General features: G+C 61.1%; 42 protein-coding genes and 1 pseudogene. 15 read left to right on the forward strand and 28 right to left on the reverse strand.

Annotated elements, in window-relative coordinates; all coding sequences use genetic code 11:
• Positions 1 to 193: 193 nt before the first annotated feature.
• The 20 genes and pseudogenes from MU846_RS13355 to gyrA form a co-directional block, all read right to left on the reverse strand.
• The gene (locus MU846_RS13355) at positions 194 to 544 is read right to left on the reverse strand and encodes an endonuclease domain-containing protein (RefSeq protein WP_246953563.1); all 351 of its coding nucleotides are present in this window, start codon (positions 542 to 544) and stop codon (positions 194 to 196) included.
• 407 nt (positions 545 to 951) lie between these two features.
• Positions 952 to 1,311 carry a MarR family EPS-associated transcriptional regulator gene (locus MU846_RS13360; protein ID WP_246953565.1) on the reverse strand — a complete coding sequence of 120 codons (360 nt, stop codon included), beginning with the start codon at positions 1,309 to 1,311 and terminating at the stop codon, positions 952 to 954.
• 76 nt (positions 1,312 to 1,387) lie between these two features.
• Positions 1,388 to 1,957, reverse strand: a complete 570-nt coding sequence (rfaH, locus tag MU846_RS13365) for a transcription/translation regulatory transformer protein RfaH (protein ID WP_246953567.1) — start codon at positions 1,955 to 1,957, stop codon at positions 1,388 to 1,390.
• A gap of 98 nt (positions 1,958 to 2,055) precedes the next feature.
• On the reverse strand, positions 2,056 to 4,263 hold the full coding sequence (locus MU846_RS13370) for a polysaccharide biosynthesis tyrosine autokinase (RefSeq protein ID WP_246953569.1): 2,208 nt from the start codon (positions 4,261 to 4,263) through the stop codon (positions 2,056 to 2,058).
• Between the two features lie 12 nt (positions 4,264 to 4,275).
• Positions 4,276 to 4,704: a low molecular weight protein-tyrosine-phosphatase gene (locus MU846_RS13375; protein ID WP_246953570.1), complete on the reverse strand. Its 429-nt coding sequence runs from the start codon at positions 4,702 to 4,704 to the stop codon at positions 4,276 to 4,278.
• Positions 4,704 to 5,831 (reverse strand): polysaccharide export protein, encoded by a 1,128-nt coding sequence (locus tag MU846_RS13380; protein ID WP_503467112.1) that lies wholly within the window; start codon positions 5,829 to 5,831, stop codon positions 4,704 to 4,706. The genes MU846_RS13375 and MU846_RS13380 overlap by 1 nt, the downstream gene beginning before the upstream one ends.
• 79 nt (positions 5,832 to 5,910) lie before the next feature.
• The gene (locus tag MU846_RS13385; protein WP_246953574.1) at positions 5,911 to 7,425 is read right to left on the reverse strand and encodes a capsule assembly Wzi family protein; all 1,515 of its coding nucleotides are present in this window, start codon (positions 7,423 to 7,425) and stop codon (positions 5,911 to 5,913) included.
• Positions 7,426 to 7,891: 466 nt separating this feature from the next.
• Positions 7,892 to 8,182 carry a ComEA family DNA-binding protein gene (locus MU846_RS13390; protein ID WP_246953575.1) on the reverse strand — a complete coding sequence of 97 codons (291 nt, stop codon included), beginning with the start codon at positions 8,180 to 8,182 and terminating at the stop codon, positions 7,892 to 7,894.
• 91 nt (positions 8,183 to 8,273) lie between these two features.
• A complete protein-coding gene (pyrF, locus tag MU846_RS13395; protein ID WP_246953577.1) occupies positions 8,274 to 8,978 on the reverse strand; it encodes an orotidine-5'-phosphate decarboxylase in 705 nt (234 codons plus the stop codon).
• A 518-nt stretch (positions 8,979 to 9,496) separates the two neighbouring features.
• Positions 9,497 to 9,649 (reverse strand): annotated as a pseudogene (locus MU846_RS13400) (transposase); the annotation flags it as partial.
• A gap of 399 nt (positions 9,650 to 10,048) precedes the next feature.
• Positions 10,049 to 11,200 carry a lipopolysaccharide assembly protein LapB gene (lapB, locus tag MU846_RS13405; protein ID WP_246953578.1) on the reverse strand — a complete coding sequence of 384 codons (1,152 nt, stop codon included), beginning with the start codon at positions 11,198 to 11,200 and terminating at the stop codon, positions 10,049 to 10,051.
• 3 nt (positions 11,201 to 11,203) lie between these two features.
• Positions 11,204 to 11,449 carry a hypothetical protein gene (locus tag MU846_RS13410; protein ID WP_246953580.1) on the reverse strand — a complete coding sequence of 82 codons (246 nt, stop codon included), beginning with the start codon at positions 11,447 to 11,449 and terminating at the stop codon, positions 11,204 to 11,206.
• An 8-nt stretch (positions 11,450 to 11,457) separates the two neighbouring features.
• Complete coding sequence (gene ihfB, locus MU846_RS13415; RefSeq protein ID WP_503467111.1) at positions 11,458 to 11,832, reverse strand: integration host factor subunit beta; 375 nt, start codon at positions 11,830 to 11,832, stop codon at positions 11,458 to 11,460.
• Between the two features lie 64 nt (positions 11,833 to 11,896).
• Positions 11,897 to 13,603: a 30S ribosomal protein S1 gene (gene rpsA / locus MU846_RS13420; protein WP_306799419.1), complete on the reverse strand. Its 1,707-nt coding sequence runs from the start codon at positions 13,601 to 13,603 to the stop codon at positions 11,897 to 11,899.
• Positions 13,604 to 13,707: 104 nt separating this feature from the next.
• Positions 13,708 to 14,409, reverse strand: a complete 702-nt coding sequence (gene cmk, locus MU846_RS13425) for a (d)CMP kinase (protein ID WP_246953585.1) — start codon at positions 14,407 to 14,409, stop codon at positions 13,708 to 13,710.
• Positions 14,409 to 16,685, reverse strand: coding sequence for a bifunctional prephenate dehydrogenase/3-phosphoshikimate 1-carboxyvinyltransferase (locus tag MU846_RS13430; RefSeq protein ID WP_246953587.1), 2,277 nt, complete (start codon positions 16,683 to 16,685; stop codon positions 14,409 to 14,411). The genes cmk and MU846_RS13430 overlap by 1 nt, the downstream gene beginning before the upstream one ends.
• A 3-nt stretch (positions 16,686 to 16,688) precedes the next feature.
• Complete coding sequence (hisC, locus tag MU846_RS13435) at positions 16,689 to 17,789, reverse strand: histidinol-phosphate transaminase (RefSeq protein WP_246953589.1); 1,101 nt, start codon at positions 17,787 to 17,789, stop codon at positions 16,689 to 16,691.
• Between the two features lie 306 nt (positions 17,790 to 18,095).
• Positions 18,096 to 19,181 (reverse strand): prephenate dehydratase, encoded by a 1,086-nt coding sequence (gene pheA, locus MU846_RS13440; protein ID WP_246953591.1) that lies wholly within the window; start codon positions 19,179 to 19,181, stop codon positions 18,096 to 18,098.
• Entirely contained in the window at positions 19,174 to 20,253 is a 1,080-nt protein-coding gene (serC, locus tag MU846_RS13445; RefSeq protein WP_246953642.1) for a 3-phosphoserine/phosphohydroxythreonine transaminase, read from the reverse strand. Before serC ends, pheA begins: the two co-directional genes overlap by 8 nt.
• Positions 20,254 to 20,323: 70 nt before the next feature.
• The gene (gyrA, locus tag MU846_RS13450; protein WP_246953592.1) at positions 20,324 to 23,170 is read right to left on the reverse strand and encodes a DNA gyrase subunit A; all 2,847 of its coding nucleotides are present in this window, start codon (positions 23,168 to 23,170) and stop codon (positions 20,324 to 20,326) included.
• A gap of 318 nt (positions 23,171 to 23,488) precedes the next feature.
• On the opposite strand from gyrA, the gene MU846_RS13455 reads away from it, so the two are divergent.
• From MU846_RS13455 to MU846_RS13475, 5 genes are all read left to right on the forward strand, one after another.
• Positions 23,489 to 24,814 (forward strand): TRZ/ATZ family hydrolase, encoded by a 1,326-nt coding sequence (locus tag MU846_RS13455; protein WP_246953594.1) that lies wholly within the window; start codon positions 23,489 to 23,491, stop codon positions 24,812 to 24,814.
• Entirely contained in the window at positions 24,807 to 25,541 is a 735-nt protein-coding gene (ubiG, locus tag MU846_RS13460) for a bifunctional 2-polyprenyl-6-hydroxyphenol methylase/3-demethylubiquinol 3-O-methyltransferase UbiG (protein WP_246953596.1), read from the forward strand. Before MU846_RS13455 ends, ubiG begins: the two co-directional genes overlap by 8 nt.
• Complete coding sequence (locus MU846_RS13465) at positions 25,541 to 26,215, forward strand: HAD-IA family hydrolase (RefSeq protein ID WP_246953598.1); 675 nt, start codon at positions 25,541 to 25,543, stop codon at positions 26,213 to 26,215. The genes ubiG and MU846_RS13465 overlap by 1 nt, the downstream gene beginning before the upstream one ends.
• Positions 26,212 to 27,003 (forward strand): YciK family oxidoreductase, encoded by a 792-nt coding sequence (locus MU846_RS13470; RefSeq protein WP_246953600.1) that lies wholly within the window; start codon positions 26,212 to 26,214, stop codon positions 27,001 to 27,003. The genes MU846_RS13465 and MU846_RS13470 overlap by 4 nt, the downstream gene beginning before the upstream one ends.
• Before the next feature lie 208 nt (positions 27,004 to 27,211).
• Positions 27,212 to 28,399, forward strand: a complete 1,188-nt coding sequence (locus MU846_RS13475; RefSeq protein WP_246953602.1) for a putative solute-binding protein — start codon at positions 27,212 to 27,214, stop codon at positions 28,397 to 28,399.
• A 734-nt stretch (positions 28,400 to 29,133) separates the two neighbouring features.
• Here the strand turns inward: MU846_RS13475 and MU846_RS13480 are convergent.
• Positions 29,134 to 30,480 carry an ABC1 kinase family protein gene (locus tag MU846_RS13480; protein WP_246953604.1) on the reverse strand — a complete coding sequence of 449 codons (1,347 nt, stop codon included), beginning with the start codon at positions 30,478 to 30,480 and terminating at the stop codon, positions 29,134 to 29,136.
• Between the two features lie 220 nt (positions 30,481 to 30,700).
• Here MU846_RS13480 and MU846_RS13485 point away from each other — a divergent pair, with 220 nt between their 5' ends.
• From MU846_RS13485 to MU846_RS13505, 5 genes are all read left to right on the forward strand, one after another.
• A complete protein-coding gene (locus MU846_RS13485; protein WP_246953607.1) occupies positions 30,701 to 31,723 on the forward strand; it encodes a hypothetical protein in 1,023 nt (340 codons plus the stop codon).
• A gap of 55 nt (positions 31,724 to 31,778) precedes the next feature.
• A complete protein-coding gene (locus MU846_RS13490) occupies positions 31,779 to 32,795 on the forward strand; it encodes a putative solute-binding protein (protein ID WP_246953609.1) in 1,017 nt (338 codons plus the stop codon).
• Positions 32,796 to 32,991: 196 nt separating this feature from the next.
• Positions 32,992 to 35,148: a TRAP transporter large permease subunit gene (locus MU846_RS13495; RefSeq protein WP_246953611.1), complete on the forward strand. Its 2,157-nt coding sequence runs from the start codon at positions 32,992 to 32,994 to the stop codon at positions 35,146 to 35,148.
• Between the two features lie 144 nt (positions 35,149 to 35,292).
• Positions 35,293 to 35,457 (forward strand): hypothetical protein, encoded by a 165-nt coding sequence (locus MU846_RS13500; RefSeq protein ID WP_246953613.1) that lies wholly within the window; start codon positions 35,293 to 35,295, stop codon positions 35,455 to 35,457.
• A 308-nt stretch (positions 35,458 to 35,765) separates the two neighbouring features.
• The gene (locus MU846_RS13505) at positions 35,766 to 37,922 is read left to right on the forward strand and encodes a TRAP transporter large permease subunit (protein WP_246953615.1); all 2,157 of its coding nucleotides are present in this window, start codon (positions 35,766 to 35,768) and stop codon (positions 37,920 to 37,922) included.
• Positions 37,923 to 39,088: 1,166 nt separating this feature from the next.
• Here MU846_RS13505 and MU846_RS13510 read toward each other — a convergent pair.
• The 5 genes from MU846_RS13510 to rnd all read right to left on the reverse strand — a co-directional run bounded on the left by MU846_RS13510 (position 39,089) and on the right by rnd (position 41,802).
• The gene (locus MU846_RS13510; RefSeq protein ID WP_246953617.1) at positions 39,089 to 39,553 is read right to left on the reverse strand and encodes an HIT family protein; all 465 of its coding nucleotides are present in this window, start codon (positions 39,551 to 39,553) and stop codon (positions 39,089 to 39,091) included.
• Positions 39,550 to 39,873 (reverse strand): hypothetical protein, encoded by a 324-nt coding sequence (locus tag MU846_RS13515; protein ID WP_246953619.1) that lies wholly within the window; start codon positions 39,871 to 39,873, stop codon positions 39,550 to 39,552. Before MU846_RS13515 ends, MU846_RS13510 begins: the two co-directional genes overlap by 4 nt.
• Positions 39,874 to 39,985: 112 nt before the next feature.
• Entirely contained in the window at positions 39,986 to 40,423 is a 438-nt protein-coding gene (locus MU846_RS13520; protein ID WP_246953621.1) for a YcgN family cysteine cluster protein, read from the reverse strand.
• Positions 40,416 to 40,724, reverse strand: coding sequence for a YcgL domain-containing protein (locus tag MU846_RS13525; RefSeq protein ID WP_246953623.1), 309 nt, complete (start codon positions 40,722 to 40,724; stop codon positions 40,416 to 40,418). The genes MU846_RS13520 and MU846_RS13525 overlap by 8 nt, the downstream gene beginning before the upstream one ends.
• Positions 40,717 to 41,802, reverse strand: a complete 1,086-nt coding sequence (gene rnd, locus MU846_RS13530; RefSeq protein ID WP_246953625.1) for a ribonuclease D — start codon at positions 41,800 to 41,802, stop codon at positions 40,717 to 40,719. The genes MU846_RS13525 and rnd overlap by 8 nt, the downstream gene beginning before the upstream one ends.
• Positions 41,803 to 41,936: 134 nt before the next feature.
• Between rnd and MU846_RS13535 the strand changes: the two genes are divergently transcribed.
• Both MU846_RS13535 and gpmA read left to right on the forward strand, forming a co-directional pair.
• Positions 41,937 to 43,016: an SMP-30/gluconolactonase/LRE family protein gene (locus MU846_RS13535; RefSeq protein ID WP_246953627.1), complete on the forward strand. Its 1,080-nt coding sequence runs from the start codon at positions 41,937 to 41,939 to the stop codon at positions 43,014 to 43,016.
• Between the two features lie 73 nt (positions 43,017 to 43,089).
• Entirely contained in the window at positions 43,090 to 43,836 is a 747-nt protein-coding gene (gene gpmA, locus MU846_RS13540; RefSeq protein ID WP_246953629.1) for a 2,3-diphosphoglycerate-dependent phosphoglycerate mutase, read from the forward strand.
• A gap of 191 nt (positions 43,837 to 44,027) precedes the next feature.
• On the opposite strand, the gene MU846_RS13545 is transcribed toward gpmA, so the two are convergent.
• The gene (locus tag MU846_RS13545; protein ID WP_246953630.1) at positions 44,028 to 45,059 is read right to left on the reverse strand and encodes a lipase secretion chaperone; all 1,032 of its coding nucleotides are present in this window, start codon (positions 45,057 to 45,059) and stop codon (positions 44,028 to 44,030) included.
• Between the two features lie 452 nt (positions 45,060 to 45,511).
• Here MU846_RS13545 and MU846_RS13550 point away from each other — a divergent pair, with 452 nt between their 5' ends.
• From MU846_RS13550 to MU846_RS13560, 3 genes are all read left to right on the forward strand, one after another.
• Positions 45,512 to 46,459: a lipase family alpha/beta hydrolase gene (locus MU846_RS13550; protein ID WP_246953632.1), complete on the forward strand. Its 948-nt coding sequence runs from the start codon at positions 45,512 to 45,514 to the stop codon at positions 46,457 to 46,459.
• 131 nt (positions 46,460 to 46,590) lie between these two features.
• A complete protein-coding gene (locus tag MU846_RS13555; protein WP_246953634.1) occupies positions 46,591 to 47,616 on the forward strand; it encodes a putative solute-binding protein in 1,026 nt (341 codons plus the stop codon).
• Between the two features lie 586 nt (positions 47,617 to 48,202).
• Entirely contained in the window at positions 48,203 to 49,210 is a 1,008-nt protein-coding gene (locus tag MU846_RS13560; RefSeq protein WP_246953636.1) for a putative solute-binding protein, read from the forward strand.
• Positions 49,211 to 49,240: 30 nt separating this feature from the next.
• On the opposite strand, the gene MU846_RS13565 is transcribed toward MU846_RS13560, so the two are convergent.
• A partial coding sequence (locus tag MU846_RS13565) for a hypothetical protein (RefSeq protein ID WP_246953638.1) occupies positions 49,241 to 49,425 on the reverse strand: 185 nt, incomplete at its 5' end.

Here is a 49,425-nt window from a genome sequence, read left to right on the forward strand (position 1 = left end):
CCCACAGCCAAAGAATCCCGGGCGTTAGTCAGTTTCGTTCCAGATCAAGTGCCGAGTGTATATTTCCCGCCATAATCCCCCCCTCTCCCCAACCCCTTATTCGCTTCGCTCACCCTTCGGGCCAGCCTGCGGCTGTTCTGCGCTTCGCTGGTCCCACAAGGGGAGAGGGGCTAAAGCTTGATGTTATGTTTGTTCAGGGTTCGTTTTTTTGGATAGTTTCCAGGGTGTTCCAGATAGTTTGCAGTACTGCTTCGGTGTTTTGCAGGATGTCGTTGTTCCAGAAGCGGAGTATTTGGAAGCCTTGGCTTTGTAGCCAGCTGTCTCGCTTTTGGTCTGTTGCACTTTCATTGTGTTGGCCGCCGTCGGCTTCGATGATGAGCCGGGCTTTGAAGTTGACGAAATCGACGATGTAACGCCCTATTGGCTGCTGGCGTCTGAATTTTTGCTGGTTGAGGCGGCAGGCTCTCAAGTGACGCCAAAGCAAATGTTCGGCGTCTGTCATATTGGTGCGCAATTCCTTTGCGTAGTCGGCGCGATAATCCATTATCGGGTTCCTCTGTGGGCGATTGCACGGAGCTGAGCAGGGCAACACTCCAGCGCTGAAGTTTTCCCTTGGAAAGCTGTGACGGGCTGCTTCGATTGTGCCGTGCTGAAGCACACCAGTATTCAACATTTTTCCCCTGTAGGGGATGTGGCGCGCGACGTAAGGCTGGGCGCACTACCGGCCCAGAACTGAACGTTATTCTCTGGGAATATTGCGACGGTTACTTTGATTATGCCGTGCTAAAACCCACCGGTGCTGAATATTTTTTCCTATCCGTGATGTGGCTCGCTACATGAGCCCTGGCACGCTACCGCCCCGGGATTGAACGTTATTCCCCGAGAGCGTGGCAGTGCTGCCTTGTGTGGCTTTTGAGGGCTCGGCCGGCCGGTGCTCAAGCCCGGCGGCGCTCAGGATTCCGTAGAACCTTTGATCTCTGCCCGCAAGCGGGCGATTTCGCGCACCAGGGCGTCGTGTTCGGCTTCCTTACGGCGCAGGAAACGCACGGCCATCGCGGTTTTTTCGCGCAGGCCACGAGGGGTCAGCTGATAGATATAGGCGCGCTTGTTATTACTGCGGCGAAAGTTGCCGGCCTTCAGCCAGCCTTTCTCCACCAGTGCGCGCACGCAGTAGTTCACCTTGCCGAGACTTACGCCCAGACGCTCTGCCAGCTCACGCTGGGAGAGCTGCGGCTCTTTCTCAAGCAGGGCCAGCAGGCGGTAGTGAGCTTCGTCGGCGACTCGCTGATTCGGGTCTGTATGTTCAGTCATTGAACAGCAGTATCTCCGATCGATGCGGGGGGCGCCAAGTGCTGACGTTTCAGCTTTGGCGTTGTTGTTTCAGGGGTCACACTCGCCGGGCAACGCTGCGCAGGGGAAAACTCATCCGCTGGGCTGACTGGAGCATTTTCAGCAGGACGAACACACGTTTTTCGCCGTTGAAGCAATCAAAGATGGCTTCGATATTGGCAAACGGGCCTTCAGTGATAAATACCCGGTCGCCGGGGCTGAAGATGGCGCTGGGTGCGGCCGACGGCCGTGCTACGCGATGCTGAATGGCTTCCACAAGTGCGTTACTCACTGGCGGTGGCGTTTCTGTATCGGAGAAGCTGACGATACGCTGCACGCCCCGTGTGGAACGGATCGGTGCCCAGTTGTCGGCAAGATAGGTGAGCTGGATGAACAAATAACCGGGGAACAGGGCTTCGCGCCGTGTGATCAGGCGGCCGCTGTGGCGGGCCTGAATGTCGATCTCCGGCAGGAAGCAGTGAAAGCCCTGATTTTTCAGATGATCCCGTGCCCGCTGTTCTTGCCGTGCCCGTGTTTGCAACAGATACCAGCGCGGTGCTCCCTGCTCTGCTTTGGCGGCGCCTGGTACAACTTCCCGAACTCGCTCGCTGGTTGTTGCGCTTCCCATAATGCCACTCCTTCGCTCTTTCGCATCCCGGCTGATCCCCCAGCCGGCCATCTTTGATGCTCATAGTGCGCCGGGCGCGCCAGCCGCGCCGGCATCTGTTATTTGTACTCGTAAGCGTAATAACTGTATGCGTTACTGGCCTTGCGCTCCACTGCGTTCAGGATACAGCCTTTTATTTGCACGCCGTTGCGCTCGAAGCGATCCAGGGTCTGCTCCACTTCGCGCACAGAGTTGCGGCCGTAACGGGTTACCACCAGGCTGGTGCCGGCGCTGCGGCCGATAATGGCAGCGTCGGTGACGGCCAGGATCGGCGGTGTGTCGATCAGCACCAGATCGTACGCGGCGCTCAGTTGCTCCATCAATTGGCCGAAGCGCGGGTGCATGAGCAGCTCGGCAGGGTTGGGCGGTATCTCGCCACGGCTGATGAAATCGAGCCCTGGCACATCGGTGCGCACGGTGATCTCGTCGATGCTGTGGCGCCCGGCAAGATAGGTAGAAAGCCCTACCGATGGATTTTCGGTGAAATAGCGGTGCAGGTGCCCTTTGCGCATATCGCCGTCGAGCAGCAGCACGCGTTGGCCCACTTGCGCCAGCACCATGGCGAAGTTTGCCGAGACGAAAGATTTGCCTACATCGGGGCTGGGGCCGGAGAACATCAGCACGTTATTGGTGGATTCCAGCATGGCAAAATGCAGGCTGGTGCGCAGGCTGCGCAGGGCCTCGACGGTCAAGTCGCCCGGGTTGGTCTGTGCCAGCAGCTGGTGGATTTTTGGTGCAGTGCCTCGGCGCCGGCTGATGCGGGCCAGCAGGCGTTCGTTCTTTACCTGATCTTCGGAAAGTGGCAGCGTGGCGTAGACGGGGATGCCGTCTTGCTCAAGCTGATCGGGGCTTTCGATGCCACGGTTGAAGGCGGCACGCACGAATACCATGCCGATGGCGGCCATCAGGCCAAGCAATGTCGCCAGCGCGACGATCAGGGGCTTTTTCGGTTTGATCGGCTCGGGCAGTACCTGCGCGTTGTCAATAATCCGTACGTTGCCGACGGTGCCGGCTTTCATGATGCGCAGCTCCTGCACGCGGTTGAGCAGTTGCACGTAGATTTGCTGGTTGAGCTCCACATCGCGCATCAGGCGTAGTATCTGCTGCTGTGTTTCCGGCAGGTTCTTGACCTGCTGATTGAGGCGATCGCGCTCTTGCTCGAAGCTCCTACGTTGCTCCAGCAGGGTGCGATAGGCCGGGTGCTCGCGGGTGTACAGGCGGTTGACTTCGCTCTCGTGAAATTTCAGCTCGTTGAGTTTGGCCTCCAGCTGCACCAGTTGATCGAGCACGGATTTGGTTTCCAGCGAGAGATCCACGGATTCGCTTTCAAGCCGGTAGGCATTGAGCTTTTCCTCGGCATCATTCAGTTCATCGCGAATCTGCGGCACTTGCTCATCGAGAAATTCCAGGCTTTTCTCGGCTTCCGCTGAACGGCGCTGCACATTTTGCATCAGGTAATTGCGAGCTACGGCATCCAGTGTCTGTTGCACACGGGCGGGGTTGATGCCGGTCATGCTCAGGTTGAGGATGCCGGTGTTGCGGCCGCGCTCACCCACACTGAGGCTACTCTGCAATTGCTGCATCACCGCCAGCCGGGACAGCTTGCGCACATCGAAGCGGGTGCCAGGCTCGGCATTCAGCTCAAGCACTTTCAGGCTGATACGGCCGTCGCTGCTATTGAGCAGCTGCCCCTGCTGCCCGGCGAGTACTTCGACATCTTCCAGCAGCAGCCGGAATGCACCTGGCTCATCACCCGTTTCCAACACAAAGGTTTCGCCCAGCAGCCAGTCCGGTACGGTGAACTGCTCTATCCACAGCTGCCGTTCGCTATCGCCCCAACCGGAAAACAGGATCTGGTTATCGCGATCGGACGGGCCGAAAAAGCGGCCAATGATGGGTGCACGCGAAGGCGCTACGCGAATATCGGCGCGCAGCTCGTCGGCCGCGTTGCCGAGCACCATGCGCGAGCGCACGATTTCGATTTCTGTTTGCGCGGAGCTTTCGCCGCCCAGCATTTCGCTAAGGTCGCCAAGCACTGGCAGCCCGGATTGCCGCGCTTCGATCTGTAGCAGCGCGTCGGCGCGGTACACCGGCGTGGCGATGAAGGTGTAGAGCACACCGATGATAAATGCCAGTACGGTGGCGCCGATAATTTGCCCACGATGATCGACCAGCAGCGCCCACAGTCGGGTCAGGTCGATTTCATCCATGCTCTCTTTCATCATTCCAGACCGGCCCCCGGTATTGCGTGTGTTATCTTGTGTCATCCGGCACTCCGGTCAAGCAAGTCGTTTGGCCCAGGCATCTACCGCCTGGGTAATCAGTTTGTACGCGTGATCGTAAACTTCACGATGGCGTTTGTATGGATCAGGCACTTCCTTTTCCCCCAGCCATTTGCCCAACAGCAGCGTTTTGCCACTTGCCTCGGGCGCCAGCGCTGCAACGCGATCCCGCTGCCGGGTTTCCATTACCAGAATCAGATCAGCGGCGCGGCACATTTCTCTGGTCAGCTTGCGTGCCACGTGCGGCGGGCACTCCAGACCATTTTCAAGCGCCACTTCACGCGCCAGCGCATCCATATCGTGATCCACCAGCGCCACCAGCCCCGCCGAAGTAACCTGCTTGCCGGTGGCATTGGCAAGCAGCACTGCTGCGGTGGGGCTGCGGCAGATATTGCCGTCACATACGACCAGAATAGAATCAAACATCAGCGATCAAGCTCACGCTCTGTGCGGGCTCCCATATACAGACCCTGCACGGTGGGCAGCAGCTGGGAAATGAGCCTGTTCCAGCGTGCAACCGGCGCTGCCGTGACATAGACGATATCGCGAGGCGAGAGCACAAATTCATCGGCCAGCACCAATGCAGCTGCGTTCTTCATGTTGAGCTGGTAGAGATCAATGTAGCGCTCGCCGCTCGGCTCTATATCTTCGGCGCGGCGCATCACGAAAACTCCCGAGGCATTGGCTTGCAGTTCGTTGATGCCGCCGCTTTCGGCCAGCGCTTCGGCCAGTGTCAGGCCGTTGCGCCCCATGACCAGGGCATTGGGACGCTCGACCTCGCCCAGCACGAAGACTTTGTTGTCATCGCCACGGCCCACGTGCACAACGTCACCGCTGCGCAGCAGCACGTTGTAGCGGGCATCGCCGCGCTCGTAGATGGCGCGCAACGACAGGATGTAATCCTGGCCGTCACGTGTAAGGATCACCTGCCGCCAGTCGGCATATTCATCCAGCCCGCCTGCGGCGTTGACCGCATCCAGCAGCCGCATGGGGACGTTGGTGACGGGATAGGCACCCGGCTCGCGCACGCTGCCGGAGACATACACCCGCTGGGAGCGAAACGCGGCCACGGACACATCCACCTGCGGGTTCTCGATATAGCGGGAGATGCGTTCGGTGATGAGATCGCGGATCTCGGTCACGCGCAGGCCGGCGACGCTGATGGAACCTACATACGGGTAGAAAATGGTGCCGTCGTTGTGCACCCAGTTACCGGCTTCGGACGGGCTGCGCATGGAGCCGGCAGGAATGGTCAGCTCGGGGTGGTCCCAGACGGTGATATTGAGCACATCACCGGGGCCGACGACGTAGTCATAATGCGTCAGCTCACGCTCCAGCTCCGGTGGCAATTGGGGTTGCGGCGCTTGCTGGGCGGCCACGGGCAGCCCCGGTGTGATCTCGCGCACGCGCACGATATCCGGCAGGCGCTCGCTGTCGCTGCGCTGTTCGCCATTGAACCAGGGGCTGGAAGATGGCTGCGAAATATGCGAGCCCGGCACCAGAGTGCAGCCTGCCAGCCAGCCCAGTGCGCTGACACCGAGCAACAAACGCAGCGCCTGGCGGGGCAAACGGCGCGTGTGTATCGAGGCGGCCGGGCCAGCCGCGCTACGGCGACGCCCGGCGATCAGAGAATCAGTCAAAGCGATACTCCCAGGAAGCCATCAGGGTGCCACGCGACCAGCTGCGCAACACGGTGTCGATTTCCTTATCGGTGTAATAACCCGCAAGCGTAATGCGCCCGCCGAGCAATGGCCGACGATACGATGCGGCATAAATCATGACCTTTTGCGCGTCCGGCAGTTCCAGCACCGGCACTGAGCCGCCGGCTGCCCGGCCACGCATGGTGCCATCGCGATTCAGATGGGCCTGGCTGATGGTCAGGCCCAGATCGCTGCCGTTGCGGAAAAAGTGCATCGCCCCCAAGGTGGTGACCAGGGAATCCCCCTCCCAGGTCGAGGCGATATTACGTCCATTGAAGCGGTAACCTGTCTGATACGTTGAGTGCTCATACGCTACATTCGGGCGGCGCTCGGACCAGCTGCCAGCGGTGGTGTCGGCGTACTCCAGGTATACGCGCTGCTCACCACCCCACCACCGTGTGGCCAGATCGACACCGCTCATAGTCATGAACTTCGAAGGCATGCTCCCCGCTTCGTCTTCGCCAGTCGCTTGAACATAGAGCCCAATAGCCGCGCTGCCCAAGGGGAAACCTAACCTGATGTCTCCACCTCCGAGCTGGTTTCCTGGACCTTCGCCCTGTTCCGCAGTCAGATTATCCTTGCCGCGAATTGAGTCCCAGAGCGACGACCAACTCTGTGGCCGCCCTTCCCCGCCCCACTGCGCGGTACGGCTCAGGCCGATCTCCAGATGCCGCCAGGGGCGAAAGGTGGCGCGGGCGCCGAGCAGGTAGGGGTTGGGCACCACCCGTTCTCCTTCCATGCGGCCGGCAAAGGCGATGATATTCCAGGGGCCGAGCCAGCTCGCCGGGCGCCAGCCGGATGGGCGGGCGCTCTTGCGGTTGATCCAGACGCCAGGCACGGGCCTGGCATTGGTGGACATGACGGTGCTGCTGTGCCAGCCCGGGCCCCACCAACGGTCGATAGCGCCGGCGCCGAGCACCCAGTTGCCGAGGGTGCCGGCCAGGTATGAGCCATCGTAGCGGGCGCGATCACCATCCCGTGGGTCATGGGAATAGCTCCCGGCCAGGCCCACTGCCAGGCCGCCGCCGACCCATTCCAGCCGGGCGGCAATTTCACCTTCTTCGCGCGGGCCACCGGCAAAATCCCGAAACAGCGGCTCGCGGCTGGCGGCGCCGGCGGTCAGGCTCGCTTGCAGGCGCTCCGAGGCATGAAAATCACGTTCAAAACGCAGGTAACGCCAGGCCAGGCTATCGCGGCAGAACGCGGCGGCATCGGGGTTATCCAGCGCGGGGCTGATATCGGCCCACATGACGGGCCAGGTGCTCAGGGGAATATTCAGGCAGCCCTGATCCACCAGCCATTGCAAGCTGTGGCGGGCGCGCATGTCGCCGGGCTCGATCCAGGGGCGTGCGTGAACCAGGCCGGAGGAAGCGAGCAGACCGAGGGCTGCGGCTAGCGCAAGGCTTTTCGAGCGGCGCCGTGGCGCGCTGACTCGACGCGCGTGCAAAGCGGCACCCTCTTCTCCCAAACGGGGGAGCAATTGGAGAAAGCGCGTCAACATCCCTGACAAGTGGCTCCCTGTAGTATGAGAGGGCGCGCAGAGGGTGCCCGATGAGCGGCACCGGGTCAATAGTGCTATCACTTCCTTTACGATTCCCTTGCTCTCGTTTGCGGCGAAAAGCACACAAAGCGCCACTGATCGATACATTAATCAGCACGCTAATCAGCACACCGATCAGCACAATAGCCGCGTTACTTGTCCACTAAATGACAGCCTCGCCCACGGCAGCGGGCCGCTGCGGCCCTCACTATACCGTCTGTGAAGGGTATGCGAATGTGTGACAAAGCACTTTTTGGGAAATCGGATTTGGGTAATACGCATTTTTTGATGCAGGCACAAGGCGAAGGCCAGCGCAGATGTCGGGCAAACGGCCCGGCTGATGCGCCGGGCCGGCTTCGAGCAAGATCAGGGGCTATTCGGTGCGGATGCGGGCGCGATTGCGCTCGATGGTGTTCGCGCCGATGCCACGCACTCTGGCAAGCTCATCGGCGGATTGGTAAGCGCCGTTTTGTTCGCGGTCGGCGACGATCGCCTGGGCGCGCGCCAGCCCGATGCCGGTGAGCGCCTCGGCCAGTTCTTCGGCGCCAGCCTGATTGATATTGACGATGGGGATGGCGTCGATGGCCGGTTCGGCCAGCGCCGGGGTACTCGCCAGACCCAGTGCCAGCAGGCAGGCCCATAACATACCTTTTAAGCTCATCATGATTCACACTCCGTTGTGAAAGTTGCTAACAGGAGTGCTTACCTTAACGGCTGCCGCTGCCGGAGCTTGTCAGCCAATGCCGACAAAACCCTTAAGCGTTTGCTGTCAGGCTTTGTATGATATCGGCTACTGCTGCTGTAGGATTTTTCGCCTGGGTAATTGGCCGGCCGATTACCATGTAATCCACACCCAGTGCTTGGGCTTCGGGGGGCGTGACGATGCGTGTCTGATCGCCGGCATCCGCGCCGGCGGGCCGGATACCCGGCGTGACCAGACAAAACGAGGCGCCGCAGGCCTCGCGCAGCATCCGGGCTTCCTGTGCGGAGCAGACCACACCATCAATACCGCTGCGCTGAGCCAGTTGCGCCAGCCGCAGCACCTGCTCTTGCGGGGTGGCGGTGATGCCGATATCGGCCAGATCGTCCTGCCCCATGCTGGTGAGCACGGTGACGGCGGTGAGCAGAGGCCGGTGTGAGACGCCGGCAAGCGCTTCGGCCGAGGCTTCCAGCATGCGGCGGCCGCCGCTGGCGTGCACATTCACCATCCACACGCCCAGCGCTGCTGCGCTGCGCAGGGCGCCGGCGACGGTGTTGGGAATATCGTGGAATTTCAGGTCCAGAAATACTTCAAAGCCCAGCTTCTGCAATGCCTCGACCACCGCCGGGCCGCTGCGGGTGAACAGCTCCTTGCCTACTTTCACGCGCACCTGGGCGGGATCAAGCTGCTGCGCCATGGCCTGGGCGGCGGCGGCTTCGGGGTAATCCAGGGCGACGATGATCGGGGATGAAGCGGGCATTGAAGTGTTCCTTTTGCGGTCGTGAAGGTTGGCCGAGATGAGCGAGGTGGCTTTTTTTGGTTCATCGTCGATTTCCGTGGAGGCATTTCCGATATCCGTGAAAGCACCAATGGATTGTCCAAAATACCGAGCTTTTTTCGCCCCTCTCCCTTGGTGGGACAAGCGAAGCGCAGAACAGCCACAGGCTGGCCCGAGGGGGCGCGAAGCGCTCTTGCTCCCCTCGCCCCTTGTGGGAGAGGGGTTGGGGGAGAGGGGGCGACGAACTTTCAGCTGTCACGACACCCGTTACATGTTGCACTACTTTCACTTCTCTTCAGTAGAAATTTCTATAAAAATTCCACAGTCAAAAAATCCCGAGCGCTAGCCAGTTTCGTTCTCGCTCAAGTGCCGAGTATATATTACCTGCCATAATCTCCCCCTCTCCCCAACCCCTTATTCGCTTCGCTCACCCTTCGGGCCAGCCTGTGGCTGTTCTGCGCTTCGCTTGTCCCACCAGGGGAGAGGGGCTTAAAAAAGGTTCATCGTTGAATACCGGGGAAGGCGGCACGGATTTTGAGGAAGAAATACTCCTGATCCCGGTAGCCGTAGGCCCTGCGCTTGATCACCTCGATGGTGTTATTGATGCTCTCGACGATGCTGGTGTTTAACGGAGGTCGGCAACCCGATGCCGGCCCAGCCGCCCAGCGTCTCTATCGCCTTCCTGTCCAGTATGGCTCGCTCCAAAACCCATAAAATCTGGGCTTAAGAGTACGAGTCCATCGATAAAGGCTCCACGGAAATCGACGATGAACCTTTTTTGCTGCGCCACTGCGGTGCTTTTTAGCTGCTTAGCTGCTTAGCTGCTTAGCTGCTCGATGCGACGCTTTCCAATTGCGCCGCTGCGGGCGCCTTCCCGTTGCACCCCTGCGGCGCTTTCCGTCCTTTCGGGCGCTTTCTCAAATTGCACCATTGCGGGCGCCCTCCAATTGCGCCCTTGCGGGCGCTTCCGAGCTGCGTCGCTGCCGCGCCTCAACGCGCCCGTTCGGTGCGCTCGGCGCTGGCGGGCGCGGGCGCGGGCGCGGCCGGGTGCATTAGACCACTGTGCTCGGGGCGGGGGCAATGGTCGCCCAGTGCTTGCAGCCGGGGCATTGCCAATGCAGCGCCTGGGCACTGAATCCACATTGACTGCATTGAAAGGCGGTGCGCCGGGCGAGCAGCTGTCGGGTGAGTTGGTGGAGCGTATCCAGATGCTCGCGGGTGCTGCCTTCGGCCTGCCCCAGATTCATTTCGACAATTTCGTGCAGCCCTTGCAGGGATGGCACCTGTTTCATGTACTGCGCCAGAAACAGCGTGGCTTCCTGGGCGCCGGCGCGCTGGCGCAGCACCTGGGCAAGTTTCACCACCAACAGGCTGGAGGGTGCGGTAAGGCAGGCCTCCAGCAGGAAAGAGAGCATGTCGTCTTCGCGCCCCAGCGCCTGATAGCACCGCTCCAGGTCGTCTAGCGCCTGATCCAGAAAAGCCGGGTTCTGCCGGCGGATGCGGCGCAGGGCACGCAGTGCGTTTTCCCATTGCCCGGTACGGATTTCAAGCTGCCCTTGCAGCAGGCTGGCACGCACGCACTGGCCATCCAGCGCCAGAGCGCGGCGCAGCAGGCGGCGCGCCGCTTTCGGCTCGTGTTCCAGCAGACGTTCCGCCAGTTCGCAGCAATATTGCGCCAGCACCGGTGCGATATCGCCCTGCCGTCGCAGCAACCGCTCGCCCATGGCGAGGGCGCTGTGCCAATCGCGCTCCTGCTCGAAAATCGACATCAGGTGCCGCATGGCCGCTGGTGCGTGGCGCCCGCCCCGGTCCACGGTCTGTTGCAACACTTGCTCGGCGCGATCCAGCAGGCCGGCGGCGAGAAAATCAAGGGCCAGCTCCAGTTCCACATCTTCGCGCACGCTCTCGGGCAGGTGCTTGTTATCGAGCATGCGCTGGTGAATCAAGGTAGCGCGATCCAGTTCACCGCGTTTGCGATACAGGCGACCCAGGGCCAAGGGGGTATCGATTTCTTCGGGGCTGCAATCAAGGTTGTCGAGCATGGTGCGCAGCGCTTGATCGGCGGGCTCGCCCAGCCGCATTGGCAGGTGCGAGGGCCGTAACCGGCGCCGGCGCGGGAGGCGGAGCCGATCCAGGCGCCCCAGCAGGAAACCGCTGGCCACCGCCAGAAACAGCAGCGCCAGCAACCACAGGGAGGCCGGCATGACTTAGCCTCCTGGCGGGCGGTGGCGCTTGCGCAGGCTGGCGCCGGCGAGCAGCCCTGCTGCCAGGCCGAGCACGAGCCCGCCGAGCAGGAACAACAGCAGCCACTGGCCCAGAGGCGCACGGGGTTGCCAGGCGGTGACCAGCAGCTCAAGGCTCACCGGTTCGGGGTTACCCAGCAGAAATAACAGACCGGCGAAGCACAGCAGCCCGGCCAGCAGTATCAGAAGGAAGTTGGCCAGCCAGCGCACGGTGGCGCTCAGCGGCCGGCCGCTGAGGCGGCGCGGGTAATGGGTTCGATATCGGCGAGATCGCCCTCACCTGCTGCCTGGCCAGGATTGTCGAGCATGGCCTTGTTGACGCGCTCGCGCAGCTCCTTGCCGGGCTTGAAGTGGGGAACGTACTTGCCTTGCAGTTCGACCGAGGCACCGGTCTTGGGGTTGCGGCCGATACGCGGCGCGCGAAAATGCAGGGAAAAACTGCCAAAACCACGGATTTCGATACGGCCACCGTTGGCCAGGGTGTCCGCCATTTCTTCTATCAGGCCCTTTACCGCCAGCTCCACATCCTTGGGTGAAAGCTGTTTCTGACGGGCGGCAATGCGCTCGATAAGCTCTGACTTGGTCAACGCCATAACATTAGATCCCCTGGGCATCCTGCCCTCGGGCCGCACTGGGTGCGGCCCGGGGAGGAAGCTATTACTGGTCGCTACCTTCCATCTGCGCCTTGATCAGGTCACCGATGGTCTTCGGCGAGGACTCCTGGCGGCTGCTCAGGTCGTCCAGCGCTTCACGCTCATCGGCCATGTCCTTGGCACGGATGGACAGGCTGATGGCGCGGTTCTTGCGATCAACAGCGATGATCTTCGCTTCAACAGTATCGCCCGGCTTGAACACCTGGCTGGCGTCTTCAACACGATCACGGCTGATCTCGTTGGCTTTCAGCGTGCCTTCCACGTTTTCGGCCAGCTCGACCGTCACCACTTTCGCCTCTGCGGCGGTCACGGTGCCCTTGACGATGCTGTTCTTCTCGTTAGCAGCAACATACTGAGCAAACGGATCGTCTGTCAACTGCTTGATTCCAAGGGAAATTCTTTCACGCTCTGCATCCACGGAGAGAATCACGGTATCCAGCTCGTCACCTTTGGAGAATTTGCGCACGGCTTCTTCGCCGGCTTCTTCCCAGGAGATGTCGGACAGGTGAACCAGGCCATCGATGCCGCCTTCCAGACCAATGAAGATACCGAAATCGGTGATCGACTTGATCTTGCCGGAGATGCGGTCGCCCTTGTTGTAGTTGGTTTCAAACGCTTGCCACGGGTTGGCCAGGCACTGTTTGATACCCAGGGAGATACGACGGCGCTCCTGGTCGATATCCAGGATCATCACTTCCACTTCGTCGCCGATGGAGACAACCTTGGACGGATGAATGTTCTTGTTGGTCCAGTCCATTTCGGAGACGTGAACCAGGCCTTCCACACCCTCTTCGATTTCGGCAAAGCAGCCGTAATCGGTCAGGTTGGTGACCTTCGCCTTCACGCGAGTACCTTCCGGGTACTTGCCGACGATATCGTGCCATGGATCTTCGCCCAGCTGCTTGAGGCCCAGCGATACGCGCATTTTCTCGCGGTCGAACTTCAGCACCTTGACGTCGATTTCCTGGCCGACTTCAACGATTTCGCTCGGATGCTTGATGCGCTTCCAGGCCATGTCGGTGATGTGCAACAGGCCGTCGATACCGCCCAGATCAACGAACGCACCGTAATCGGTGAGGTTCTTGACGATACCTTTGACTTCCATGCCTTCTTGCAGGGATTCCAGCAGCTGCTCGCGCTCTGCGCTGTGCTCGGCTTCCATCACCGCACGGCGGGAAACGACCACGTTGTTGCGCTTGGGATCCAGCTTGATGACCTTGAAATCCAGATCCTTGCCTTCCAGGTGCGCTACATCACGGACCGGGCGGATATCCACCAGTGAACCGGGCAGGAACGCACGGATCAGGCCGATATCGACGGTAAAACCACCCTTGACCTTGCCGCTGATCTGGCCTTTGATGACCTCGTCCTTTTCGAATGCCGCTTCCAGATCTGTCCAGATTTCTGCACGCTTGGCTTTTTCGCGGGACAAACGAGTGAAGCCCATGCCGTCGTCGATGGCATCAACAGCCACTTCGACTTCGTCACCTTCGGCGATTTCAAGCTCGCCGGCTTCATTCAGGAATTCTTCGCGCGGGATGATACCTTCGGATTTGAGGCCCGCGTTGACGGTTACCCAGTCGCTGTCGATGGCGACTACGGTGCCGCGGATGATGGAGCCACGTGCAACGTCGAGATCCTGCAGGCTGGCTTCAAAAAGTTCGGCAAAACTTTCGGTCATGTGATTACCTGTGTAAGAGTTTTTGGCCATACCAACCAGCAGGCATGGGCAGCTTCTGTCTGATTGAGCGGAGACCTGACTGGTTTACGTTTGCGGCCTCCGACCAATCACCGCAGTGCTGGAAAAACCAGCACTCACGCCCGCGCAACAAGGCTCTGCTGGCGGGCTTCTTCAAGGATCCGGTTGACCACTTCGTCAACACTCATCTGGGTGCTGTCGATGACGATGGCGTCTTCTGCCGGGCGCAAAGGCGCGACGGAGCGCTGCATGTCCCGGTCGTCCCGGGCGCGGATATCCTCGATGAGGGCCGGGAGGTTAGCACTGAATCCCTTGTCCTTCAACTGCTTATAACGCCTGCGTGCGCGCTCTTCCGGGCTGGCGGTGAGGAATATCTTGAGCGGTGCCTGGCGAAACACCACGGTGCCCATATCGCGGCCGTCGGCGACCAGCCCCGGCGCCGTGGCAAAGGCGTGCTGGCGCGCCAGAAGCGCCTCACGAACGCCTTGTAAAACCGCCACTTGCGAGGCCAGCTCACCGACTTTCTCGTCACGAGCGAGACGGCTGACATCTTCGCCTTCCAACAGTGCGCAGCCTTCACCGTCACGGTCGCAGAATTCCACCGGCAGGCCACGGGCCAGCTCGGCCAGCGCCGGTTCGTCATCCAGCGGCACACCGCGCCGCTGGGCGTGCAGCCCCAGCAGGCGATACAGCAGCCCGGAATCCAGCAAATGCCATCCCAGCCGCTGGGCCACCAATCGCGCCACAGTGCCTTTGCCGGAGGACACCGGGCCGTCGATGGTCAGCACCGGCACGGCAGCCGTGTTCGACGCCGGCATCAGCCGCTCACCGTGAGGCCCAGCCCTGCCCCGGCCGCCAGCTCGGCAAAACCGGGGAAGGAGGTGGCCACGTTGGCGCAGTTGTGAATGGTGATCGGCCCGCTGGCACGCAGCGCGGCGATGGCAAAGCTCATGGCAATGCGGTGATCGTCGTGGCTTTCGATCTCGCCCTGAGTGAACGCCGCGCCTTCGGCGATGCCGCGAATGCGGATGCCATCGGGGTAGGTTTCCACTTCTGCGCCCAAGGTAACAAGGCCATCGGCCATGGCCTGGATGCGGTCGGATTCTTTTACGCGCAACTCTTCAGCGCCGTGCAGGATGGTTTCGCCTTCGGCACAAGCAGCGGCAATGAAGATCGCCGGGAATTCGTCGATGGCCAGCGGCACCAGCTCTTGCGGGATGGTGATGCCCTTGAGGGGAGCGCTGCGCACGCGCAGATCGGCCACGGGCTCGCCGCCGCTGTCACGCTCGTTTTCCAGCTGAATATCGGCGCCCATCAGGCGCAGGATATCAATGATGCCGGTGCGGGTGGGGTTGATGCCCACGTGCGGCAGTAGCAGCTCGGAGCCGGGCGCGATGCTGGCGCCGACGAGGAAGAATGCCGCCGAGGAGATATCCGCCGGCACTTCCAGATTGCAGGCAGTAAGGCCGCCACCGCCGGTGATGGTGACCGTGGCACCATCGCGCTGCACGTCATAACCAAAGCCGGCCAGCATGCGCTCGGTGTGATCGCGGGTGGGGGCCGGCTCGGTGACGCTGGTGCGGCCGTGGGCGTAGAGCCCGGCCAGCAACAATGCCGATTTCACCTGGGCAGATGCCACCGGCATGGTGAAATGAATGCCCTCCAATGGTCGGCCGCCACGAATGGACACCGGCGGTGTGCCGTCGCCGGTGGTGCCGATGGCGGCGCCCATTTGGCGCAGCGGCTGCGCCACGCGCTCCATCGGGCGGCTGGTGAGGGACGCATCGCCGGTCAGCTCTGAGGCAAAGCTCTGCCCGGCCAGCAGGCCCATCAGCAACCGCATGGAGGTGCCGGAGTTGCCCATATACAGGGTGCGCGATGGCGCCTTCAGGCCGTGCAGGCCGACGCCGTGCACGCGCACACGCCCGGCGTGCGGGCCTTCGATGACGACACCCATGTCCCGGAACGCTTCCAGTGTGGCCAGTGCATCTTCGCCTTCGAGAAAGCCCTCGATTTCCGTCACGCCCTCGGCCAGCGCGCCGAGCATGATCGAGCGGTGAGAAATGGATTTATCGCCCGCGACGCGGATCTGGCCATTGAGGCGGCCGCCTGGGGTGAGATGGAATACCGGGTTGCGGGCCTGCCCCGCCTGATTGTCAGCCTTCATGAGTTGCTCGTCTGTTGCGCCCTGCGCATGGGTATAGGAAGTCCGGGCGTTCATGGCCAGGAAGCGTGCGCGTGCGGTGTTGGCGCGCGTCATGGTTCCCAGCAGCGCTTCGCTGTCGCCATTTGCCACGGCGGCGCGAAAGCGCGCCAGCCCGGCCGCGAATTCGTCGGCGGCGGCCAGCACCGCGTCCCGGTTCTCGATAAAGATATCGTGCCACATCACCGGATCACTGGAGGCGATGCGGGTGAAATCCCGGAAACCACCGGCCGCGTAGCGGAAAATATCGGTGGAATCGCCCTGGCGGGACAGGGTATCCACCAGCGCGAATGCCAGCAAGTGAGGCAAATGGCTGGTTTCTGCCAGCACCCTGTCGTGCTCGGCCGGGCGCATGTCGAGCACCTCGGCGCCAACGGCCGTCCAGAGCTGCCGCACTTTTGCGGTGGCTGCGGGGTCGGTGGCCTCGGTGGGCGTGAGAATGATGCGATGGCGCTGGTACAGCGCGGCATCGGCGGCCTCTACGCCGCTGCGCTCCTTGCCGGCAATCGGGTGGCCGGGCACGAAGCGGGCGTAATGCACGCCCAGATGCTGGCGGGCGGCCTCGATCACCGGGCCCTTGACGCTGCCGCCATCAGTGATGATGGTGTGGCGGCCCAGCGCGGGCGCGATGGCAGCAAAGGTGTCGGCCATGGCTGACACCGGCACGGCGACAAACACCAGGTCGGCGCCGCGCACGGCCTCGGCCAGATCCTGATAAGCCGCATCGACCAGCCCCATTGCCAGGCCACGCTCCAACGTGCGCGCCGAGCGTGAGCCGGCCACCAGCCGGCCCGCCAGGCCGCCATTACGCAGCGCGGCCGCCAGTGAGCCGCCGATCAGGCCCAGCCCGATGACAGTCACCTGGCCAAACAGGGGCGCGGACTGTGCCATGGTTCAGCCCAGCACCTGTGCCAGGGCTTCCAGGAAGCGCTCGTTCTCTTCCGGCAGGCCGATGGACACCCTCAGGTGATTGGGCATGCCGTAGCCGCCGATCGGCCGCACGATTACGCCTTCGCGCAGCAGCGCTTCATATACCGGCATGGATTCTCGCCCGCAATCAAAGGCAATGAAGTTGCCCACGGAGGGGATGTAATCCAGTTGCAGCTGCTCAAGGCCCTCGGCGACCTGTGCCAGCCCGGTGGCGTTGAGGTCACGGGCATATTCCAGATAGTCGTGGTCATCCAGTGCGGCTTCGGCCGCCACCAACGCCAGGCTGTTGCAATTGAATGGTTGACGCACACGGTTCAGCACTTCGGCAATATCGAGACTGGAGATGGCATAACCGACGCGCAAGCCGGAGAGCCCGTACATTTTCGAGAAGGTGCGCGTGACGATCAGGTTCGGATGCGCCGTCAGGCGGCTGATGCCATCCGGGTAGGCACTCTCTTCCACATACTCGAAATAGGCTTCATCGAGCACCACCAGTACCTGCTTGGGCACGCGCGCCAGAAAGTGATCCAGATCAGCGGCGCTGATCCAGGTGCCGGTCGGGTTGTTGGGGTTGGCGATGAAAACGATGCGAGTGCGCTCGGTGATCGCTTCGGCCATGGCGGGCAGATCGTGGCCGTAATCCCGCGCCGGCACGGCCACCGGCCGCGCCGAACAGGCCAGCGTTACCAACGGATAAACAGCGAAGGCATGCTCGCTGAAAACCACTTCGTCATCCGGCCGCAGCCAGGCGCGAGCGACCAGTTCGAGCAGATCGTTGGAACCGTTGCCGAGGCTGATTTGCGAGGCGCGCACGCCCAGGCGCTCGCCCAGTGCTGCTTTCAGGCGATAACCGGAGCCATCCGGGTAGCGGTGAAGATTCTCCAGCTGGCCGCGAATGGCGGCCAGCGCTCGCGGGCTGGGGCCAAGCGGGCTTTCGTTGCTGGCCAGCTTGACGATATCGGTAATCCCCAGCTCGCGCTCCAGCTCTTCAATCGGTTTGCCGGGCTGATAGGGTTGCAGTTTTTGAACACCAGTATTGGCCAGAGCAATAAAATCGACAGGCATTGCAGTGTGCTCCAGGGGCAGCCGGCGGCTGCGCTTCATCAGTGCTCGCGCCTCGCGGCGCCTTCGGGTGCAAGCGAGGCAACCCTGCCCTCACCCGGCCATGTATAACTATTTTTTGCGGGATATTACCCCGCCGTTTTATCGAAGGCGATGCCTTGCTGTACCCGCCCGCACTCCACCCGCCCTGCCGTGGCCGGGCTGGCACTTTTCAGCGTTGCCTTCAAACGTGGTCTTTGCAGGCGAATGCGGGCGAATCGTCAGCTGCATGGTGCTGTCAACTGCGCGGTGCTGGCAGCTCCGCGATGCTCAAAGCACCGCACGCGGATAGGAGCCCAGCAAGCGAACATCAAGCGCCTCACGCTCCAGTGCGGCCAGCACAGCCTGTACATTTTCGTCATCCCGGTGGCCTTCGAAATCGATGAAGAATACGTAACTCCAGTTGCCACTGCGGGACGGCCGGGATTCGACACGGGTGAGATCCACGCCTGCATCCTTGAAGGGTTTGAGGACATGATAAAGCGCTCCTGGGCGGTTTTTCATGCGCACCAGCAAGCTGGATTTATCTTCCCCGGAGGGAGGCACTTCCTCGTGCCCGATGATGATGAAGCGGGTGGTGTTATCCGGCGTATCCTCGATGTTGCGATGCAGAATCTTCAGATCGTACAGGTCGGCAGCGATATCGCCAGCAATGGCGGCAGCATTCCATTCGTCTTTCAGGCGGCGAGCCGCCTGTGCGTTGGAGCTGACGGCAATGCGCTCTACTCGCGGCATATTGGTATCCAGCCACTTGCGGCACTGGGCCAGCGTCTGCTGGTGAGAGTAGATGCGTGTGATCTTGTCCAGCTGGGTGTGCTCGCTGAGCATCAGGTGATGATGGATGCGCAGATCCACCTCGCCGCAGATTTTCAGCGGTGATTCCATGAAACTGTCGAGGGTGTGATTGATCACGCCTTCGGTGGAATTTTCCACCGGCACCACACCGTAGTGCGCCGCCCCCGAGGCAACCTCGCGAAACACATCATCAATGGCCGCCAGCGAGATGGTTTCAACGGCGTGGCCAAAATGTTTCAGCGCAGCCTGCTGGGTAAAGGTGCCTTCGGGGCCGAGAAACGCCACCTTGAGCCGCTGCTCCAATGCCAGGCAGGCAGACATGATCTCGCGAAACAGCCGCGCAATGGTTTCGGCATCCAGCGGGCCGGTGTTGCGCGCCTTGACCTGCCGCAACACCTGCGCCTCGCGCTCGGGGCGATAAAATACAGCATCGCCATCGGTGGCAATCTTGACATCGGCCACTTTCTGGGCCAGTTCTGCGCGCTTGTTGAGCAACCCTTGGAGCTGCTCATCCAGGCCATCGATCTGTTCGCGTAGTTGTTCCAGGGTCGGTTCAGCCATGACGTTGGGCAAAATCCTTCATGAATGCGATAAGGGCGTCGACTGCTGCTTCCGGCACGGCGTTGTAGATGCTGGCACGCATGCCGCCTACCGAGCGGTGGCCTTTGAGATTGAGCAGCCCGGCAGCATCGGCCTCGGCAAGGAAGCGCTTGTCGAGGCTATCATCTGCCAGCACGAACGGCACGTTCATCCAGCTGCGGCTGATCGGCTCTACCGGGTTGCTGTAAAAGCCGCTGCCATCAATGTAGCCGTAGAGCTTTTCTGCTTTGCGACGGTTGGTCTGCTCCATCGCCACCAGCCCGCCCTGGGCCTTGAGCCACTTGAATACCAGGCCAGCCAGATACCAGGAATAGGTCGGCGGCGTGTTGTACATGGAATCGTTTTCCGCATGGGTGCGGTAATCGAGCATGGTCGGCACACCGGGGCCAGCGCGGCCGAGCAGATCGCGGCGCACGATCACCACGCAGATACCGGCCGGGCCGATATTCTTCTGGGCGCCGGCATAGATCAGGCCGAAGCGGGATACATCCAGCGGCCGGGAAAGGATGCTGGACGAAAAGTCCGCCACCAGCGGCGCACGAGTTTCGGGAATAAAGGAATACTCCACACCGCCGATGGTTTCGTTGGGGGTGTAATGCACGTAGGCGGCGTTGTCACTGAGTTGCCAGCTTGCCTGCGGCGGCACGGTGGTAAAGCGGGTGTCTTCGCTGCTGGCCACCACGTTGACGTCGCCAAAGCGGCGCGCTTCCTTGATCGCTTTTGCCGACCACTGCCCGGTGTTGATGTAATCGGCCACGCCCTGGTTACCCATCAGGTTCATGGGCACCATGGCAAACTGCTGACTGGCACCGCCTTGCAGGAACAGCACGGCGTAATCGTCACCGATACCCAACAGATCGCGCAGATCCTGCTCGGCAGTTTCGGCAATGGCAACGTAATCACTGGAGCGATGGCTCATTTCCATCACTGACAGGCCACGGCCCTGATAATCCAGCATTTCGGCAGCGGCTTGTGCGAGCACTTCTTCCGGCAAGGCGGCCGGGCCGGCACAAAAATTGAAAGCGCGACTCATGGTGTCCTCAGCGGCGGTGCCGCAGCGTGGGTTGGCTTGCCCACCGGCGTTGTGCCGGTGGGCGGTCAGATTACTCTTGTTCTTCGTCAGACGGGCCAGCCTGGCCAGTTTCGCCAGCGGCTTCGTTGCCAGCGCTTTCCATACCGCTATCGCGCTCTGCATTACCAGCCTGCTCGGCACTGTTGTCGATTGCCTCAGTGCCCTCGCCATCTGCTCCGTCGAGCAATTCGTCTTCGTCGTCGTCACCTTCCAGCTCGGGAATGCGCTCCACGCCCACCAGACGCTCGCTTTCGCCGAGGCGAATCAGCATCACCCCCTGAGTGTTGCGACCAAGCTGGCTCACCTCATCCACGCGCGTGCGCACCAGCGTGCCCTGATTGGAAATCAGCATCAGGTCTTCGCCACCGAACACCTGGGTGGCGCCCACCAGCGCGCCGTTGCGCTCGTTCACCACCATGCCGATCACGCCCTGGGTATTACGGCCCTTGGTGGGGAATTCCTCGACGAGGGTGCGCTTGCCAAAGCCGTTTTCCGAGGCGGTCAGCAGCTGGCCGCCTTCCTGGGGCACGATCAACGCAATCATGCTTTCGCCTTCGGCGATTCTCATGCCGCGCACACCGCGAGCGGTACGGCCCATGACACGCACGGTATCCTGGCGGAACCGCGCCACTTTGCCGTCGCTCGCGACCAGCATGATGTCTTCGTCGCCCTGGGTCACGGAAACGTTCACCAGGCTCTGGCCTTCTTGCAGACGTACGGCGATCAGGCCGTTGCTGCGCGGGCGAGCAAACTTGGACAGCTTGGTGCGCTTGACCACGCCAGCCGAGGTGGCCATGAAGATGTAAGGGCCCTGAGCGCCGCCCTCCACCTCGGTATTATCTTGCCCCTCGGCGGTATCGCCTGCCTCAAGCTCTTCAACGCCATCGACGGTGTCCAGCTCGTCATCCGTCTCGTTGTCGTCTTCCGCTTCGGCGGCGCGCTGGCGCACGAATTCCGCATCCAGGCGCAGGATGGCGGTAATGCGTTCGTCCGATTGCAGCGCCGGAATCAGGTTGATAATCGGCCGCCCGCGCGAGCCCCGACCACCCTGTGGGAGCTCGAACACACGCAACCAATACACCTTGCCGATGTTGGTAAAGCACAGCAGCGTATCGTGGGTGCCGGCCACCAGCAGGTGCTCGACGTAATCTTCATCTTTCACTGCCGTGGCAGCCTTGCCGCGCCCGCCGCGCCGCTGGGCACGGTAAGTGTCAATCGGCTGCACCTTGGCATAACCGCCGTGAGAAAGTGTTACGACGACAGTTTCTTCCGCGATCAGGTCTTCCATGGAGAAATCGCTGCGCGAGGTCTGGATTTCGGTGCGGCGCGCATCGCCGTATTCCTCGCGGATTGCTACCAGCTCTTCACGGATCACTTCCAGCAGGCGCTCGGGATCAGCCAGGATGCGACCCAGCTCGATGATGCGATCCAGCAGCTCCTGATAATCGACGACGAGCTTTTCCTGCTCCATGCCGGTGAGCTTTTGCAGGCGCAAATCCAGAATCGCCTGGGCCTGCTCAGGGGACAGCCAGTACTGACCATCCTGCATGCCGTACTGATCTTCGAGCCCGTCCGGACGGCACGCATCGGCGCCACCAGCGCGCTCCAGCATGTTGACTACTTCGCCGGGCGCCCAGCCGCGGGCGATCAGCGCTTCGCGCGCCTCCGCCGCCGATGGCGACTGCTTGATCAGCTCGATGACGGGATCGATATTGGCCAGCGCCACCGCCAGCCCTTCCAGCACATGGCCTTTTTCGCGGGCCTTGCGCAGCTCGTAGACGGTACGGCGGGTCACCACTTCACGGCGGTGGCGGATAAACGCCTCAAGCATTTCCTTGAGGTTGAGCAGCCGGGGCTGGCCGTCCATCAGCGCCACCATGTTGATGCCGAACACGGTTTCCAGCTGGGTTTGTGCGTACAGATTGTTCAGCAGCACGTCGGCGTTCTCGCCACGACGCAGCTCGATCACCACGCGCATGCCGTCCTTGTCGGATTCGTCACGCAGCTCGGTGATGCCTTCGATTTTCTTTTCCTTGACCAGCTCGGCGATCTTCTCGATCAACCGCGCCTTGTTCACCTGATACGGCAGCTCGGTGATGATGATCGCCTGCTTGCCGCTTTTGTCCATCTCTTCGATATCGGCCTTGGCACGCACATAGATGCGGCCACGGCCGGTACGGTACGCCTGCACGATGCCGGCGCGGCCGTTGATGATGCCTGCGGTGGGGAAATCCGGGCCCTGGATATACTCCATCAGATCGTCGATGGTCAGCGTTTCATCGTTGATCAACGCCAGGCAGCCGTCGATGACCTCCACCATATTATGCGGCGGGATGTTGGTGGCCATGCCCACGGCGATGCCCGACGACCCGTTGATCAGCAGGTTCGGTACGCGGGTGGGCAGCACTTCCGGGATTTTTTCGGTGCCGTCGTAGTTGTCGACGTAATCCACCGTCTCTTTATCCAGATCAGCCAGCAGATCGTGGGAGATCTTGGTCATCCGCACTTCGGTATACCGCATGGCGGCCGCCGAATCGCCATCCACGGAACCGAAGTTCCCCTGGCCATCGACCAGCAGATAGCGCAGCGAAAACGGCTGCGCCATCCGGACAATGGTATCGTACACGGCGGAATCACCGTGCGGGTGATATTTACCGATGACGTCACCGACCACACGGGCGGATTTCTTGTAGGGTTTGTTCCAGTCGTTGTTCAGCTCGTGCATGGCGAACAGGACACGCCGGTGCACCGGCTTGAGCCCGTCACGCACGTCAGGCAAGGCCCGGCCAACGATGACGCTCATCGCGTAGTCAAGATAGGACTGCTTGAGTTCGTCCTCGATATTGACCTGCGTTACTTCTCTGGCGAGATCCGTCATGGGGTTCCTTTCTCTACAAGGCATGGCCGGTGGGCGCACACTGAAACCGTGCCGGCCGGCCGCCGATTAAGCTCTCCAGGGCGCCTTGGCCGCCGCAACGGGCAAGCGGGCATCAAGGCGTACCCCACCATGGGGCGAGGGCTGAAAGCCGGCTATAATAGCACACGGCGCTTCGCGCCAGCCACGACCTTGAAACGATCCGCCGGCAGCGGCCCCGCCCCGGCCACTGGTTGCTGCCGGTAGCGTTGCGGGCACACCCGGCAAGCGTTCCAGTGTATTATCGCGCCTGTCCTTGATTCCGTCTGTGCAGGAGAACCCATGCCCCACGCCCCGGCTCACGCCGACCTGATCATCCAGGCCAGCTGGATCGCGCCGGTTGAAGGCCCGGCCCGCCTGCTCGCCGATCACGCCATTGTTGTCAGCGGCGGCCGCATCGCCGACATCCTGCCCGCCGCCGACGCCGAGCGGCGCTGGCGCGCCACGGACACCGTGCGCCTCGATGGCCAGTTGCTGATGCCGGGGCTGGTCAATATTCATACGCACGCGGCGATGAACCTGTTTCGTGGCCTGGCGGATGATCTGCCACTGATGACCTGGCTGGAAGAACATATCTGGCCCGCCGAAGGCCGCTGGGTAAATGAGCAGTTTGTGGCCGACGGCACCCGCCTGGCCGCGGCGGAAATGATTCGCGGCGGCACCACCTGCTTTGCCGACATGTATTTTTTTCCTGATGCCATCGCCCGCGCCGCCCGCGAGGCCGGCTTGCGCGCCACGGTGTTCTGCCCGGTGATGGACGTGCCCACGGCCATGGGCCAGGGGCCGGACGACTATCTGCGCGTGGCCACGCAGGCGGCCGACGACTGGCGCCATGATCCTCTGATCAGCATCGGCTTCGGCCCTCATGCGCCGTATACCGTCTCCGATGGCCCGTTGCAGCGGGTTGTCACGCTGGCGGAAGAGCTTGATGCGCAGATCATGATGCATGTGCACGAAACCGCAGCCGAGGTGCTGATGGCGAAGGATGCCACCGGCGAGCGGCCGCTGGCCCGGCTGGCACGGCTGGGGCTGCTGTCGCCCCGGCTGATCGCCGTGCACATGACCCAGCTTGAAGATGACGAAATCGAGCTGGTGAAAACCACCGGCACGCATATTGCCCACTGCCCGGAATCCAACCTGAAGCTGGCCAGCGGCTTTTGCCCGGTGGAGCGGCTGCGCCTGGCCGGCATCAATATCGGCCTGGGCACCGACAGCGCCGCCAGCAACAATGACCTGGACATGATCGGCGAGCTGCGCACGGCGGCGCTACTGGCCAAGGGCGTGGCCGGCGCCGCTGATGCGCTGCCGGCAGACGCGGCCCTGGCGATGGCCACGCTCAACGGCGCCCGTGCGCTGGGCCTGGATCAGCAAACCGGCTCGCTGGTGCCCGGCAAGCAGGCGGATATCATTGCCATTGACCTCAACCGCCTGGAGACCCGGCCGGTCTTCGATCCGATTGCGCAGGTGGTGTATGCGGCCACACGCGATCAGGTAACTCATAGCTGGGTCGCCGGGCGCTGCCTGATGGCGGATCGCACACTGCAAACCCTCAACGCCGAGCGCATACTGCGTGACACACAGACCTGGCAGGAGATGCTCAATGGCTGATCCCCATACCGACACCCGGCAAGCCCCGCAACGCAACGTCGATCTGCACGAGATCGCCAAATTCGAACAGCTGGCCGACCGCTGGTGGGACCCGTCCTCGGAATTTCGCCCACTGCACGACATCAACCCCCTGCGGCTGAACTATATTGACGAACGCGCCGGCCTGCCCGGCAAGCGCGTGATCGATATCGGCTGCGGCGGCGGCCTGCTGTCGGAAGGTATGGCACGCCGCAGCGCCAACGTGACCGGCATTGATCTGGGCGAGGCGCCATTGGCGGTGGCCCGCCTGCACGCAGCGAAAGACAACATCGAAGTGGAATATCTCAATATCGCCGCCGAAGAAATCGCCGCCGAGCGTGCCGGGCAATATGACGTGGTGACCTGCCTGGAAATGCTGGAACACGTGCCCGACCCGGCGGCAGTAGTGCGCGCCTGTGCCGAGCTGGCCCGCCCCGGCGGCCAGTTGTTTTTTTCCACCATCAATCGCAACCCGAAGGCATTTCTGTTTGCCATTGTCGGCGCGGAATATGTGCTGCGGCTGTTACCTCGCGGCACGCATGAATACGCCAAGCTGATCCGCCCGTCGGAGCTGGCGCAGTGGTGCCGGGACGCCGGGCTTGAGGTGCGCGACACCTGCGGGCTGACCTACAACCCGCTGACCCAGGTTTATCGCCTGAACCGGGATGTGTCGGTGAACTACATGATGCACGCGGTGAAGGTGAGCTGATGCGCCCCGCTGCTGTTTTCTTCGATCTGGACGGCACACTGGTGGACACCGCACCGGATTTCGTGGTGGTGCTCAACCAGCTGTTGCAGGAGGCGGGCCGCCCTGCCCTGAGCGATGCGGCGATCCGCAGCCAGGTCTCCAACGGCGCCCGCGCCCTGGTGACACTGGGCTTTGGCCTGACACCTGAAGATGCGGATTTCGGCACGCATCTCGACCGCCTGCTGGCGTGCTACGAAGCCCGTCTGGCAGTAGACAGTGCACTGTTCCCCGGCATGGACAAGGTGCTGGCCGCTCTGGAGGCCGAGCAGATTCCCTGGGGCATCGTCACCAACAAACCGGAGCGTTTTACCACGCCACTATTGAGCGGGCTGGGCCTGGCCGAACGCTGCGGCCCGGTGATCTGCCCGGATCATGTGCGGCTGCGCAAGCCCGACCCGGAAGGGCTGCTGATCGCCGCACAGCAAGCCGGTGTGGCGCCAGAACAGTGCCTCTATGTGGGCGATCACCTGCGCGATATCGAAGCCGGCCGTGCCGCCGGAATGCGCACCGTGGCCGCTCTGTTCGGCTACCTGGACCCGAATGAAGACCCGCGTGCCTGGCACGCCGACGTTTATATCGAGACCGCGGCGCAATTGCTGCCGCTGATCGCTGCCAACAAGGATTCCCCCGCATGACTGCCATTCATCCCGAGCTGCCGCGCCTGCAAGAGCAGGCGCTTGCCTACAACTGCCCTGCGGGCACCTTTGCGGAGCGCGTGGTGCTCGTGACCGGTGCCGGTGACGGTATCGGCCGGGCGGTCGCGCTGGCGCTGGCGGACGCCGGCGCTACCGTAGTACTGCTGGGCCGTACCCAGAACAAGCTTGAAGAAGTGTATGACGAGATCTTGAAACGCGGCGGCGCCAAGCCGGCCATGGTACCGGTGAATCTTGAGGTGGCCACCCCGGCGCACTTCGAGGAGCTGGCCGGCATGTTCGATAAAGAATTCGGCCGCCTCGATGGCCTGCTGCATAACGCCTCGGTGCTCGGCGACATTACACCACTGGACAATTACGGCTACAGCACCTGGGATAGCGTGATGCAGGTGAACGTGAACGCAGCTTTTTATCTGACGCGGGCCATGCTGCCGCTGCTGCGCAGCGCCAGTGCCGCCTCGGTGCTGTTTACCTCCTCCAGCGTCGGCCGGGTGGGTCGTGCGTTCTGGGGCGCCTATGCGGTCAGCAAGTTTGCCACCGAAGGGCTGATGCAGGTGATGGCCGACGAGCTGGAAAACACCAGCAAGATTCGCGTCAACACCATCAATCCCGGTGGCACACGCACCCGCATGCGCGCCCAGGCTTATCCGGGCGAAGACGCCAATACACTACGCACACCGGAAGATATCGTACCGGCCTATCTCTATCTGCTCGGCCCCGCCAGCGATGGCGTTACCGGGCAAGCCTTCAATGCACAACCGCCGCGCTGACGCCTGAACCGTCGCGCTGGCTCGCGTTACAAAGTGCTGCAAAATGGCACATCCGGTAACAGCACCCCGCAGCCCGGCAGCGCCGCACCACTGCGGCGCCGCACGCCGTCGTGTTGGCTCTCCAGCACCTTTTGCGTGCCATAAAGTCATAGCCCTGCTGCGCGAGGCAGAGTGAACATGAATCGCAATCATGGACGGGATGTGAATCATGAAAAAAACAATATTTGCTGTCTCGATTTTTCTGCTCGGTACGCTTACCGGCCTCACGGCGCTGGCTGAATCAGTCAATATTTCCGAGGAACAGCGGGCGGTGCTGCAACGGCTGGCGCCGGGCGTTGAAATTACGCCGGAGCTGATGGAGCTGATGCGCGAGATCACCCTGAACTCGAACATGACCGTGGATCAGCGCCTGCAGGCTATCGGCCGGCTGTCCGGCATGACCGATTTGCCGGTGGATCAGCGCATGGCGTTCAAGATCTGCATCTGGGATATCGCCGGCCGCGCCGGCCCGGTGTTCGCCATTGCAGAGCAGGAACGCATCCGCATGATGCAATATGGCGTGAATGTGGAAATGATCCCCTTCACCAATGAAGGCGTGATGGCCGATGAGCTCAAGGCGGGCCGCTGCGATGCGGCGCTGATGAGCGGTATGCGGGCGCGGTTGTTCAATACCTTTTCCGGCACTATTGATGCCGTTGGTGCCCTGCCCACTGCGCAGCACATGAAAACGCTGTTGCAGGTGGTGGCCCACCCCAGCAATGCCGGACGGATGGTGCAAGGCGAATACGTGGTGCTAGGTGTATTCCCGGCGGGCGCAGCCTACATCTTTGTAAATGATCGGGAGATCAACACTCTCGGCAAGGCGGCAGGCAAAAAAGTGGCCGTACTGGATTTCGATCCGATGCAGGCCCGCATGATATCTGGTATCGGCGCTACCCCTGTGTCCACCGATATCACCCGTGCGCCCGGTATGTTCAATAACGGTGTGGTGGATGTGCTGGCAGCACCGCTGCTCGCCTATGAGGTGCTGGAGCTTTACAAGGGCCTGGAGCCGAACGGCGGCATTATTGATTACCCGCTGGCGCAGATCAGCATGCAATTGATCGGCCATCGCTCGAAGTTCCCCAACGAAATTGCACAACTGGTGCGTGAAGCGGCGTTCGAGCGCTACGACGACATCATGGAGTTCATCAATAACGAAGAGAGCCGCATCCCCGAAAAATGGATGGTATCTATCCCTGAGGAAGACAAGCAGGAGTACGAAACCATGATGCAAGATGCGCGGATCGAGTTGCGCGAGCTGGGCTATTACCACCCGGAAATGCTGCACCTGCAACTGCGCATTCGTTGCCGCATCGAGCCGGACCGCTCCGAGTGCACCAACCCGCGTGAATAAATCACGCCTCTGATTCAAGTGACAGTAATGCAACATGCAGCCGGCATCGTGCCAGCTGTATATCCGCAGCCCCCTCTCCCCCACCCCCTCTCCCCCACCCCCTCTCCCACGAGGGGAGAGGGGGGCAAAAAGCCGATTCGCTCACCCTCCGGGCCAGCCTGCAGCTGTTCTACGCTTCGCTTTCCCCGCAAGGGAGAAGGTAGCAAAAAGATCGGCTTTTTGGACAACCTATTGATACTTTCCCGGATATCGAAAATCGCTCCACGAAAATCGACGATAAACTTTCTTTAGCCCCTCTCCCCTCGTGGGAGAGGGGTTGGGGAGAGGGGGAGATTATGGCAAGAAAATATATACTCGGCACTTGATCTAGAACGAAGCTGGCTGGATCACGGGATTTTTTTGGCTTTGAAATTTCATGGAAACTTCTACTGAAAGTAAGTGAAAGTAGTGCAACATGTAGCTGGTATCGTGGCAGCAGCACGTCCGCAGCCCCCTCTCCCCAACCCCTTATTCGCTTCGCTCACCCTTCGGGCCAGCCTACGGCTGTTAAGCGCTTCGCTCCCCCACAAGAGAGAAGGTAGCAAAAAGATCGGCTTTTTGGACAACCTATTGATACTTTCTCAGATATCGGAATTAGCTACACGGAAATCGAAGATGAATTTTTTTAATCACCCACTGCTTGCTGCTTATTGCGTTTCTGACGGGCGCCTGTGCGCCCGCTACTTGTCGCCCACTCAGTGCAGCTGATCTATCGGCGCAAACAGATCCACTCTGGTATCGGCAAACATATCCAGCTCCGGCGCCAGTGCCTGTACATAGCGATCAAAATAAAGAAACTGCTTCAGCAGCAGCGCAAACTCCCGTGGAAAGCGGATGCCATGCTGCTCGCCGATACGGATGATATCCAGTAACAGGCGATTGACCTCTCTGTCCTGCCGGCCACCCTGCAACAGCCGGCCGGGATCAAGATTGGCCAGCTTGTCCTGGAAGCGCTCGATATCCCGTGCCAACGCATCGACATCCACCGCCTCGCGGGTCATGCCGACAATCGCCATGGCTTCGGCCACAGCGCGATGGTCGCCACGGCCGATGCCATCCAGAAACTGCGACATGCCTTCCCAGGTTTCCTTGCGCATCCGGCCGACAATGCCGAAATCGATGAAGCCGATGCGGCCATCGGTGAGCAGCATCAGGTTGCCGGCGTGTACATCGGCATGGAAGAAATCGCACAGCATCAAGCTGGAAAACCAGGTATTGAGTGCTGCGATCAGGGTATCGGTGGGGTCGGCCACATGGCGGCGCAGCACATCCAGATCAGTCAGCGGCACACCGTGAAAGCGCTCCATGGTGAGCACGCGGCCGGTGCTCAATTCATGGTAGGGGCGCGGCGCCACGGCGCGGGTATTGTTGGTGGCCTGCAGGAACTCGTTGAACTGATCCAGGTTGCGCGCTTCCTGCCGAAAATCACACTCTTCCAGCATCGAGTATTGCAGCTCCTCGATGACGCCGGAGACGGCCGACCGCGACAGCCCCGGCGTGAGCATTTCCACTACTCGTGCAGCAAAATAAAGGAAGTTGAAATCGGTGAGTAGCACATTGCGCACACCGGGCTTTTGCACCTTGATGACCACTTCTTCACCGGTATGCAGTCGAGCGGCGTGCACCTGGGCGATGGACGCCGACGCCAGCGGCCTGGTATCAACCCAGGCGTAGGCTTTCTCCAGTGGCTGCTCAAGCTCGCTCTCGATCGTCTCGCGAATAAAACGAAACGGCAGTGCCGGTGTGCGATCCAGGCACTGCTGGAACTCTTCTACATAGGCATCGGGGAACAGTGAAGGCGAGCTGGCGATGAACTGCCCCAGCTTTATATAGGTGGTGCCCAGGGATTCGAAAGTCTCGCGCAGCATGACGGGCAGCGGCGGGCGGCGACCGAACAGCCAACCGGCTCCGGTGCGAGTCAGAACGGCAGCTGTTTGCAAGACCCGCAAGCCACCGCGCAGCGTATCTTCGGCCAACCCGCTACCGGCCCGACGACCGGTCGGTCGCTGTGGCTGCGTTTCAAACTCAGTGTTTTTTCTCATTCCCTGCACCATCCTGCGTAAGACCCGCGTATGAAGAGGACAATATCCCCTGCTGTGACCAATGTTATTGCATATTGCCATGTGGCGGCCATGATAGCGCAACATACTCTTTTGTAATGTCGTCCCTGATTTTTGTAATCGGCGCTTGTGCCAATTTTTTCGCTTGGGTAGTGTTGGCTTGCCATCATAATCGGAACAAGAATAATCAGGAGATTACAGTATGAAGTTCCGTTCAAAGGCACGTGGTGCACTCCGCGTTGCCGCTCTGGGCGCCGCCTTGGCCGCCCTTCCGGGATGCGGGATGGTCTACAAGACCACCGGCGATGTACTGATCAGCTACGGTCGGGCAGAAATGGTGCCCTATCTGATGACCTACCAGGACGTCGGTATGGCCTGCGCCACCGGCGAAGCGCTCACTCCCCTGCTACTTTCTTTTGAAGCTGTCGGCTCACACCCCGACAAGCTCGCCACGCTGGTTTATACGGTAGCTGCCACCTGTACCGAGGCGCTGGCGCTCGAAGAAGAGCTGCGCTACATGCGCGCCATCAAGGAAGGCCGTGTCACCGAAGCGCAGGATGCCCGCTCGCGACAAAAAGAGCTGGCTGAAATTTCGGCGCGCCGCCAGTACGAGGCCTACAGCCGCACCGTCGGCGAATTCGGTGAGGCAGACAATGGCAAGTGCCCGCGCCTGCGCAACGATTTCGACGAGATGGTGTGGATGATCGGCCAGGTCAGCGGTGTACAGTCGCTGCTCAATGATGCCACCGCCGATACCACCGTGGGCGTGCCGCGTGATGTGGCAGCCAAGGTCGAGCGTGGCCTGGCATGCCTGGATAACGAAAAATGGTGGGGCGTGCCCCGTGGCGGCCGCGCTGCCCTGTGGAATATCCTGCCGATGCTGAAGCCGGACAATGCCGATGCCTGGGCGGAGCTGGAGCGCGCCACGCGCATCGGCTTCGAGCAAGGCGTGCGGCTGCCCAGCGCGCTGTACGCGATTTCGGCCTATAGCGTGGGCGACGATGACCGGGTGCGCCGTGCAATTCGCGAGTTCGCCAACAATGACACCCATCTGGACCCGAACTACGCCATGATCGATGCCATTGCTCACTCGCTGATCAAAGGCATTTCCGACCGCATGTGGACGGAAGCCACTGGCAAGCGCACGCCGTATGGCGGGCTCGGCACCTTCTGGGACGACACGCGCAGCAGCGGGCCTGCTATCAATATCGACGATCTTCTCTGATGGCCGGCCGGCCCCGCGCCGGCCTTTGTATAAGTAGTACAACGGAGACAAACCCATGCTTTACGGCAAACTCATCGCCGCGGCCGCGACATCGCTGCTGCTCGGCCTGTCCGCCCCTGCCCTGGCGGCAGAAAAACGCACCCTGTGCGTGTTCGACATTATCGGCACCTCGGGTGACATGTATAACATCATGCGCGACTATCGTACCGCCGCCATCGATCACGGTTATGACCTGACCCTGCGCGTCTATACCGATGAAAACATCGCCGCAGAAGATCTCAAGGCGGGCCAGTGCGACGCCGCAGCCATCACCGGGCTGCGTGGCCGCCAGTTCAACAACTACACCGGCAGCCTGGATTCCATCGGTGCGGTGCCCAGCTACGAGGCATTGCGCACTGTGGTGCAAGTGCTGGCCAGCGAAAACCCGCGCATCACGCCCAACCTGCGCAGCGGCCCCTACGAAGTGATGGGTATTGCGCCCATGGGCGCGGCTTATCTGTTCGTGAAGGATCAAGGCATCAACAACGTCAATGCGCTGGCGGGCAAATCCATCGCCGTGATGGAATATGACGTGGCACAGGGGCGGATGGCGGCGAGCGTAGGCATGTCGCCAGTAATGTCGGACATAACCAATTTCGCCGGCCGCTTCAATAACCATAGCGTCGACATCTGCTTCGCTCCGGTCATGGCTTATAGTGCACTGGAGCTTTATAAAGGGATGGAACCCAACGGTGGCATCATTGATTATGTACTCGGCCAGCTGACGTTGCAGGTGATCGCCCGTCACGACAGTTTTGACAGTGATTTTGCCGCCTGGTCGCGGAGCTACTTCTTCGAGACGGTGTTTGATCGTGCCATGCGCGTGATCCAGAGCGCCAATAACGAGATCGACAAGAAGTGGTGGATCGAAATCAGTGATGAAGACACCGAGCGCTACGACGAAATGATGCGAGATGCTCGCATCGACCTGACCAATCAGGGTGTTTACAACAAGGACATGATGTCGCTGCTGCGTAACATTCGTTGCCGTATGGACGCCTCGCGCGCCGAATGCAGCGATCAGCGCGAGTAACAATACCAGGCAATACGCGGGGCCATTTTAACGATGGCCCCGTCTTTGTTATGTCGGCGCCGTTGACGGCGCCTTATTCGTTACTGCCGGCCAGCCAGAAGCGCTTATGGCGCCCTGAAAGCTGCAAAGCGGGACTTGTCAGTGGACGGAGCGGCCTGCACCACGGGTGCATCGCATAATAACAACCGGGTGACACATGGAACTATCATCGCGTTTACGCATCGCAAATCGCACAGTCGGCGAGTGGGTTTCCACCTTGCCGACCGTGCTGATTCTGCTGATCACGATTTTTCTCGCCTCCGGCGAAATCATTCACTCACAACTACTCAAGTTCGGTGAGCGGAACTGGGAAGAATACTTCCTGCTGCGCGCCACCCAGAACGCACCAACCTGTGAACGTGAGCGTGACATTGAGGAGGAAGTGGCCCGTACCATCGCCGAACGCGAGGCCAGCGCCGCTGATGACCCGCTCGCGGCATTGCTGGGCAACGATATTGACGAAGATGCCATTCGCCGTTCGCTGGAGCGCTCGCAGCAAGTGTGCGAGGGCCGCTGGGAACGCTATGAGCGCGTGGAATCACGCCTCACCCCCGGCGTCATCGCTTACCGCGCAGTGGAAACCAGTGTTGCCATGGCAGTCACCGAACTCGGTGGCTACAAGCGCTTGCTACTGTGCCTGCTGCTGCTGATCTGTGCCGCTACGGCGACCGTGACACGCCATCACATCGGCCTGCGCCCGATCCGCACACGCCGGGATCACTACGTTTCGACCTCAGCGCAACTGGTAGCAAACCTGATGCTGATGGTGTCTGCCATCATTTATCGCGGACGAGAGCTGGACAGCATCGCCGATGGCATTCAAGTCAACCACTTTTATCTGCACGCGTTCTGGATCGCCGGCTTCGGACTGCTGGCACTGATCAATATCTGGCAACTGGCACGGCCGCCGCAAGATCGCACGGAGCCGGGCGGCTCGTGGCCCAAGGCAGTGCTGACGATCCCGCTGTATACCTTCATGTGCCTCTCGGCCGGCACGCAGTTCATGCTCGATGGCTACTACCATGGCATGAGCGTGTACCTGGGCATGATGATGGAGCTTTCCACGCTGTTCCTGAACCTCGCGCTGTATATCTGGATCGGGATGATGCTGCGACAGACCCGTATGGCGCAGCTGGTCTTCAACGTGTTCCGCCCCTGGCAAATGTCACCGGAGCTGCTGTGCTTCGTGGTGCTGCTGGTCACCGCGCTGCCCACGGCCTACACCGGCGCTTCAGGCATCTTTGTGATCGCCGCCGGGGCCGTTATCTACAGCGAGCTCATGCGCGCAGGCGCCCGTCCCCAGATGGCATTGGCCACTACCGCGATGTCCGGCTCCATGGGGGTATTGCTGCGCCCATGCCTGTTGGTGGTCATCATTGCCGCCCTGAATAATGCTGTAACCACTGCGGAGTTGTTTTCCTCGGGCCTGAAAGTATTTTTCCTGACACTGCTGCTCTTCTTTATCTTTTCGCAGTTTGCTCGCAAGGAGCCGGCCCGTATTGCACCATTCCGTGAAGCTCTGCCAAAGAGCCTCGTGTTACTGCGGCCGCTGATCCCGTATGTCCTGATTATCGCGGCGGTCGTCTTGTTCTTCCGGTGGGGCCTGGATCGCCGCCTTGACGAGTTCTCTGCGCCGATCATTCTGCCGGTGGTGCTGCTGGCCGTCCTGTTCTACGAGTATGTCCTGCTCGGCAAGGACAAACGTGCGGAGTTTGTAAGGCAGACAGAGGCTGAAGGCCGCATTCGGCCGAAGGGCTTTGAGCATGCTTTGCGTACTGCGACCAGCGAGACCACCGTACACATCGGCGCCTTGTTGATGTTGATGGCACTGTCCGTCAGTGTTGGCGGTATTGTGGAGCGCGCTGGCCTGATGGAGGCCGTACCGTCTGAATTCAGTTCTATGTGGATCGCCATGGGGATCATCGCTTTGACGCTGGTGCTCACTGGCATGTTTATGGATCCCTACGGTGCGGTAATTCTCGTCAACGCGACTATCGCGCCAATCGCTATCTCGGCAGGCATCGACCCATTGCACTTCTGGCTCGTGGCGCTGGTGTCGTTCGAGCTGGGATATGTGACCCCTCCAGTGGCACTGAACCATTTGTTGACACGCCAGGTTGTAGGGGAGGAGGAGGTCGAACGAGCCAAACTTTCGACCGGGAGCTTCTGGACCCGTCATGAGAAGTTCCTGCTGCCGATCGCAGTGCTGTTCACTGCCCTGCTGATGGTATCGTTCCTGCCGCTGGCGTTCGACGGGCTGCATGAGTGGCTGTTCCAGAGGCTGGATGTACGTCAGGTGATTCCGCTTGACTGACAAACCGGCCGTTGAACTGACATAATGCACCACTCCGAGCGGGCCATAACGGCCCGTTCCTTTATCCGGCGTACGGGCTTCGTGCAGGCGCCCTCCCGCCGGATGCCCTGCCATTGCCTGCGCACCAGCCAGACAGCGAGCACCATGACAGACAGATCCGAAAAACCGGTCGAACGCCCACACATCGGGCCCCGTGAACCACTGCCGCGCAGCTTCAAACCGCTGTGGTATCTGATGCTGGCGCTGGCTCTGCTGGTCGCCTTTGTGGCTGGCGCCTCTTATCTGGTCGACATGATGGTTTATCGCTGACAGCGCGCCCCGAACGGGGCGCCGCTGCCGGGTCATCAACTGACTCGGCATTGGCCCAACCTGACCGGCCATCTGGCTGGCCGCCTGAATGGCTTGTACACCGCAGCCGCTGGCCGGGCACCTCTACATGGCACCAGAACCGGACTGGCAACTTTGTGAAAAGCTGCTTTTCCACCCTCTCTTCAATAGGCACTCTGCCCTTTCTCGCATAAACTCGTCCCCTTATGAAAGAGGCGACGGCAGATCGCCATCCCAGCGCGCGCCCCTTTTCCCGGACGCGTTTTCGCATAACAACAACCGGGTGACCCATGGAAGCTTCATCGCGTTTACGTATTGCCAATCGCTCGATTGGGGAATGGATATCTACTCTACCAACCGTGGTGATCCTGCTGATCACCATCTTTCTGGCCTCCGGCGAGATCATTCATTCGCAGCTGCTGAAATTCGGCGAGAGCAACTGGGATGAATATTTCCTGCTGCGCGCCACCCAGAATGCGCCAACCTGTGAGCGTGAGCGAGACCTCGAAGCCGAGCTGGCCCGCACTATTGCAGAGCGGGAAGCCAGCGCCTCGGACGATCCGCTTGCGGCACTACTGGGCTCGGAGATCGACGAAGATGCGATTCGCCGCTCGCTGGAACGCTCGCAGCAGGTGTGCCTTGATCGCTGGGAGCGTTACGAGCGTGTCGAATCACGCATCACGCCAGGCGTGGTAGCCTATCGTACCGTGGAAACCAGCGTGGCCATGGCGGTCACCGAACTCGGTGGCTATAAACGCCTGCTGCTGTGCCTGCTGCTGCTGATCTGTGCCGCCACGGCCACCATGACGCGCCATCACATCGGCCTGCGCCCCATTCGCACACGCCGCGACCACTATGTGTCGGTATCGGTCCAGCTGATCGCCAACCTGATGCTGATGTCCTCCGCAATTGTTTACCGTCAGCGCGAGCTGGCCGCGATTGCCGACGGCATCCAGGTCAACCACTTCTATTTGCATATTTTCTGGATCGTGGGCTTTGCCCTGCTGGCGCTGATCAACGTGTCGCAACTGCTGCGGCCACCCGCTGATCGCATGGACCCCGGCGGCTCCTGGGGCAAGGCGGTTCTGACTATTCCGCTATACAGCTTCATGTGCTTGTCAGCGGGTACGCAATTCATGTTCAGCGGTTACTACCACGGCATGAGCGTGTATCTGGGCATGATGATGGAGCTTTCCACGCTGTTCCTGAATCTGGGCCTTTATATCTGGATCGGGATGATGCTGAAACAGACGCGCATGGCGCAGCTGGTGTTCAACGTGTTCCGACCCTGGCACATGTCTCCGGAGCTGTTGTGCTTCGTGGTGCTGCTGGTGACTGCTCTGCCGACCGCCTACACCGGCGCCTCCGGTATTTTCGTGATTGCGGCTGGTGCAGTGATCTACAGCGAACTGATGCGCGCTGGCGCACGCCCGCAAATGGCACTGGCCACCACCGCGATGTCCGGCTCCATGGGTGTGCTGCTGCGGCCCTGCCTGCTGGTGGTGATCATCGCTGCGCTGAACAACGCCGTGACTACGGCCGAGCTGTTCTCCTCCGGCCTGAAGGTATTCTTCCTGACGCTGACGCTGTTCTTCCTGTTCTCGCAGTTTGCCCGCCAGGAGCCGGCACGTGTTGCCCCGTTCCGCGAAGCGCTGCCCAAGAGTATTCGCCTGCTTGTCCCGTTGATCCCGTATGTGATCATTCTCATGCTGGTGGTACTGTTCTTCCGTTACGCCCTTGATCGTGGTCTGGATGAATTCTCCGCACCGATCATCCTCCCGGTGGTGATGCTGGCCATCCTGTTCTATGAGTATGTGCTGCTCGGCAAGGACAAGCGCGCCGCCAACGCCCGGGAAGTTGAAGCCGAGGGACACGTCCGGCCTAAGGGCTTCGAGCACGCCCTGCGTACTGCCACCAGTGACACCACGGTGCATATCGGTGCCCTTCTGATGCTGATGGCGCTGTCGGTGAGTGTCGGCGGCATCGTCGAGCGCGGCGGCCTGATGGAAGCTATCCCCACAGACTTCAGCAGTATCTGGTTTGCGATGGCGATGATCACCGCCGTCCTGGTGCTCACCGGTATGTTCATGGATCCGATGGGCGCGGTGCTGCTGGTGAACGCCATCATTGCCCCGATTGCGGTCTCGGCAGGCATTGATCCACTGCACTTCTGGATCGTGGCGCTGGTCTCGTTCGAGCTGGGTTACGTCACGCCACCGGTGGCGCTGAACCATCTGCTCACACGGCAGGTGGTGGGTGACGATGAGGTTGAGCGAGCCAAGCTCTCCACCGGCAGTTTCTGGAGCCGCTACGAGAAGTTCCTGCTGCCCATTTCAGTACTGTTCACAGCACTGCTGATCATTTCGTTCCTGCCGCTGGCGTTCGACGGGATGCACGACTGGCTGTTCCAGAAGCTGGATGTGCGACAAGTTATCCCGCTTGATTGATTCTTGACTGGTTCACTTCAGGGCGGCGGCCTCGCCGCCCTGAAGCGCACCAACAAACGCATCGTCTTCCTGCTCCCTGCTTCCTGCTTCCTGCGTCCTGTTTCCTGGCTACTGCTTTCTGTCTCTTCGCTCCACCCCTTTTAACGCTCTTCACATCAGTCTTTTGAGCACATAGCTTCTACAGAGAGAAAAGGAACAACAAACCAGCATCACGCCTACAGAAATATCCTCTACTTCCTCTACTTGTGAGGCGATCGAAAGGGATACAGCCGAAATATTTTTTGCCCCTCTTCCCTTGAGAGGCAAGCGAAGCGCAGAACAGCCGCAGCATTCTCTAGCCCCACTCCCCAGACGGACAACCGAAGCGCAGAACAATATTTAGCCCCTCTCCCCTTGTGGGACAAGCGAAGCGCAGAAGAGTATTTAGCCCCTCTCCCCTTGTGGGAGAGGGGTTGGGGAGAGGGGGCGATGATGGCAGAGAAGGGCCGCGCTAATGCCCGAGGCGAAACAAAACTGGCATCAGGTGATTTGCTCTGATTGTGAAGTCTCCAACAGGATATTGTGTGAAAAACAAATAAGGAATGTACCTATAGCGATCATCGTGCCGGCTGGAAAATCGCAGCCCCCTCTCCCCCAACCCCTCTCCCGCAAGGGGAGAGGGGAGCAAAAAACGGCTTGATAGTTACCGAAATATCACCGCCCGCCCCAATATCGGAAAAACGAAGCACTACACAACCACAGCAGTATCTAGCCCCACTCCCCAGACGGACAACCGAAGCGCAGAACAACATTTAACCCCACTCCCCCTGTCGGACAACCGAAGCGCAGAACAATATTTAACCCCACTCCCCCTGTCGGACAACCGAAGCGCAGAACAATATTTAGCCCCTCTCCCCTTGTGGGACAAGCGAAGCGCAGAACAGCCGCAGGCTGGCCCGGAGGGTGAGCGTAAGCGAATAAGGGGTTGGGGAGAGGGGGCGATGACGGCAACAAAGGCTCCCTCTGTTGCCCAGCCCAGAACAAAACTGGCGAGTCGGATTAGGGCAGTGGGCGCTCTTCGTTTGGCCAGTTGGTTTTTCCGGGCCGTAGAGCAGCCACAACAGCCGCTTTCTACGGCACCTATACCGGACGTATGCAGCGCAAGAAAAAAGCTGGAGAGGGGCCAATCAGGCGGGCGGAAAGTGTTCGTGCAGCAGGCCGGCGAGGCGATCCAGGCGCTCACGACGAGCTGCCACACCGAAGTAATTCATCATGCGCGTTGCCCAGGTGAACGCCAGCGCGACGCTATCGCCGCCCTGGCGGGGAATAACGTGCAAATGCAAATGGGGGACGTGCTGGTTGGCGGCCTTGCCATCGTTGATGATCAGATTGTGGCCGCGAATGACGAGATTGCCGGTTTTTTCCGCGACGGCTTTTTGCGCCACGATGGTGCGCCGTGCCAGGCTCATCATATGGCCGAGCAAGTCGTCATCGAAATCACCGACGAACTGGCCATGCTTGCGCGGGATGATAAGCACGTGGCCCTCCCGCACCGGAAACAGATCCAGCAACACCATGGCGCGTTCATCTTCGTAGATGACGCTGGCCGGCGATTGCCGGGCGGCTATCGCGCAAAAGATACACTCACTCATCGTGTCCGCCGCCATGCATACAGGCCCGCGCCGATCAGCAGCGCGAGCACTATGGTGGTGAGCAAGGGGGCACCAGCCCGCAGCGGGGTGCCATCCGATTGCACCAGGGTATCGAACAGCGTGACCACCCATGCCGGGCCAAGAGTATCGGTGTCCATGGCCACTGGCCAGGGCATGAACAGAACGGCAATGGCCACCGCCCGCAGCGTCAGTTTGGCGGCCAATGACCAGCGCCAGGATAGCCACCATAACGTTGCCAGGGTGACCACGGCGGCACCGAGATAGACCATCCACGCCATCACATAACCTTCTTCTGACACGCTTCTCTCCTGCTATTGCCCGGTTCTGTCTGCCTTGCTTTGCCTGCCTTGCCTGCTACGTGCTACCGCCTGCCATCGTTCACGATGCGGGCGGCCCCTGGCATCTTGTCGGCTAGCTCACCCAACGAATGATATGGTCTTCGTATTCGTCTTCATCCACCAGTGTTTCGCTGAACACTCTGCCGCGCACCGAGATGCCGGCCTCAACGACACTGGCGCCGCTGCCGCTGATCAGCGGGTGCCAGCTCGCCAGCCCTTCGCCGCGTGCCAGCCGGCGGTAGGCGCAGGTGTCCGGCAGCCAGTCCCAGGCGGCAGTTTCCGGGGTCATCTGAACGCAGTCCGGCACGTGTTGTTGCCGGGCCGCGTAATCCAGGCAGCGGCTGGTGTCGGTGTCGAGCATTCTGCACGCCAGATGGGTGTAATGCAGCTCGCCGGTGTCTTCGTCTTCCAGCTTTACCAGGCAGCAACGGCCGCAGCCGTCGCACAACGCTTCCCATTCGGCAATGTTGAGCTCGGCGAGTGAAAATCGTTCCCAGAAACGCTCACGCATCACGGCCGGGGTGCCCTTGTGCCAGATACAGATCGCTATCGGGTGGCGGCGGCATTTGCAGATACCAGCCCTGCTCAAGCAGCGCCCCGCGCACTTTCTCCACATCGGCACGCGCCAATGGCCGGCCGGGGCGCAGCAGCATGTCGCTGACGTGTCTGGGGGTTCCGAACTGCTGCATCAGCGGCTCCGGCACGCACGCCAACCCGCGTGGCTTGTCGACAAAAAGATACATGCCCTCGCGCTTGCTGCTGTGGTAGATCGAGCAGATCAGGTGTCGAGAGGTGGTCTGGTTGTCAGTCATCGAGCAACATCTCCTGCAGGGGCCGGGCAACCCGATCACGGCGCCAGCCTTGCATCGGCTCGGGCACGCGCTCGGGGGCACGCACCAGTGCTTCCAGCCAGCGGCGCCGCACCAGCACCTCGGGCTCCAGGCCAAGCCCGCTGGCAAGCTCCGCCACGCGGCTGCGCAGTTGTTTGACCTGGCCACGCTGGGTGGCATCAGGCGGCTCCGGCAGCGGCGGCGGGGGTGGCTGGCTGGCGGCTTCTTTCAGCAAGGCGAGTATGGTGTCGCCATCACGACGAGCTACCGATTGATGCACGCCCAGCGCGACCAGGGCCTCGCGCTTTACCGGCGCCTGTTCGGCCAGCGCCAGCATGGCCGGATCGCGGACGATAAAACCACGGGGCAAATCGCGCTCGCGGGCCATGCGGTCGCGCCAGGCTGCCAGTGCGCGCAGGCGCGATAGTGCAACGCCGCCGAGATGGCCAGCACCTTTGACCTGTTTCCAGGCGTCTTCTTCGGCGACCTGATGCTGCACGCTGGCCACCAGCCGCTCACATTCTTCCTGCCACCAGCCAAGTCGGCCCAGATTGCTCAGGCGCTCGCGCAGCTCTGTGGCCAGTTGTGGCAGCCACACCACGTCATCGCGTGCATAGGCCAGCTGTTGCGCACTAAGAGGCCGCTTGAGCCAATCGGTACGAGTGGCATCCTTGGGTAATTCCACCCCGGCCAGCTCGCGCACCAGCCGCTGGTAACTGCACTGCAAATCAAAGCCGCACAGGCTGGCGGCGATCTGGGTATCGAGCACTTCCACCGGCAGCACGCCGGCAAAGACGTGCAGCGCTTCGATGTCTTCCGAGCAGGCGTGCATCACCAGCGGCCGCCCCGTCAGCAATTGCGCCAACGGCGTGCGATCTGCCAGCGCCAGCACGTCGATCAGCCAGATGTCGTCACCGGTGTTGACCTGCACCAGAGCCAGTTGCGGCCAGAAGGTGCGCTCGCGCATGAATTCAGTATCCAGGTACAGCGTTTGCCCCGCCTCCAGACCCGCTACGGCGGTCTGCAAGGTGGCGGCGTCTTCGATCCAGCGATAAGTCATGCGTAATCCGGCCCAGCCTTCGATAGCGAGGCGGCATTATAGCAGCCTCACGCCGCCTCGCGGGCAAACCTGTGCGCTGCACGGCTGCTATACTGCCCGCCACCTGAACATGGGCGCGTCAAGGGAGAAGGATGGTGCGTTGGATCAGACTGCTGGTAATCGTGCCTGTGACGCTGTTTGCGGTGTTGTTCTGGCTGACCCGGCCGGGGCCGGTAGATGCGGTCGCCTGGCGCTCGCCGGCAGCGCCACCACTGGCCGGTGTACTGGAGGCGAACACCGAGCTGCGTCAGGCCAGCCTGCTCGCGCAGGGTCTGGTGGACGGGCCGGAAGCGGTGATTCTCGACGACAGCGGCGAGCTGTTTACCGGCACCGCCGATGGCCGGCTGTTGCGCATTGATACGCAAGGCGGCGTGCACCCGATCACGCACACCGGTGGCCGCCCGCTGGGGCTGGCGCTGGATCATCAGGGCCGGTTGGTGGTAGCTGATGCGGTGCGTGGCCTGTTGCGGGTGGATGCGCATGGCCATATCGAGACGCTGGTGGACGAGATCGACGGTGTGCCACTGCAATTTTGCGACGATGTGGCCATCGGCGCTGATGGCGTCATCTATTTCACCGATGCATCAAGCCGCTTTACCCTTCCCGATTACCGGCTGGACCTGATCGAGGGCCGCCCGCACGGGCGGCTGCTGGCGTATGATCCGGCGACGGGCGAAACCCGCGTGTTGCTGGGTGAGCTGTATTTTGCCAATGGCGTGACGCTGTCCGCCGAGGGTGATTATCTGCTGGTCAACGAAACCTTCCGCTACCGTATCCGGCGCTACTGGCTGCATGGCGAGCGGGCTGGCGAGCAGGATCTGTTTGCCCACGGGCTGCCCGGCTTCCCCGATAACATTTCCACGCGCCCCGGCGGCAAGGGCTATTGGGTGGCGATTCCGTCGCGCCGCAATCCGCAGTTCGACCGTATCAGCGGCTCGGTGGCGCTACGCAACCTGCTGGCGCGCTTGCCGGGCAGCCTGCAACCGGCACCGGAGCGGTATGGCATGGTGTTGTTGCTGAGTCCTGACGGCGAGATTGTCGCCGCACCGCAAGACCCCGGCGGTGAGCTGCTGCACGAGATCACCTCTGCCGTGGAGCACGACGGGCACCTGTATCTGGGCACACTCGGCGGCGATCGTATCGGCCGCTGGCCGATCCCGGAACCACTGCGCTGAGCCGGCGGCTCTCCCCGCTGCCCGCGCTTTCTGCTACCCTACGCGCGCTTTCGCCACTGCACAGGAACGCCACATGACCACGAAACTGGTGCTGGTCCGCCACGGCCAGAGTACCTGGAACGAACAGAACCGTTTTACCGGCTGGAAAGACGTCGATCTTACTGATCAGGGCCGCGCCGAAGCAGCACGCGCCGCCGAGTTGCTCAAGGAGGCCGGTTTTGAATTCGACGTGGCCTATACCTCCGTCCTCAAGCGCGCCATCCGCACACTGTGGACGATTCTCGACGGCATGGACCAGATGTGGGTACCGGTGATTCGCGATTGGCGCCTCAATGAGCGCCACTACGGTGCGCTTCAGGGCCTGAACAAAGCCGAAACGGCGCAGAAATACGGCGACGAACAGGTGCTGATCTGGCGCCGCAGCTACGATACGCCACCACCGCCGATGGAGCGCAGTGATGAGCGCTACGCGGGCAATCAGCGGGTGTATCGCGGCCTGACCGAACAGCAGGTGCCGCAAAGCGAATCCCTGAAAGATACCGTGGATCGTTTCGTGCCTTATTTCCAGGCCGAGATCGAACCGCAGATCCGCGCCGGCAAGCAAGTGCTGATCGTCGCCCACGGCAACAGCCTGCGCGCACTGATCAAGCATCTGGACAATATTTCAGATGAAGACATCGTCAAACTGAACATCCCCACCGGCATTCCGATGGTGTATGAACTGGACGACAATCTGAAGCCGGTCAGCAGCGGCTATCTGGGCGACAGCGACGCAGCCGAAAAGGCCGCCGCTGCCGTCGCCAACCAGGGCAAGAGCTGATAGCGGCCTGCTCGTGCCAGCGCCACCCGGCGTCTGGCACGGCAGGCTTGTTCCGCGCTTCGGGGATCTTCCTCACAGCTCTTCCGGTTTTAGCCCGCCCTTCACCCACCTTTCTCGACATTCCTGCATTCCTGCATTTCTCGTGTTCCTTGCCTCTCTTACTTTTCCGTACTTGCCTTACGTTCTTTGCGTCACTGCGCAGCCTGAAGCCGATCCAACGCCTGCACACGGCGCCGCTCTTGCTCCGAAAAATGTTGCGCCATGGCCGCCTCCAGTGCGCGCACCTGATCCTCTTCCGCCAGGCCACTGGCCTGAATCGCGGCGCGCTCGGCACGCCATGCGGCATAACGGCTATCCCATTCGCTGCGCGCCTCATCCAGCTGCTGCAACCGCTCGGCCGCCTCTGGCCCGAAGTGCTGTGCGCGGAGCTGCCGCACGGTTTCTTCATCAGCACCTTGCGCTCGCAGTGCTTCCACTTGCTCTGCGACTGCCACAGGCGCACGCATCTGCTGCCGCGCCTGCTGTATCGGCGCTGGCAAGATGCGCTCAAGCTGCTGCTGCCGGGCCCGGCGCTCGGCGGCTGACAATGTGTCGTCACGCTGCAACGCCACTCGCTCCAGTGAATAAGCATCAAAGGCATCATCCAGCGAGAAGAAAGCATCTGCCGCCGCCTGCCCCAGCCAGGCGCGGCGCAAATCGCTGCGTTGCCGCAAAAGCTGATGCATGCTTTCCACACTGCCATCAAGCGCAGGCAAGGCGGCGAGTGCTTCGTCGTAGGCCAGATAACGCTGCAACAGCCCCCAGGCTTGAGCGGCAGCCGGCGCCGGCAGCTGCTCGTGCAGATACAGCGCTATGCGCGCCTTGATGGCCGGCAGATCTTCTTCACCAAGCGTGGCCAGAAAATAATCGAACACGCGCCTCAGCCCGTGCTCAACGATCAGGTTGCCCTCGCTATCGGCACGCAATTCACCATCGACTTCCGTGCCTGCCAACGATGCAGGCGGCGCGCCAAGCCGGGATGCGGCTGCCAGATAATGCGCCAGCGTTTCCGGCGCCGTGCCGGCGGCCAGTTGGTCAACGGCTGGCACAGGGCCGGGCTGCTCGTTGTGTTGCGCTGCGCCGTCAGCCTGGTTACTGGTGCTGACGGTGCGGCTTTCCAGCTTGCCGGTGCCGGGCGTGCCTGCCGGCCGCAGCAAGAAGCCGGCGGCTACCAGTAATACCAACAGGCCTATGCCTTTGATAATTACAGCTCTGAGAGCGCCCTCCCTCGGAACGCCCTCCCTCGGAACACGCATGACCCTGCCTCCAGAATAATATCGTCTTGGCTCCAGACTCCAGGCGCTGGGTACTGGGTGCCGGTTCATTTTCGCGAGCGCCCTTTACAGGTTCCTCCTGAATACGCCCTTCACAGGCTCGCCCTGCAAGCTCCAGACCGGCCTCACCTCCCTGCCAATGAAACCTTCATCACAAATAAATCATTCAAGGCGAGCACACGCCATAGGTGCCGATTTGCCAGCAGAGACACTGTCAGGCCCAGCGACTAGGCTGAAGGTGGCCTGGCAGGAAAGCAGCTGAGCAAAGCAGTGCAGCCTCGCGGATAGCGACAGGGCCCGTGGCCGGGTTCACGCATCACCGGCTGGATATTCACTGCACAGAAAAACAAGATGAGGTACTCATGATGCTGAAACGTCTCTCGGCGCTTTTATGCGCCTCTCTTTGCCTGGCATTGATAGCACCGGCCCAGGCCTGGCTCGGTGGGCCGCGCAGCGGCTATACCGAAACGCAATATCCGATCGTGCTGATTCACGGGCTGTTCGGTTTTGATGACATTCTCGGGGTGGATTATTTCTACGGTGTGCCACAGGAATTGCAACGCAGTGGCGCGCAGGTATTTGTCGCGCAAGTCGCCGCAGCCAACAGCACTGAAGTGCGCGGCGAGCAGCTGGCGCGGCAGGTAGAAACCATCCTCGCCACCACCGGCGCGGCGAAGGTCAACATCATTGGCCACAGCCATGGCGGCCCCACCGCACGCTATGTGGCGTCGGTGTATCCACAGTATGTTGCGTCTGTCTCATCCGTGGCGGGCGTCAACTGGGGCGCGCCGCTGGCGGATGTGCTGCAAGGGGCGGCTGATCATCTGCCGCTGGCCGATGACGTGATCGACAGCGTCGGCAATGCCATCGCCGGGCTGATCGATCTGATCTCCAATGGCGGCGCAACACAGGATGTGAGCGCTGCCATGTATTCGCTGACCACCGCCCAGACACTTGCCTTCAATGCGCTGTACCCGGAAGGCGTGCCGCCCCACTACTGTGGCACGGGAGAAAGCCTGGCGGCCAATGGCGTGCGTTACTATTCCTGGAGCGGCGGCAGCACACTGACCAATATGCTGGATGTCTCCGACCCGTTCATGGCCGCACTCTCGGTGGTATTTCTCGGTGAAAAGAATGACGGTCTGGTAAGCAGTTGCTCCAGCCGCCTCGGCATGGTGATTCGCGATGACTATCACATGAATCATCTGGATGAAATCAACCATGCCTTCGGCTTGCGCAGTGTGCTTGAGACAAGCCCTGTCGCGGTCTTCCGACAACATGCCAACCGGCTCAAGAACGCCGGCCTGTGAACAACCGCCGGGCCTTCACGGCCCGGCGCGACCCACCAGTCACCAACGATGTTCGCGCCTGCTCTGCCATACCGTTATGCTCCAGTAGCGCTATTTATTTCTTACTCACATCAAAACAAGGAAACATGCCCATGGACAGGACTGTCCTTTCTGGCCGTTTTATCTCTTTGTGTGCTGCACTGTTTTACGGCCTGCTGGCCGCTGCGCCCGCCACTGCCGCCCCGATCGACCGCACCGTGTGCGTCTGGGATATCGCCGGCAATGCCGGGCCGACCATGGCGATCATGCGCGAGTGGCGCATTGAAGCGTTATCCTGGGGGCTCAATGCGCGCCTGGTGGTGCACACCAACGAAGGCATCGCCACCGAGGAGCTGAAAGCCGGACAGTGCGATGCTGCCGTCGTCACCGATTTCCGCGCCCGCCCTTTCAATCAATACACCGGCACCATCAATGCCATTGGTGCGATTCCGGATTTCGAGCATTTGCGGCTGGTGCTGCAAGTGCTTGCGCACCCGCAATCGGCGGACAAGATGACGCAAGGCCCGTACACCGTGATGGGCATTGCGCCGGCTGGCGGAGCCTATATCTTTGTCAACGATCGCAACATCAATACATTGGCAAAAGCCGCAGGCAAGAAGTTTGCGGTGCTGGAACATGACCCCATGCAGGCGCAAATGGTGGCGCGGATGGGAGCAACGCCGGTGGGCTCGGATGTCACCAACTTCTCCAGCCGCTTCAACAATGGACAGGTGGATATTATTGCCGCGCCGCTGATCGTCTATAACCCGCTGGAGCTTTATCGCGGCCTCTCACCGGATGGCGCCATCATCGATTACCCGCTGTTGCAGGTGACCTTGCAGATGATCGGCCGTGCTGACCGCTTCCCGGCGGAGATCGCGCAGAAGTCACGGGATTACTTTTTCCGCAACTATGATCAGTATGTGAATATTCTCGAACGGGAAGCCGAGCAGGTAGATCCGCGCTGGATGGAGCCGGTGCCGGAAAGCGATCGCCCCGAATATGAGCACACCATGCTCGAAGGCCGGGTGGAGCTGCGCGACCAGGGCCATTACGATGGCGAGATGCTTTCCTTGCAGCGGCGTGTGCGCTGCCGCATCGATGCCAGCCGGGGCGAATGCACCAACCCGGTAGAGTGAGCATAATGCACAGCAGCAAACCGCTGCTGTTGCCGCCATTGGCGCCGTTGACGAGACAGCCGCTGCCCCAACGCAGCGGCGTCTGTTTCCACACTCTCGATCCGCCACAACGCCTTCCTGGCGACAGCCCTTGCAGGCCAACAGGCGCTGACAACTTTCTTGGCTTGCTGGGGGGAACACCAGTTGCTGTGGGCGCTTGCTACGCGCCTGATGGTGCTTCCTGTCAGTCCGTCAACCTGTTACCCCGCCAGCATGTCGGCCTTCTTCCTGTTGCTACTGACGCGCTCGGTAGCCGGTGGTGTGGGCTGAACTGATAATCTCCCGTAGTTGATGCCCCTCTGCGGCTGGTCGCTCTCCAGACAGCTGAGGGCTCTCCAGACAGCTGAGGGCTCTCTTTCCAGCTGATGGCTCTCTTTCCAGCCGATGGCTCTCCTTCCAGCTGATAGCCCTGATTTTCACTGCCGGCTCTCTGCGGCGGTTGTTGGCACTTCCGGTTCTTGCTGTGGTCTGACAGGTCATGCCCTTGTGGCAAACAAGCTCGTATGCTGCACGCTTCAAAAGAACAACAGCAGAACAGGACGCTATCATGAAAAAAATGCTGAACCGCTCCCTGCTTGTGGCCGCATGCCTTGCACTGCTGCCATGGGCCAACCCCGTTCAGGCCAAGGCCCGAATCTGTGTGTGGGATATTGTCGGCAACGCTGGCCCGGCCATGCAGGCCATGCGCGAATGGCAGCTGGCCGCCATGGAGTGGGGGGTGGAAGCCGAGCTGATTCCGCATACCAACGAAGGGATCGCTGCCGAAGAACTCAAATCAGGCCAATGCGATGCGACATTGATGACCGGCATACGCGGGCGGCTGTTCAATCGCTACAGTGGCACCCTGGATTCCATCGGCAGTATTCCTGACAACGACCATTTGCGACTGTTGTTGCAAGTACTGGCGCACCCGCAAAGCGCCCCGCGCCTGGAGCAAGGCCCGTTCGCCGTGATGGGCATCGCCCCCGCCGGCGCTGCCTATATTTTTGTCAACGACCGCGAAATCAATACCCTGGCCAAAGCGGCAGGCAAGAAAGTGGCGGTGCTTGAATATGACCCCACCCAGGCACAGATGGTAGCGCAGGTGGGCGCCACGCCGGTGGCCTCGGATATCACCAACTTCTCCACTCGTTTCAATAACGGTCAGGTGGATGTGATCGGCGCACCGCTGGTCGCCTATAGCGCGCTGGAGCTGTATCGCGGCCTGTCGCCCAACGGCGCCATCATCAATTACCCGCTGATGCAGATCACGCTGCAATTGATCGCTAACAAAAACAGCTTCTCCAGCGAAGCAATGCAGAAATCCCGTGAATATTTCTTCAATAACTTTGACCGCATTCTGGAGCAGCTGAATCGCGAAGCGGGCGCCGTCGATCCGAAGTGGATGCAGGACATTCCAGAGGAAGACAAGCTGGAATACGAGCTGCTGATGCAGGAAGCGCGCATCCAGCTGCGCGAGCAAGGCCACTACGATTCCGACATGCTAAGCCTGCAACGGCGCATCCGTTGCCGTATTGATGGCAGCCGTGGCGAGTGCACCAACCCGGTGGAATAAACCACTTCTCAGGCCATGCCAGCCGGTGCATCAGCCAACACCGCGCATGGCCTCCCCTTGTGGGACAAACAAATCGTAGAACAGCCACAGGCCGGCCCGAAGAATAAGCGAATCAGCTTTTTGCTCCCCTCCCCCCTTGTGGGACAAGCGAAGCGCAGAACAGCCGCAGGCTGTCCCGAAGGGTGAGCGAATCAGCTTTTTTCCTCCCCTCTCCC

The organism is Alcanivorax quisquiliarum (genome assembly GCF_023051175.1).
In the GTDB taxonomy this organism is placed as follows: domain Bacteria; phylum Pseudomonadota; class Gammaproteobacteria; order Pseudomonadales; family Alcanivoracaceae; genus Isoalcanivorax; species Isoalcanivorax quisquiliarum.

Excerpts from the sequence above, each read along its gene's own strand:
- MU846_RS13550 (WP_246953632.1), top strand. The coding sequence starts at position 45,512 with ATGATGCTGAAACGTCTCTCGGCGCTTTTATGCGCCTCTCTTTGCCTG.
- cmk (WP_246953585.1), bottom strand. The coding sequence starts at position 14,409 with ATGCCGGCGTCGAACACGGCTGCCGTGCCGGTGCTGACCATCGACGGC.
- MU846_RS13510 (WP_246953617.1), bottom strand. The coding sequence starts at position 39,553 with ATGAGTGAGTGTATCTTTTGCGCGATAGCCGCCCGGCAATCGCCGGCC.
- hisC (WP_246953589.1), bottom strand. The coding sequence starts at position 17,789 with ATGCCTGTCGATTTTATTGCTCTGGCCAATACTGGTGTTCAAAAACTG.
- MU846_RS13370 (WP_246953569.1), bottom strand. The coding sequence starts at position 4,263 with ATGACACAAGATAACACACGCAATACCGGGGGCCGGTCTGGAATGATG.
- ihfB (WP_503467111.1), bottom strand. The coding sequence starts at position 11,832 with ATGGCGTTGACCAAGTCAGAGCTTATCGAGCGCATTGCCGCCCGTCAG.
- serC (WP_246953642.1), bottom strand. The coding sequence starts at position 20,253 with ATGAGTCGCGCTTTCAATTTTTGTGCCGGCCCGGCCGCCTTGCCGGAA.
- pheA (WP_246953591.1), bottom strand. The coding sequence starts at position 19,181 with ATGGCTGAACCGACCCTGGAACAACTACGCGAACAGATCGATGGCCTG.
- MU846_RS13555 (WP_246953634.1), top strand. The coding sequence starts at position 46,591 with ATGGACAGGACTGTCCTTTCTGGCCGTTTTATCTCTTTGTGTGCTGCA.
- MU846_RS13360 (WP_246953565.1), bottom strand. The coding sequence starts at position 1,311 with ATGACTGAACATACAGACCCGAATCAGCGAGTCGCCGACGAAGCTCAC.
- MU846_RS13490 (WP_246953609.1), top strand. The coding sequence starts at position 31,779 with ATGCTTTACGGCAAACTCATCGCCGCGGCCGCGACATCGCTGCTGCTC.
- pyrF (WP_246953577.1), bottom strand. The coding sequence starts at position 8,978 with ATGCCCGCTTCATCCCCGATCATCGTCGCCCTGGATTACCCCGAAGCC.
- MU846_RS13485 (WP_246953607.1), top strand. The coding sequence starts at position 30,701 with ATGAAGTTCCGTTCAAAGGCACGTGGTGCACTCCGCGTTGCCGCTCTG.
- lapB (WP_246953578.1), bottom strand. The coding sequence starts at position 11,200 with ATGCCGGCCTCCCTGTGGTTGCTGGCGCTGCTGTTTCTGGCGGTGGCC.
- MU846_RS13355 (WP_246953563.1), bottom strand. The coding sequence starts at position 544 with ATGGATTATCGCGCCGACTACGCAAAGGAATTGCGCACCAATATGACA.
- MU846_RS13475 (WP_246953602.1), top strand. The coding sequence starts at position 27,212 with ATGAAAAAAACAATATTTGCTGTCTCGATTTTTCTGCTCGGTACGCTT.
- MU846_RS13480 (WP_246953604.1), bottom strand. The coding sequence starts at position 30,480 with ATGAGAAAAAACACTGAGTTTGAAACGCAGCCACAGCGACCGACCGGT.
- MU846_RS13495 (WP_246953611.1), top strand. The coding sequence starts at position 32,992 with ATGGAACTATCATCGCGTTTACGCATCGCAAATCGCACAGTCGGCGAG.
- ubiG (WP_246953596.1), top strand. The coding sequence starts at position 24,807 with ATGGCTGATCCCCATACCGACACCCGGCAAGCCCCGCAACGCAACGTC.
- rfaH (WP_246953567.1), bottom strand. The coding sequence starts at position 1,957 with ATGGGAAGCGCAACAACCAGCGAGCGAGTTCGGGAAGTTGTACCAGGC.
- MU846_RS13560 (WP_246953636.1), top strand. The coding sequence starts at position 48,203 with ATGAAAAAAATGCTGAACCGCTCCCTGCTTGTGGCCGCATGCCTTGCA.
- rnd (WP_246953625.1), bottom strand. The coding sequence starts at position 41,802 with ATGACTTATCGCTGGATCGAAGACGCCGCCACCTTGCAGACCGCCGTA.
- MU846_RS13500 (WP_246953613.1), top strand. The coding sequence starts at position 35,293 with ATGACAGACAGATCCGAAAAACCGGTCGAACGCCCACACATCGGGCCC.
- MU846_RS13470 (WP_246953600.1), top strand. The coding sequence starts at position 26,212 with ATGACTGCCATTCATCCCGAGCTGCCGCGCCTGCAAGAGCAGGCGCTT.
- MU846_RS13525 (WP_246953623.1), bottom strand. The coding sequence starts at position 40,724 with ATGACTGACAACCAGACCACCTCTCGACACCTGATCTGCTCGATCTAC.
- MU846_RS13520 (WP_246953621.1), bottom strand. The coding sequence starts at position 40,423 with ATGCGTGAGCGTTTCTGGGAACGATTTTCACTCGCCGAGCTCAACATT.
- gpmA (WP_246953629.1), top strand. The coding sequence starts at position 43,090 with ATGACCACGAAACTGGTGCTGGTCCGCCACGGCCAGAGTACCTGGAAC.
- MU846_RS13375 (WP_246953570.1), bottom strand. The coding sequence starts at position 4,704 with ATGTTTGATTCTATTCTGGTCGTATGTGACGGCAATATCTGCCGCAGC.
- rpsA (WP_306799419.1), bottom strand. The coding sequence starts at position 13,603 with ATGGCCAAAAACTCTTACACAGGTAATCACATGACCGAAAGTTTTGCC.
- MU846_RS13465 (WP_246953598.1), top strand. The coding sequence starts at position 25,541 with ATGCGCCCCGCTGCTGTTTTCTTCGATCTGGACGGCACACTGGTGGAC.
- gyrA (WP_246953592.1), bottom strand. The coding sequence starts at position 23,170 with ATGACGGATCTCGCCAGAGAAGTAACGCAGGTCAATATCGAGGACGAA.
- MU846_RS13505 (WP_246953615.1), top strand. The coding sequence starts at position 35,766 with ATGGAAGCTTCATCGCGTTTACGTATTGCCAATCGCTCGATTGGGGAA.
- MU846_RS13390 (WP_246953575.1), bottom strand. The coding sequence starts at position 8,182 with ATGATGAGCTTAAAAGGTATGTTATGGGCCTGCCTGCTGGCACTGGGT.
- MU846_RS13430 (WP_246953587.1), bottom strand. The coding sequence starts at position 16,685 with ATGGCACAGTCCGCGCCCCTGTTTGGCCAGGTGACTGTCATCGGGCTG.
- MU846_RS13455 (WP_246953594.1), top strand. The coding sequence starts at position 23,489 with ATGCCCCACGCCCCGGCTCACGCCGACCTGATCATCCAGGCCAGCTGG.